Origin of the sequence: Zobellia nedashkovskayae (assembly GCF_015330125.1) — a bacterium.
GTDB classification, from domain to species: Bacteria; Bacteroidota; Bacteroidia; order Flavobacteriales; family Flavobacteriaceae; genus Zobellia; species Zobellia nedashkovskayae.
In genome coordinates this window covers 461,374-519,044 of sequence record NZ_JADDXR010000002.1, presented here as the reverse complement: position 1 = coordinate 519,044, position 57,671 = coordinate 461,374, and the positions used below count along the sequence as shown (strand labels likewise).

General features: G+C 37.2%; 55 protein-coding genes (1 of these 55 running past the window's edge). 29 read left to right on the top strand and 26 right to left on the bottom strand.

Annotated elements, in window-relative coordinates; all coding sequences use genetic code 11:
- Positions 1–106: 106 nt before the first annotated feature.
- The 4 genes from IWB64_RS02170 to IWB64_RS02155 all read right to left on the bottom strand — a co-directional run bounded on the left by IWB64_RS02170 (position 107) and on the right by IWB64_RS02155 (position 4,426).
- Positions 107–1,597, bottom strand: a complete 1,491-nt coding sequence (locus IWB64_RS02170; protein WP_194532472.1) for a BCCT family transporter — start codon at positions 1,595–1,597, stop codon at positions 107–109.
- Between the two features lie 65 nt (positions 1,598–1,662).
- The gene (locus IWB64_RS02165; RefSeq protein ID WP_194532471.1) at positions 1,663–2,562 is read right to left on the bottom strand and encodes a hypothetical protein; all 900 of its coding nucleotides are present in this window, start codon (positions 2,560–2,562) and stop codon (positions 1,663–1,665) included.
- Positions 2,559–3,986 carry an SDR family oxidoreductase gene (locus tag IWB64_RS02160; protein WP_194532470.1) on the bottom strand — a complete coding sequence of 476 codons (1,428 nt, stop codon included), beginning with the start codon at positions 3,984–3,986 and terminating at the stop codon, positions 2,559–2,561. Before IWB64_RS02160 ends, IWB64_RS02165 begins: the two co-directional genes overlap by 4 nt.
- 14 nt (positions 3,987–4,000) lie before the next feature.
- Positions 4,001–4,426, bottom strand: a complete 426-nt coding sequence (locus IWB64_RS02155; protein WP_194532469.1) for a hypothetical protein — start codon at positions 4,424–4,426, stop codon at positions 4,001–4,003.
- Between the two features lie 138 nt (positions 4,427–4,564).
- On the opposite strand from IWB64_RS02155, the gene argS reads away from it, so the two are divergent.
- Together argS and IWB64_RS02145 are read left to right on the top strand one after the other, a co-directional pair.
- The gene (argS, locus tag IWB64_RS02150) at positions 4,565–6,349 is read left to right on the top strand and encodes an arginine--tRNA ligase (protein WP_194535781.1); all 1,785 of its coding nucleotides are present in this window, start codon (positions 4,565–4,567) and stop codon (positions 6,347–6,349) included.
- A 50-nt stretch (positions 6,350–6,399) separates the two neighbouring features.
- Positions 6,400–7,230, top strand: a complete 831-nt coding sequence (locus IWB64_RS02145; RefSeq protein ID WP_194532468.1) for a zinc-dependent peptidase — start codon at positions 6,400–6,402, stop codon at positions 7,228–7,230.
- Between the two features lie 9 nt (positions 7,231–7,239).
- On the opposite strand, the gene IWB64_RS02140 is transcribed toward IWB64_RS02145, so the two are convergent.
- The 4 genes from IWB64_RS02140 to IWB64_RS02125 all read right to left on the bottom strand — a co-directional run bounded on the left by IWB64_RS02140 (position 7,240) and on the right by IWB64_RS02125 (position 12,350).
- Positions 7,240–8,229: a serine/threonine dehydratase gene (locus IWB64_RS02140; protein WP_194532467.1), complete on the bottom strand. Its 990-nt coding sequence runs from the start codon at positions 8,227–8,229 to the stop codon at positions 7,240–7,242.
- Positions 8,230–8,315: 86 nt separating this feature from the next.
- On the bottom strand, positions 8,316–10,835 hold the full coding sequence (locus IWB64_RS02135; RefSeq protein ID WP_194532466.1) for a TonB-dependent receptor: 2,520 nt from the start codon (positions 10,833–10,835) through the stop codon (positions 8,316–8,318).
- Positions 10,816–11,727 (bottom strand): FecR family protein, encoded by a 912-nt coding sequence (locus IWB64_RS02130; RefSeq protein WP_194532465.1) that lies wholly within the window; start codon positions 11,725–11,727, stop codon positions 10,816–10,818. The genes IWB64_RS02135 and IWB64_RS02130 overlap by 20 nt, the downstream gene beginning before the upstream one ends.
- A 110-nt stretch (positions 11,728–11,837) precedes the next feature.
- Positions 11,838–12,350 (bottom strand): RNA polymerase sigma factor, encoded by a 513-nt coding sequence (locus tag IWB64_RS02125; RefSeq protein ID WP_194532464.1) that lies wholly within the window; start codon positions 12,348–12,350, stop codon positions 11,838–11,840.
- Between the two features lie 108 nt (positions 12,351–12,458).
- On the opposite strand from IWB64_RS02125, the gene IWB64_RS02120 reads away from it, so the two are divergent.
- The 4 genes from IWB64_RS02120 to IWB64_RS02105 all read left to right on the top strand — a co-directional run bounded on the left by IWB64_RS02120 (position 12,459) and on the right by IWB64_RS02105 (position 17,513).
- Positions 12,459–13,829 (top strand): hypothetical protein, encoded by a 1,371-nt coding sequence (locus IWB64_RS02120; RefSeq protein WP_194532463.1) that lies wholly within the window; start codon positions 12,459–12,461, stop codon positions 13,827–13,829.
- Between the two features lie 173 nt (positions 13,830–14,002).
- A complete protein-coding gene (gene ffh / locus IWB64_RS02115) occupies positions 14,003–15,340 on the top strand; it encodes a signal recognition particle protein (RefSeq protein WP_194532462.1) in 1,338 nt (445 codons plus the stop codon).
- A 53-nt stretch (positions 15,341–15,393) separates the two neighbouring features.
- Positions 15,394–16,278 carry a bifunctional methylenetetrahydrofolate dehydrogenase/methenyltetrahydrofolate cyclohydrolase FolD gene (folD, locus tag IWB64_RS02110; protein ID WP_194532461.1) on the top strand — a complete coding sequence of 295 codons (885 nt, stop codon included), beginning with the start codon at positions 15,394–15,396 and terminating at the stop codon, positions 16,276–16,278.
- Between the two features lie 152 nt (positions 16,279–16,430).
- A complete protein-coding gene (locus IWB64_RS02105) occupies positions 16,431–17,513 on the top strand; it encodes a PAS domain-containing sensor histidine kinase (protein WP_194532460.1) in 1,083 nt (360 codons plus the stop codon).
- A 23-nt stretch (positions 17,514–17,536) separates the two neighbouring features.
- On the opposite strand, the gene IWB64_RS02100 is transcribed toward IWB64_RS02105, so the two are convergent.
- Positions 17,537–17,686 carry a hypothetical protein gene (locus tag IWB64_RS02100; RefSeq protein WP_194532459.1) on the bottom strand — a complete coding sequence of 50 codons (150 nt, stop codon included), beginning with the start codon at positions 17,684–17,686 and terminating at the stop codon, positions 17,537–17,539.
- Positions 17,687–17,820: 134 nt separating this feature from the next.
- On the opposite strand from IWB64_RS02100, the gene IWB64_RS02095 reads away from it, so the two are divergent.
- The 4 genes from IWB64_RS02095 to IWB64_RS02080 all read left to right on the top strand — a co-directional run bounded on the left by IWB64_RS02095 (position 17,821) and on the right by IWB64_RS02080 (position 22,667).
- A complete protein-coding gene (locus IWB64_RS02095; protein ID WP_194532458.1) occupies positions 17,821–19,125 on the top strand; it encodes an MFS transporter in 1,305 nt (434 codons plus the stop codon).
- Positions 19,126–19,325: 200 nt separating this feature from the next.
- Positions 19,326–20,087 (top strand): 3-keto-disaccharide hydrolase, encoded by a 762-nt coding sequence (locus tag IWB64_RS02090; protein WP_194532457.1) that lies wholly within the window; start codon positions 19,326–19,328, stop codon positions 20,085–20,087.
- A gap of 39 nt (positions 20,088–20,126) precedes the next feature.
- Positions 20,127–21,548: a Gfo/Idh/MocA family protein gene (locus IWB64_RS02085; RefSeq protein ID WP_194532456.1), complete on the top strand. Its 1,422-nt coding sequence runs from the start codon at positions 20,127–20,129 to the stop codon at positions 21,546–21,548.
- A 147-nt stretch (positions 21,549–21,695) separates the two neighbouring features.
- The gene (locus IWB64_RS02080) at positions 21,696–22,667 is read left to right on the top strand and encodes an aldo/keto reductase (RefSeq protein ID WP_194532455.1); all 972 of its coding nucleotides are present in this window, start codon (positions 21,696–21,698) and stop codon (positions 22,665–22,667) included.
- A gap of 58 nt (positions 22,668–22,725) precedes the next feature.
- On the opposite strand, the gene IWB64_RS02075 is transcribed toward IWB64_RS02080, so the two are convergent.
- From IWB64_RS02075 to IWB64_RS02055, 5 genes are read right to left on the bottom strand one after another with little or no spacing between them, the layout of a single operon-like run.
- Positions 22,726–23,151, bottom strand: coding sequence for a VOC family protein (locus IWB64_RS02075; protein ID WP_194532454.1), 426 nt, complete (start codon positions 23,149–23,151; stop codon positions 22,726–22,728).
- A gap of 10 nt (positions 23,152–23,161) precedes the next feature.
- The gene (locus IWB64_RS02070) at positions 23,162–24,001 is read right to left on the bottom strand and encodes an alpha/beta fold hydrolase (protein ID WP_194532453.1); all 840 of its coding nucleotides are present in this window, start codon (positions 23,999–24,001) and stop codon (positions 23,162–23,164) included.
- A 14-nt stretch (positions 24,002–24,015) separates the two neighbouring features.
- Positions 24,016–24,981 carry a YitT family protein gene (locus IWB64_RS02065; protein ID WP_194532452.1) on the bottom strand — a complete coding sequence of 322 codons (966 nt, stop codon included), beginning with the start codon at positions 24,979–24,981 and terminating at the stop codon, positions 24,016–24,018.
- A gap of 41 nt (positions 24,982–25,022) precedes the next feature.
- The gene (locus IWB64_RS02060; protein WP_194532451.1) at positions 25,023–25,571 is read right to left on the bottom strand and encodes a hypothetical protein; all 549 of its coding nucleotides are present in this window, start codon (positions 25,569–25,571) and stop codon (positions 25,023–25,025) included.
- A 48-nt stretch (positions 25,572–25,619) separates the two neighbouring features.
- Complete coding sequence (locus IWB64_RS02055) at positions 25,620–27,122, bottom strand: helicase HerA-like domain-containing protein (protein WP_194532450.1); 1,503 nt, start codon at positions 27,120–27,122, stop codon at positions 25,620–25,622.
- 202 nt (positions 27,123–27,324) lie between these two features.
- Between IWB64_RS02055 and IWB64_RS02050 the strand changes: the two genes are divergently transcribed.
- Positions 27,325–27,957: a 7-carboxy-7-deazaguanine synthase QueE gene (locus IWB64_RS02050; RefSeq protein WP_155594626.1), complete on the top strand. Its 633-nt coding sequence runs from the start codon at positions 27,325–27,327 to the stop codon at positions 27,955–27,957.
- 12 nt (positions 27,958–27,969) lie between these two features.
- On the opposite strand, the gene IWB64_RS02045 is transcribed toward IWB64_RS02050, so the two are convergent.
- Positions 27,970–28,902, bottom strand: a complete 933-nt coding sequence (locus IWB64_RS02045) for a hypothetical protein (protein ID WP_194532449.1) — start codon at positions 28,900–28,902, stop codon at positions 27,970–27,972.
- Positions 28,903–28,953: 51 nt separating this feature from the next.
- A complete protein-coding gene (locus IWB64_RS02040) occupies positions 28,954–29,661 on the bottom strand; it encodes a class I SAM-dependent methyltransferase (RefSeq protein WP_194532448.1) in 708 nt (235 codons plus the stop codon).
- Positions 29,662–29,736: 75 nt separating this feature from the next.
- Between IWB64_RS02040 and IWB64_RS02035 the strand changes: the two genes are divergently transcribed.
- Genes IWB64_RS02035 through IWB64_RS02025 form a run of 3 tightly spaced genes read left to right on the top strand, consistent with a single transcriptional unit; the run spans position 29,737 to position 31,638 of the window.
- Positions 29,737–30,231, top strand: coding sequence for a YkgJ family cysteine cluster protein (locus IWB64_RS02035; protein WP_194532447.1), 495 nt, complete (start codon positions 29,737–29,739; stop codon positions 30,229–30,231).
- 20 nt (positions 30,232–30,251) lie between these two features.
- On the top strand, positions 30,252–30,734 hold the full coding sequence (locus tag IWB64_RS02030) for a GyrI-like domain-containing protein (protein ID WP_194532446.1): 483 nt from the start codon (positions 30,252–30,254) through the stop codon (positions 30,732–30,734).
- A gap of 55 nt (positions 30,735–30,789) precedes the next feature.
- Complete coding sequence (locus IWB64_RS02025) at positions 30,790–31,638, top strand: sterol desaturase family protein (RefSeq protein WP_194532445.1); 849 nt, start codon at positions 30,790–30,792, stop codon at positions 31,636–31,638.
- Positions 31,639–31,649: 11 nt separating this feature from the next.
- Here IWB64_RS02025 and IWB64_RS02020 read toward each other — a convergent pair whose 3' ends face one another.
- On the bottom strand, positions 31,650–32,912 hold the full coding sequence (locus IWB64_RS02020) for an exo-beta-N-acetylmuramidase NamZ family protein (protein WP_194532444.1): 1,263 nt from the start codon (positions 32,910–32,912) through the stop codon (positions 31,650–31,652).
- A gap of 3 nt (positions 32,913–32,915) precedes the next feature.
- On the opposite strand from IWB64_RS02020, the gene IWB64_RS02015 reads away from it, so the two are divergent.
- The 9 genes from IWB64_RS02015 to IWB64_RS01975 all read left to right on the top strand — a co-directional run bounded on the left by IWB64_RS02015 (position 32,916) and on the right by IWB64_RS01975 (position 42,908).
- The gene (locus IWB64_RS02015; RefSeq protein WP_194532443.1) at positions 32,916–34,157 is read left to right on the top strand and encodes an ABC transporter permease; all 1,242 of its coding nucleotides are present in this window, start codon (positions 32,916–32,918) and stop codon (positions 34,155–34,157) included.
- Positions 34,158–34,238: 81 nt separating this feature from the next.
- Positions 34,239–35,219, top strand: a complete 981-nt coding sequence (locus IWB64_RS02010; protein WP_194532442.1) for a PLP-dependent cysteine synthase family protein — start codon at positions 34,239–34,241, stop codon at positions 35,217–35,219.
- Between the two features lie 58 nt (positions 35,220–35,277).
- Positions 35,278–36,057 carry an aldose 1-epimerase gene (locus IWB64_RS02005; RefSeq protein ID WP_194532441.1) on the top strand — a complete coding sequence of 260 codons (780 nt, stop codon included), beginning with the start codon at positions 35,278–35,280 and terminating at the stop codon, positions 36,055–36,057.
- 9 nt (positions 36,058–36,066) lie between these two features.
- Complete coding sequence (locus tag IWB64_RS02000) at positions 36,067–36,699, top strand: Crp/Fnr family transcriptional regulator (RefSeq protein ID WP_194532440.1); 633 nt, start codon at positions 36,067–36,069, stop codon at positions 36,697–36,699.
- 94 nt (positions 36,700–36,793) lie between these two features.
- Complete coding sequence (locus IWB64_RS01995) at positions 36,794–37,345, top strand: TetR/AcrR family transcriptional regulator (RefSeq protein ID WP_194532439.1); 552 nt, start codon at positions 36,794–36,796, stop codon at positions 37,343–37,345.
- Positions 37,346–37,412: 67 nt separating this feature from the next.
- Positions 37,413–38,273, top strand: a complete 861-nt coding sequence (locus tag IWB64_RS01990) for an SDR family oxidoreductase (protein ID WP_194532438.1) — start codon at positions 37,413–37,415, stop codon at positions 38,271–38,273.
- Positions 38,274–38,423: 150 nt separating this feature from the next.
- Positions 38,424–39,563, top strand: coding sequence for a cytochrome-c peroxidase (locus IWB64_RS01985; protein WP_226975785.1), 1,140 nt, complete (start codon positions 38,424–38,426; stop codon positions 39,561–39,563).
- Between the two features lie 84 nt (positions 39,564–39,647).
- Positions 39,648–41,378 carry a SulP family inorganic anion transporter gene (locus IWB64_RS01980; RefSeq protein WP_194532436.1) on the top strand — a complete coding sequence of 577 codons (1,731 nt, stop codon included), beginning with the start codon at positions 39,648–39,650 and terminating at the stop codon, positions 41,376–41,378.
- 120 nt (positions 41,379–41,498) lie between these two features.
- Positions 41,499–42,908, top strand: coding sequence for an MBL fold metallo-hydrolase (locus IWB64_RS01975; RefSeq protein WP_194532435.1), 1,410 nt, complete (start codon positions 41,499–41,501; stop codon positions 42,906–42,908).
- A 103-nt stretch (positions 42,909–43,011) separates the two neighbouring features.
- Here the strand turns inward: IWB64_RS01975 and IWB64_RS01970 are convergent, their stop codons facing one another.
- Together IWB64_RS01970 and IWB64_RS01965 are read right to left on the bottom strand one after the other, a co-directional pair.
- On the bottom strand, positions 43,012–43,368 hold the full coding sequence (locus IWB64_RS01970; protein WP_194532434.1) for a hypothetical protein: 357 nt from the start codon (positions 43,366–43,368) through the stop codon (positions 43,012–43,014).
- 19 nt (positions 43,369–43,387) lie between these two features.
- Positions 43,388–43,933: an ASCH domain-containing protein gene (locus tag IWB64_RS01965; protein WP_194532433.1), complete on the bottom strand. Its 546-nt coding sequence runs from the start codon at positions 43,931–43,933 to the stop codon at positions 43,388–43,390.
- 550 nt (positions 43,934–44,483) lie between these two features.
- Between IWB64_RS01965 and IWB64_RS01960 the strand changes: the two genes are divergently transcribed.
- Positions 44,484–45,827 carry an OsmC family protein gene (locus IWB64_RS01960; RefSeq protein ID WP_194532432.1) on the top strand — a complete coding sequence of 448 codons (1,344 nt, stop codon included), beginning with the start codon at positions 44,484–44,486 and terminating at the stop codon, positions 45,825–45,827.
- 675 nt (positions 45,828–46,502) lie between these two features.
- Here the strand turns inward: IWB64_RS01960 and IWB64_RS01955 are convergent.
- Positions 46,503–47,885 carry an exonuclease domain-containing protein gene (locus IWB64_RS01955; RefSeq protein WP_194532431.1) on the bottom strand — a complete coding sequence of 461 codons (1,383 nt, stop codon included), beginning with the start codon at positions 47,883–47,885 and terminating at the stop codon, positions 46,503–46,505.
- 184 nt (positions 47,886–48,069) lie between these two features.
- On the opposite strand from IWB64_RS01955, the gene IWB64_RS01950 reads away from it, so the two are divergent.
- Positions 48,070–49,596 carry a GH3 family domain-containing protein gene (locus IWB64_RS01950; protein ID WP_194532430.1) on the top strand — a complete coding sequence of 509 codons (1,527 nt, stop codon included), beginning with the start codon at positions 48,070–48,072 and terminating at the stop codon, positions 49,594–49,596.
- Between the two features lie 31 nt (positions 49,597–49,627).
- Here IWB64_RS01950 and IWB64_RS01945 read toward each other — a convergent pair whose 3' ends face one another.
- Positions 49,628–50,203, bottom strand: coding sequence for a M48 family metalloprotease (locus IWB64_RS01945; protein ID WP_194532429.1), 576 nt, complete (start codon positions 50,201–50,203; stop codon positions 49,628–49,630).
- A gap of 218 nt (positions 50,204–50,421) precedes the next feature.
- Between IWB64_RS01945 and IWB64_RS01940 the strand changes: the two genes are divergently transcribed.
- The 3 genes from IWB64_RS01940 (at position 50,422) to IWB64_RS01930 (ending at position 52,769) form a co-directional block, all read left to right on the top strand.
- Complete coding sequence (locus IWB64_RS01940) at positions 50,422–51,984, top strand: AsmA family protein (protein WP_194532428.1); 1,563 nt, start codon at positions 50,422–50,424, stop codon at positions 51,982–51,984.
- A gap of 86 nt (positions 51,985–52,070) precedes the next feature.
- Positions 52,071–52,481, top strand: coding sequence for an arsenate reductase family protein (locus IWB64_RS01935; RefSeq protein WP_194532427.1), 411 nt, complete (start codon positions 52,071–52,073; stop codon positions 52,479–52,481).
- Positions 52,482–52,583: 102 nt separating this feature from the next.
- Positions 52,584–52,769, top strand: coding sequence for a CsbD family protein (locus IWB64_RS01930; protein ID WP_155594599.1), 186 nt, complete (start codon positions 52,584–52,586; stop codon positions 52,767–52,769).
- 61 nt (positions 52,770–52,830) lie between these two features.
- Here the strand turns inward: IWB64_RS01930 and IWB64_RS01925 are convergent, their stop codons facing one another.
- From IWB64_RS01925 to IWB64_RS01905, 5 genes are all read right to left on the bottom strand, one after another.
- Positions 52,831–53,151: a hypothetical protein gene (locus IWB64_RS01925; protein ID WP_194532426.1), complete on the bottom strand. Its 321-nt coding sequence runs from the start codon at positions 53,149–53,151 to the stop codon at positions 52,831–52,833.
- An 83-nt stretch (positions 53,152–53,234) separates the two neighbouring features.
- The gene (locus IWB64_RS01920; protein WP_194532425.1) at positions 53,235–53,396 is read right to left on the bottom strand and encodes a DUF1328 family protein; all 162 of its coding nucleotides are present in this window, start codon (positions 53,394–53,396) and stop codon (positions 53,235–53,237) included.
- Positions 53,397–53,746: 350 nt separating this feature from the next.
- Positions 53,747–54,415, bottom strand: coding sequence for a bifunctional 4-hydroxy-2-oxoglutarate aldolase/2-dehydro-3-deoxy-phosphogluconate aldolase (locus IWB64_RS01915; RefSeq protein WP_194532424.1), 669 nt, complete (start codon positions 54,413–54,415; stop codon positions 53,747–53,749).
- 7 nt (positions 54,416–54,422) lie between these two features.
- Entirely contained in the window at positions 54,423–55,646 is a 1,224-nt protein-coding gene (locus IWB64_RS01910; protein ID WP_194532423.1) for a 6-phosphofructokinase, read from the bottom strand.
- Positions 55,647–55,667: 21 nt separating this feature from the next.
- On the bottom strand, positions 55,668–56,708 hold the full coding sequence (locus IWB64_RS01905; RefSeq protein WP_194532422.1) for a sugar kinase: 1,041 nt from the start codon (positions 56,706–56,708) through the stop codon (positions 55,668–55,670).
- Positions 56,709–56,856: 148 nt separating this feature from the next.
- Here IWB64_RS01905 and IWB64_RS01900 point away from each other — a divergent pair, with 148 nt between their 5' ends.
- Positions 56,857–57,671 carry the 5' portion of a LacI family DNA-binding transcriptional regulator gene (locus tag IWB64_RS01900; protein ID WP_194535780.1) on the top strand. It continues 220 nt past the right edge of the window, so only the first 815 of its 1,035 coding nucleotides appear in the window; its start codon is at positions 56,857–56,859; its stop codon lies beyond the right edge, outside the window.

Here is a 57,671-nt window from a genome sequence, read left to right as displayed (position 1 = left end):
TCATCGAGAACCTTGTTTTTACAGGGGTTTCTGAGCATCGGAAAATCAACGGGAAAGGGCAATGAATTTGTTGAACAATAAGGTTAGGCAATAGAAAGCCTCAGTTTTATGTCAGCTTTTCTTTTCTATTCATAAGTTCCCATACAAAAGCTCCAGCCATATACACCATAAAAAGTGCAAATGGTAAAGAGGTTACAATTAAGAGCTTTTGTACAGCGGTAAGTACATCTATGTCAGGTTTGGCATTTCCTAGAAGAAGTAAGGACATGGTAGCCATCAAAATAAAAACGGCCCAAATAAGTCTATGCTTTTTATTAGGGTCCTTTTTACCATGGTCCGTAAACATGCTTAACACGAATACGGCAGAATCTACTGAGGTCACCAAAAAACTGATAAGTAAAAAGATGGTTGTGAAATTCAATAGGGTGGCTATAGGGTAGTTTCCAAAAAACACAAAAATGGATGAGAAGACATTTCCAAACTCATTATTATAAGAGCCCCATGATTCAATAAGTTCAAAAGCTGAGGTCCCAAAAACCGAGAACCAAAAAAATGTACCCAAGGAAGGGATGATTAGAACGCCCAAGAGAAGTTGTCTTAAAGTACGCCCTTTAGAAATTCTAGCAATGAAGATACCTGTAAACGGAGCCCATGCAATCCAAAAGGCCCAGTAATAAAAAGTCCAATCGGTTAAGAAAGCCATACCAGGGTGATAACTTCCGTAAGCCAAGCTCATAGGAACAAAGTCAATAAGGTAGTTCAGGGTAGCTGTACCAAAAGCAGTTAATATTCCGGTAATATCACTCATCAGGACAACAAATAACAATAGGAGCGTTGTAATAACGATATTAACTTTTGAAATAATTTGGATTCCTTTAGTTACCCCTTGCCAAGCAGAATAAAATGCAATTGCAGATATTAGAACGGCTAAAAGTAGGGTAGTGGTTACCCCAAAATTAGTGGTAAAGACATGGTTGAGGCCTCCGTTTATTTGTGTGGTGCCTAGACCAATGGCAGCTATAAGACCAAAAACAGTAGTTATAATAGTCATGATGTCAATTCCACTTTTTGCAACAGGATAAGAAATACTATCTTCTATAGTAGAGCTTACCCGTACTTTCTTTTTTCTAACAAAAAGTGCATACCCTACTACCATGGCAAAAAGCCCGTAAAAGGCCCAAGCTGTAAAACCCCATTGATAAAAAGTAAATTCTAGTGCTAATATTTCGGGTTGTAAATCTGATTGATAAGGCGGATGTTGTTGCATGAAAACAGGTTCCTGAACCGCACGTAATAAAATGCCAGAACCCATTCCGGCACTGTAAAGCATGGCCGTCCATGCCCAAAGAGAATATTCGGGTTTTGAGTTTTTCTTACCAAGCTTAATTTTTCCGAAGGGAGAAAATGCTATCGCCAATAAGAACAATACACATCCCAGACCTAAATATAGATAGAAGAAACCAAAATAGTTCCGAACCCACATTGATGCTGTCTCAATAGCTTCGTAGCTTGCTTCTGTGGCAAAGAACACTACCAGGGTAAAAATTAGGATAATGCCAATAGAGACAGAAAGTAAGGGGTTCTTTAGATGTTTCATGAAATGTCCATTCGGTTTTGGAGGTAGTTTTGCGCATTAGTCGCATTTAGTATCTAACCTATCCATTACTTCTCATAGAGGAGTTTAAAATAAGAACTTTGTCCTAAATCAGATTCCAATACGGCCATGAATTCTTCTGTTTCTGTTTTAATTAGAATAGCGGCAGTATTAGGGGCAACCTCACCTAAATTTTCGGCATGTAAGGTTATTATGTTTTGCCCTGGTTCTAATGTGAGGTCAAAAAATTGCTTTTTGCTTTTCAGTTGTACATGTTCAACGGCTATTTTTCCATTCAAATAAATGGTGACAATATCATTATCTATTCTGCGATGATCATAAAGACCCAACTTAATATTGTTTTCTGAGACGGTGTAACTCTTTTTACTGTCTATTAATTTGCGTTCGGCAATTTTGGTAGGTATTGCTGTTTTTTTGATACCAACTTTTTTGGAAAGAATAGTTTTACCTTTTGGTCTAAAAGGAAGCTGTTTGGCAAAAACACCTATGACTGTAATGTCTTTTTTAAAATCGATAGGTGATGGGATAATATCTTTATTTCCAAGAGCCACAGTTAAATGGTCATAAACTTTATCTGGTCTAACTATAAAAGTAAAATGGCCGCGAGTAGCAAAGCTAGGTGGTGGATTGACCTCTAATGTAGGCGAAGGTTGAACAGATTCTACAATATCTAAAATACCATCAGTAACTATTGTCTTGCTAGATGGGAATACGGCTATAGGGTAAGAATAACTTTGATCTGGCAATTGACGACCAAAAATCCAAAAACCAATTTCATAAGCTGTACCTGGTTGTAAAGGCTTGTTGAGTTTTGTTGTAAGAACGGACTCATAGCCAGAAGGAGCCATTTTTGGGATTTCCAATTTACTTAATTCCGTATTCTGTCCATACGCAAATGTTAGGGTTACCAAACTTACTAGGAAAAAGACTAATCGTTTTCTATTCATTTTGCTTTAGCAATATTACGGATCATGCCACCAAAGATAAAGTAATGAAGAGGTACAATGCTATACCAGTACAATCGCCCTTTTAAGCCTCTAGGTCTAAAAGTTGCGGTTTGGTGGAGTACATTGTTTTCATCAATTTTAAACTCTAGCCAAGCTTCTCCCGGTAGTTTCATTTCAGCAAAAAGTAATAGACGTTTCGCTTTTTTATCGGCAAGGAGAACACGCCAAAAATCTAATGAATCACCGGCATAAATCTTATCAGGATGCGTTCGCCCACGGCGTAGGCCTACGCCACCAGAAAATTTATCAATAATTCCACGAATTTTCCAAAGCCAATTTCCATAGTACCAACCGGTTTTACCACCAATTTTCCAGATGTTTTTTAAGACCTGTTCTGGATTATCTACTTTTACTTTTTTCTCATCTTTTAGAACACCATATTTAGGAACTTGAATGTATTTTTCCAAGTTCTTTTTAAAGCGGCCGCTTACCATACTGTCCTTCCAGCTGCTTACGACTAGGTTTTGCTCTATCTTTTTAAAGGCTAAATCAATTGCCTCTTTGTAGGTGTGTGGTTTAAGGTTTAATAGTTCTTGTAATCTTTTGTCCTTGGCAATGACCTCTATCTTCATGCTGTCCACGAGGTTCAATGCTAATTTGTACGAAGTTGAGGTTACAAAATAAAGCCAGTAACTAGATAGTTTTGGGGTCATTATAGGAACCGTAAGAATATAATTTTTAAATCCACGGACTTCTGCGTACTGCTCAAGCATTTGCTTGTAGGTAAGAACATCTGGTCCGGCAATATCAAAAGAATCGTTATATGTTTTTTCATTGCCCAGAACACCTGTTAAAAAACTGAGGATGTCACGTATGGCTATGGGTTGAGTTTTGGTTAAAACCCATTTAGGCGTTATCATAAAAGGTAGTTTCTCGCAGAGGTCACGTATGATTTCAAATGATGAACTACCAGAACCCACAATAATACCGGCGCGTAATACGGTAAGGTCAAAAGGACCTTCGTAAAGTATGCGTTCTACATTTTTACGAGACCAGAGGTGTTTAGAGAGATTTTCCTCATTAACAATACCGCTCAGATAAATAACTTGCTTTACTTGAGTTTCGCTTAGGTAGGCATTGAAGTTTTCCGCCGTTTTTGCTTCTAACGTATCAAAATCTTGTATTGACGAGCTCATAGAGTGAATCAAGAAATAAGCGGCATCAATATCTTTTGGGATTTTAAACGGCTCAACCTCTTTCAAAAAATCGACTTCTAGAACTTCAATCTGCGCCCGCGTTTCTTTATCAATAGAAAACCGAGCTTCATCACGCACAGTACACACAACTTCATGGCCCATTTCTAATAACTGAGGTAGTAAGCGCATACCAATATAGCCGTTGGCACCTGTTAGGAGTATCTTCATGTTTTATTTACGTGTTATAGGTCTTCAATTGAGGTTGGGGCATTATCTGCTCTGTAGTTCTGAAGTTTAATAAAGAATTTCTGAATAGCCTTTGTATCGGCTTTTACTTTTATAAAATAATGGTCTCGATATATCGAATAAATTCCAATATCGCCTTTATATAAAGTGAGTTTGTAAAACGGAATGACCAAAGCAAAGGTATCCAATAATGACCTAAAGCGAACAATAATTCCATTAGGGCGAAGCTCTATATTACACTGATCACGATTGTTATCTAAAATAAGCAGATTTCTTATTTCAACACTAGTCTCCGTTATGAACAATCTAGGCGAGCCAATCCCACCCATATCCCAACGTTCTCTAAGCTTAAAGGGCTTGCCTACAGCTTCGTCTATCTTTTTAGTAACCTGTTTGTCTGTGTATGATACGTTTAAAAGCATGTGGGGTCTTTTTTGCAAAACTAATTGGCCCATAGGGCTACATTTCCATAAAGTTAAAGAAAAGCGAAGCCATTACAGCCCGTCTTACGGTAAAAGCATAAAAAATGATTAGTTTTGCAGCCTGAAACGAAAGATTTTATGGGTATCCAAGCAATTTTAGAAGCCAAGGTTAAGGAAGCTGTTGCAGCTATTTTTAAAATAGAACTACCATCGGTAGAATTTCAACCGACCAGAAAGGATTTTGAAGGTGATGTTACCGTTGTGGTATTCCCAATGCTTCGTTTCGTTAAAGGAAACCCAGTTCAGATAGGTGAACAAATAGGCGCTTATTTAGAAAAAGAAGTAGCTGAGGTTACCGGTTTCAATGTGGTTAAAGGTTTTTTGAACATTGTTATTGGAGATGCTTTTTATCTTGATTTTTTTAATGAGATAAAAAATAATGAAACCTATGGTTTTGTGCCCCAAGAGGATAGTAATGCCGTAATGGTTGAATATTCTTCGCCAAACACCAATAAACCGTTGCATTTAGGGCATATAAGAAATAACCTCTTAGGATATTCTGTTGCCGAAATTTTGAAAGCCTCTGGAAAGAAAGTATATAAGACCCAAATCATTAACGACCGTGGTATTCATATTTGTAAAAGTATGTTGGCGTGGCAGCGTTTTGGTAACGGTGAAACTCCAGAAAGTACAGGTTTAAAAGGAGATAAGCTTGTTGGTAACTATTACGTTGCTTTTGACAAGGCTTACAAAGTAGAAATTGCTGAAATGGTGGCTAACGGAACCGATAAAAAGGTAGCCGAAAAAGAAGCTCCCATTCTTTTAGAAGCTCAAGAAATGCTTCAAAAATGGGAAGCGGGTGATGAAGAAGTAGTTTCGCTTTGGAAAGAGATGAACGGTTGGGTTTATAAGGGTTTTGATGTTACTTATAAAAACCTAGGAGTAGATTTTGATACGCTTTACTATGAAAGCGATACTTATTTGTTAGGTAAAGATGTTGTTGCTGGCGGACTTGAAAAAGGTATTTTCTATAAAAAAGAAGATGGTAGCGTTTGGATTGATCTTACGGAAGAAGGTCTTGATGAGAAAATTGTACTCCGGTCAGATGGTACAGCGGTTTACATGACCCAAGATATAGGTACGGCAATCCAAAGGGTAAAAGATTATCCAGATGTTGGCGGTATGGTATATACTGTGGGTAATGAGCAAGATTATCACTTTAAAGTGTTGTTCTTGATCTTGAAAAAATTAGGTTTCTCTTGGTCGGAAAACTTACACCATTTAAGCTATGGAATGGTGGATTTACCAAGTGGTAAAATGAAGAGTAGGGAAGGGACCGTTGTAGATGCAGATGACTTAATGAACGATATGACGAGCACTGCAGCTCAAATATCCGAAGATTTAGGTAAGTTGGAAGGTTACTCGGATGATGAGAAAAATGTACTTTATAAGTTGATTGGTCTTGGAGCGCTTAAATATTACATTCTAAAAGTAGACCCTAAAAAACGTATTCTTTTTGACCCTGAAGAATCTGTGGATTTTCAAGGGAATACTGGTCCGTTTATACAATACACCTATGCACGTATTCAGTCTATCTTAAGAAAGGCTGATTTTGACACTAGCGCAGATGTAGAGATTAGCGCTATTGGGGAATTACATACCAAAGAAAAAGAGCTTATTAAGCAGTTGCAATTATATCCTGAAATAATTCAATTAGCGGCAGACAACTACAGTCCGGCTCTGATTGCTAATTATACTTATGATTTGGTAAAGGAATTTAACTCGTTTTACCAACAAGTTTCAATTCTAGGCGAAACGGATGACCAGAAAAAAGTGCTACGTGTACAGCTTTCCCAGAAAGTTAGTGATGTAGTGGCATCGGCTTTTGAACTTTTAGGTATTGACGTTCCAGAACGTATGTAAACGCAGACTTACCTGTACAATTTAAATTTGTTTTTGGAGTTGTAAGCAGTATGCTTACAGAGTACAACTTTAAGATTTTAGCAGTTGCATTCCTTGGTTTTCAGGTGTTGTATATCGTGTATTATACCTTTGGGTTGTACTCTTTAAATCCTTTTATAAAGTTAAAGGCACTTTCTGCGGGAGATAAAGAATTAATTGTAGATAATTTCCCTGTTTACTCAAAATTACCTCCGTCTATAAAAGAAAAATGTAATAAACGTATCGTATGGTTTAGAAGTAAAAAGAAGTTTATTTTTTATGGTGAGGTAAACCAGAAAGAAGAATTGAAATTGCTTTTGAGTGCCTCCGTTATATTAATGACTTTAGGTTTAAAGAATTATACAATGAAACGTTCGTTATTGCGAATTGTCATTTATCCCTCAAAATATTATTCCCGAATTAGCCGAAGACATCATTTAGGAGAGTACAACCCCCGTTTTAAAACCGTTATTTTTTCTGCGGATACCATATGGGAAGGATTCCGAATTTCTGATGATAACGTAAATCTTGCTTTTCACGAATTCGCCCACGCCCTCAGTTTTGAGATGATTAAAAAAGGCTCCTGGGAAGCTCGTAAGTTTAGAGTAGGACTCAAGAAAATAAAAGAACTATTTCTTAGGGAAGGCTATGCTCAAAAGCTATCTGATTCCAATTATTTTAGGGAGTACGGGATGACCAACCTTCAAGAATTTTTTTCCGTATCAGTAGAGAATTACGCAGAAACTCCAGATATATTTCTAGCGGATTTTCCAGAGCTGTACGCTATTATTCAAAAGATGTTAAGTTTTGACTTTCAGGTACTGCCGGAAGAACGTCAGGGTAAGATTACCGTGGAATCCTAATGCAGGCCTTTAAAGGTCTAAGCTGGGTCTAGAATCTAAATGGTTCGTGTTCCAAATCTTCAATTGATTTGTATGGTCAATATTTCCTCCAGATAAAACTACCACAACACGTTTTTTACTCATGCTGTTTTTTAGCCATTGCACAACGCCTACCATAGCCATGGCACTGGTAGGTTCAACGTGTAGTTTTAGTAAATGGGTCAGCCATTGAGTCCAGTATATTAATTTTGATTCTTCAGCTTCATACATGGCATCTAGACGTTTTAGATACTCAAAAGTGATGTCGCCCACGGACATGGTCATGGCACCATCCGCAAGAGTATCAGGTGTTGAAACTAATCTCTGTATATGATTCGTGCGTAATGATTCTGCGGCATCATTGGCATTTAAAGGTTCAACACCAAAAACCTTGGTTTTGGGAGATAATGCGTTGGTTGCGATAACTGTACCGGATAAAAGTCCACCACCACCACAGGGTGCAAAAACGGCATCTATGTCTGTAACTTGCTCAAGTGCCTCGCAGATGGCTGTTCCTTGGCCTGCAATTACTTGGTGATGGTTAAATGGCGGTATCCAGTAGGTGCCTTCTTCTTTGGATGCAGCAAGAACGCGCTCATCGGCAATGTTTCTATTTTCACAAAGCTCAACCTTGGCACCGTAGGATTGGGTGGCCTGTATTTTTATTTTAGAGGCGTATGCTGGCATATAAATGGTAGCCGGAATATTAAATTGTCTTGCTGCCCATGCCACCGCCTGCGAATGATTACCCGAGCTATTAGCTATTACGTGTTTTGGTTTCTCATTATTTTCTATGAGCCAAGCCAACGTATTACAAGCACCTCTAGCTTTAAATGCGCCTATCTTTTGTAGACATTCAGCTTTAAAATAAATTTCATGCCCTAGCCATTCATTTAAAAGAGCGGATGTTAGAACCGGAGTTTCGTGAACAAAAGTATCAATGCGTTTACGGGCTTTTTTAATGTCTTCTATTGTGGGCATAGGCAAAGGGCTTGTCAATTTGAAAAAGAAAGGTGAATCCGCATAAAATTAATTATTATTTATGAAGGTGCTCGGAGATATTCTCTTTAAAATCGAACTCTAAAACTTACGTTGGGAGTGAGGCCCAAAGAAATGGTTTCCACTTTTTCTATCTCATCGCTTTCATTCAGACGATAATAGCTGTTTAGAATGTTTTTTCTGCTTGTGAAATTCAAAACGGAAACACCTGCGGATGCTTTCAGTTTTTCGCTAATATTGAAATTGTAAATTGCGGAAGCATCAGCTCGTAGATATTCTGGTAGTCTGCTGCTGTTTGGTTCTTGGTAGTTAATTCTATTTGGAAAAAAGGTAGTGTTTAAAGGCTCGTCTGTATCAGGCTCCGTATAAGGTTTACCTGCACGATAATTAAGGCCAATTCCAAATTTAATATTTTCCAAAGTGTAAGTTCCTGCAAAAGTACCGGTATGCCTTATGTCTAGATTGTTGGGAAAATTGGGTGGTAATACTTCTGAGAACGTATAATTGTTTAAGTTGTACGTGTAGCTGGCCCAAATGCTATAATCATCTGTTTTTTTGTTGATTAAAAACTCAACGCCTTTCACATCGTACTTTCCAATTTCACCATTAAACTGATTCTGATTCTGAAAGCCTTGCGTAGAAGTGCTAATACCATCTACTTCTTTATAAAAAGCTTCTAGACCCACATAAAAATTTTGGTGGTCATAGTTGATGCCTATAGAAGCTTGTTTGCTCTTGGTAATAGGTAAGTTCTCTCCGTCCGATACTATCCAACGTCGTTTTTCAATACCCAAAAAGTTCTGTTCTAAATCAATTACCTGATTGGTAGCTTGACTTTTAAATTCACCCAATGCCTGAATTTTTAGATGTCTTGTGAAGGCATATTTGAAACTTAATCTGGGCTCTAAAATATACTCTCTAAACGTACCCGGATTTTCTAAATAATTTAACCGTAGACCACCTCTAGCATAAACTTTTTTGTCCGTTGATGTAAAAGCAAGCTCGGAGAAAAGAGCGTGACTTTTAATGACGTTTCTGGCATTACTTTCAAAAGGAGGTTGTGTTACCGATGTTTCATTGGCAATACCGGTATCCGTAAACTGATAACCGTTAAGCCAGTTGAAATTGTCGTTTGGTATGTAGTTGGTATTCAGCTTCAGTGCTGTTTCTTGAACTTCGTTATTCTGAAATAGAATCTGTTCCGCATTACCAGAAGTATTTTGGGCATCTAGTTTATATTTGGTGTGGTATAAGTTTAAAAAAGTGGTGAATTTTTTAGTCCAATCGCTTTTTAGACTTGTGCCAAAAGATAGGTTCGTTTGGTTTAAAGCACTTTGTATTTCGGTATCGTCATCCATATCCCGTTCTGTGTAATCCAATAGGTTATTGATGTTGATAAAACTGAAACGAAACTTGTGTTTTTCATTAATATCATACAATAACTTTCCTGTAAAATCATAGAAATAGAAATTTCCCTCTTGTGCTACTTGGCTATCATCAAAAACACGGGTAAAGAACTTGTCGTAAGTAGGCGTATCAATTAAGTCGGTTAGAGAACGTCTAGCCGAAAACTGAACGGCCAGTTTATCAGTAACCGGTAGATGTCCATAAGCATCACCACCAATCAGGTTGAAACCTGCACCGGCAAAAAAAGTATCTGCTACTTTATCTTTGGTTCGCATATCTATAACGCCACTTACTCCATCGCCATATTGGCTTCCTGTTCCATTTTTTATCAAAGTCACCTTATCCGTCAAGTAAGGGTTAAAAGCAGAAATCAAACCAAAAAAGTGTCCGGATTGGTACATTTTTATGCCATCCCATAAGATGAGGTTTTGATCATTGCTTCCTCCACGAATGTTGATATTAGATACGGTTTCGTCCGTACTTTCTATGCCAGGTAGTGCTTGAACGGTCTGTAGTACATCTGGCTCTATTAAACCGGGTAGAATACCAAATTCCTCACTGTTCATTTCTATACTACCGTCTAATTGTTTTATCAATCCTTTGGTCAAGAATTTGTAAACTACTACTTCTTCTAATTGTTGGTAGAACTGAGCTAGTAAAAGAGTTGCGCAGGGCTCTTTTTTAATAAGCTCGTCGGCACTTATGAATAAGGTTTTATAACCTAAATGTTTAATCTGTATGGAGGAATTTCTAGGGACATTGCTTAGAGAAAATGTGCCGTTTTCATCAATGATAGTGGCTAAATTAGTTCCCAAAATTTTTACGCTAGCCCCATACAGTGTGTTCATCTTAAAATTATCTAGAACAGTTGCGCAAATGGATACGAAATTACTTTTGGTAAGGGTGTAGTAACGCTCGTTAAGTTTTTCTAACTCAACTTGGGTTTGGTTTTCAATGTCGTTTAAAATATTCGATAATAAAGTTTCCTGTGGGGTGTAAATTTCAAGACCTTGAACTTCATCATCCGCATATGAGAATTTAATGTCAAATTCCTGCTCAAGTTGTTGCAGAAAAGTAGACAGAGCTATCTTTTCGCCTGTTTGTGCTATGGCGTCGTGTGAGGTTAGAAAACACGTAAAACCTGCAATAAAAAAAAGAAGTTTACGGATTTTTATCGCCATAGAAGAGCACTTTGCTGCCCTCAAATTTAAACTTTATTTGCGAAGGGGCACTTATGCTCTTTAACGCAATATCCCTATCCGTATTACTAAAAGTTCCGGTAAACAATTGTTCTGTGTCTATGTCTTGCGTTTCTACAGTAATATTATGTTGCCTTTCTAGTTCAGCAAGAACAAATTTAAGAGGCACACTTTTAAAAGTACTCTCGTTAGTTAACCAAGATGGTTGCAGAGTTTGTGGTGCAGGTGCTTCTGTGATTTTACCGTCTATAACTATAAAAGAAGTACCAGCCGGTAGTTTAGTTTCTTTGCCATTAAAAGTAACGCTTACCAAACCTTCAAAACAGGTGACTTCAAAAAATCCTTCTCTATTTTCTACATTAAATTGGGTACCCAGAACGGCAACCTTGCCAGCATCTGTGGCAACAGTAAAACGCTTGCCTTTGGCTACTTTAAAAAAGGCTTCACCTTTTAGTTCTACGTTACGTTCTTTACTCCATTTTCGTTCACTATAAGAAAGTTCAGAATCAGCATTCAAGCGAACTTTTGAATTATCTGGGAGAACTACTTCTTTGTTTTCTGCGTATTCAGTAACTATGTTTTCGTCTAAATTATTCAGGTAAAAATAAGAAACGAATATAATTACGGCTGCTGCCGCTGCAATTCGGATAAACTTCTTGAAAGGATGCAACTGCACTACCTTGGTATCTTGCAAGGTGCGTTGGTTCTTTATAGCCGTAAGGGCTTCATCTGCATTAAAGTCGGGTGCTTTAAGCCGGTCGGAAGCGGCAACAATTCGCTCATAGGAAGCATACCCATCAGATTTTTTAAATTCTGCGAGCTCAGCCTCGGTGAGGTTATTATTTAGCCATTTTGCTAAGTGATTTTCTTGCATCAATTCTACCTTTATGCCTTAGTAACAATTCATTACGTAAATACCCTACTTTCTATATAAGAGATATTATGGTGGATTAGTTAAAACTGACTAATTTAGAATAATACCTATTAAATTCCTTCAATTTTTTCCCTGAGCGACTTCAATGCCAAGTGCATTCTTTTTTCAATAGCTTTTACACTAACCTCTTCCATTTCAGCTATCTCGGCATATTTTTTTCCATCTATACGATTTAATAGAAAAGTGGTCCGTTGGTTTTCAGGTAAACTATCTAGAGCTCGGTTCAATTTTTGTTTAAACTCTTCCTCCTCCATTATGAAATCCGGGGACTCATGGGTGACCTTCAAGGTCTTGTCCGCATACTTTAAACGTACTTTTTCTGCTTTTATCACATTTAAGTACAAATTATTGGCAACCGTGTATACGTATGATTTGGCTTTTGGGGGTGAAACCTTGGCACAATTTTCCCAAAGTTTCATAAAAGCCTCTTGAACAGCGTCATGGGCTTTCTCCTCATTCCCGAACTTATAATATATATAGTTGAAAACCGTTTTAGAATTAGCTTTGAAAATAGTATCAAAGACTTGCTCTTCGCAAACATTGCCTGTATTTTTGGTTTCCAATTAGGGTGATTTTTTTCAAAGGTATTTGAAAAAATCGAATCTGTGCAAGTAGGGTATTTTAATTATGGGTTGTTTCAAGATTAAAGTGCCCCTAAATTCCGAATCGTTATGAAGAAGTGTTTTAAATTTTCATTAGTGGCTTTCCTGCTGGCCCTCATAATGGCTTTGACGTCGTGCCAAGATGAAGAGCCTTTTGTAGAAACTATAGATGAGGAGCAAACTTTATCTTTTGACTCTACTGCTTTAGAGCTAATGAAAGAAACCGTATCAAATGATGGTTCCTATGACAATATCGTAGATGGCGCAAGTTGTTTTGATATTCAATTTCCATATAGCGTTGTTGTAAATGATGTAGAGTTGACCATAGATTCTATGGACGGCCTTCAGGTTTTAGAAGAAATTTTAGATGATGTAGAAGGTTTTGAAAGTACTATGGATATTGTTTTTCCTATTACAGTAACTATGGCAGATTATACCGAGGTTACTATAAATTCCGAAGAAGATTTACAGAAAACAGCTTTAGAATGTGTTGAAGGTGGTATTGATGCAGATATTGAATGTATTGATGTCGTATACCCTGCAACCGTATTTACCTACAATCCTAATTTTCAACAAACGGCATCAGTGCTAGTAGAGCATGATGCAGAGTTGAGAAGATTTTTTGCTGGTCTGGAAGAAACTGATCTTGTAAGCTTTGATTTTCCTCTGACTCTAAAATATACAGATAGTACAGAGGTTGTTGCTAACACGAATACCGAACTTGCTGATATTTTGAGTCAAGCAAAGGAAGCGTGTGATGAAGATGATGATAACGATTATAATGATGACGATTTTACCCAAGAACAATTAGATAGCGTTTTAGTGCAATGTCCATGGGAGCTTGTACAAGTACAAATGCAAAGCGCAGATCAATCTGCGCAGTATGATACGTATGCATTTTCATTTGAGGAAGGTGGAAAAGTTACTTCTTATGGTAAAAATGGATATAATACAGAAGGCGCGTGGAGTACGGCAATTGAAGATTATAGAGTTGTACTTAAACTAGATTTTGAAGCTGCTGATCAATTTAATTACACTTGGAAGGTCTACGAAATAAAAGAAGGAAAGATTAAAATGTTCGTAGAAGATAATTTTTTGGTGCTAGAAAAAGATTGCGATTACGAACCTCTAATATGTAATGCTGAGACTATTGAGAACAGATTAAGTGTTTGTAATTGGAGAATAACTGATGAAAAAGGAGAGTTTTTTGAGGACTTGCTAATAGACTTTGCAGAAAAACAAATGCTCGTTTATGATACCAATGAAAAAGTGGTTGATGAAGGAAGTTGGGAAGTAGAAGGAAACATATTGACATTCACGGGCTTGAGCAGAAATTTAGCTAATTACATTGGCGACTGGCAAGTGCTTGAATGTGGAGAGGAAGAAATGAAAATACAAAGATATGAAGAAGTTGTTGTTCTAACTAAGGTTTGCAATTAGCTTTTGAAAACTAAAGTTTAGTGTAACCAGATACCTATTTTGCCCCACAGTTTTTTTAAGAGCGCCCATCTAAAGATGGGTGCTTTTTTTGTGATATTATATTTTTTTCTTTACGCCCCGTTCTTTCCCTCAGTTATTATTAAATTTGCCTTTCTTCAAAAGCAATTAAGACGATGTTTGATAATTTAAGTGAAAAGCTAGATAAAGCCCTCCACACCCTACGGGGACAAGGGCAGATAACGGAAATTAACGTTGCTGAGACTACCAAAGAAGTCCGTAGGGCTTTATTGGATGCCGATGTTAACTTCAGAATAGCAAAAGAGTTTACCAACAGGGTTAAGGAAAAAGCTTTGGGTCAGGATGTATTGACTGCATTGCAACCGGGCCAGTTGATGGTAAAGATTGTCAAAGATGAGCTTACGGAGCTTATGGGTGGCGAGACAGAAGGTATTAACCTCTCTGGAACTCCTTCTATAATTTTAATGTCAGGTCTTCAAGGTTCGGGTAAAACTACTTTTTCAGGTAAATTGGCCAACTTTCTTAAGACAAAAAAATCAAAGAAACCTTTATTAGTAGCTTGTGATGTGTATCGCCCTGCAGCAATAGATCAGTTGCACGTAGTTGGTGAGCAGATTGGTGTTGAGGTATATTCTGATCGGGACGAGAAGAATCCTGTAAAGATTGCCCAAGCTGGTATTGCCAAAGCAAAAGCAGAAGGTTACAACGTAGTTATTATAGATACCGCGGGTCGTTTGGCGGTTGATACGGAGATGATGAATGAAATCTCTGAGATTCATAAAGTCATTCAACCTCAAGAAACACTTTTCGTAGTAGATTCAATGACGGGTCAGGATGCTGTTAATACGGCAAAGGCCTTTAATGATATTTTAAATTTTGACGGGGTAGTACTTACCAAATTAGATGGTGATACCCGTGGTGGAGCTGCCATTTCAATTAAATCGGTAGTAGATAAGCCAATCAAGTTTATCGGTACAGGTGAAAAGATGGAGGCTATAGACGTTTTTCATCCTTCACGTATGGCTGAACGTATTTTGGGCATGGGTGATGTTATTTCTTTAGTAGAAAGAGCCCAAGAGCAATTTGATGAAGAGGAAGCTCGTAAAATCCAAAAGAAAATAGCCAAGAATAAATTCGGTTTTGATGATTTTCTTTCTCAGATACAACAAATCAAAAAGATGGGTAACATCAAAGATTTGATGGGGATGATACCTGGTGCCGGAAAAGCGCTAAAAGGTTTGGATATTGATGATGATGCTTTCAAACATATTGAAGCTATAATTCATAGTATGACGCCAGATGAGCGTTCTAACCCTTCTAAACTGAATGTGAGCCGTAAAAAGCGAATCGCTAAAGGAAGTGGTAGAGAAGTGCAAGAAGTGAATCAGCTTATGAAGCAGTTTGACCAAATGAGCAAGATGATGAAAATGATGCAAGGCGGTGGCGGTAAGAAGATGATGCAGATGATGGGCAACATGAAAGGCATGAAATAAAGCCATAGCTTAGAAGAAAATTACAAGACCAGATTAGACCGTAATCCGACATTATGATATTACTAGACGGGAAAAAAATTTCCAACGAAATAAAGGACGAAATTACTATTGAGGTAGCGAACATGAAAGAACGCGGTGAGAAAGTACCTCACTTGGCTGCAGTTCTTGTTGGTACTGATGGTGCTAGCTTAACTTATGTTGGTAGTAAAGTGCGCTCTTGCAAGAAAATTGGTTTTGAATCAACTTTGATTCACTTGCCTAGTGAAACTACAGAAGAAGAGCTACTGAAAAAAGTTCACGAACTAAATGCAGATGCAGCTATAGACGGTTATATCGTGCAACTTCCATTACCAAAACATATTGATGAGGAAAAGGTCTTAATGGCTGTTGATCCAGATAAAGATGTAGACGGATTTCACCCTGCTAACTTTGGGAAAATGGCCTTGGATATGGAAACTTTCATATCTGCTACGCCATTCGGTATTATGGAGCTTTTAAAGCGTTACAAAGTAGATACCCAGGGAAAACATGCTGTGGTTATTGGTCGTAGTCATATTGTGGGTAGACCTATAAGTATTTTATTGAGCCAGAAAGGGGAAGCTGCAAATTGTACCGTTACTCTTGCGCACAGTAGAACAAAAAATATTAAAGAGCTTACGCTACAGGCAGATATTATTGTATCCGCATTAGGAGTGCCTCATTTCTTAAAGGCCGATATGGTCAAGGAAGGTGCTGTTATCATTGATGTAGGTATTACTAGAGTTGCTGATGAAACTAAAGCTAAAGGTTATTATATAACTGGTGATGTTGATTTTGAGTCTGTTAGTAAAAAAGCTTCGTTTATTACTCCAGTTCCAGGTGGCGTTGGTCCGATGACCATTGCTATGTTGCTAAAAAATACACTTTTAGCTAGGGAAAGAAATAGCAATACCAAGTAATTTTATTGGCTTTATTGTAGGGTTTTGTGTTTAATAATTTATTCTTTCAAAGGGTAGTTTTTATTGCATTTTGATTTATAATTATTTACTTCATTCCGAGCACAACAATACCATGTTATTCTGCGTTAGATTTTATAATTAACCCACACAATATGCAGCAGGAATCACTCGTTCCGACTAATATTCAATTAGATCCATTCTTCGATCTTTCAATGGATTATTTATGTGTTGCAGGGTATGATGGCTACTTCCGAAAAGTTAATCCAGCATTTATCAAACTATTAGGGTTCTCAGAGGAGGAATTATTTTCTGTGCCCATCTATGATTTTATTTATGAAGAAGACCGTGGTCTGACCGCCTCTAACAGAAAAAGTCTAATAAATAGTAAGCCTTTGTTGGACTTTGAAAATAGGTACGTTTGTAAATCCGGAGAGTTGGTGTGGTTGCATTGGACGTCCATTCCCATGCCGGATAAACAATTAATTTATGCTATTGCAAAGAATATCACTCATAAAAAGAATCTAGAATCCGAACGTATTTCACATGTAGCTCAGCTTTCTAAGATAAATGAACAGCTTAAACAACTAAATTATACCACTTCCCATGATTTAAGGTCTCCTGTGAATAATTTACTATATCTAGCAGATATTTTAGGTAATAAAGACAACGGTGAAGAAGAGAATGAAAAAATACTAGAGTATATAAAACTGTCTGCGGAAGGCCTTAAAACTTCTTTAAATTCTTATGTAGATGCTTTAAAAGAAAATGAGGACGATAGTGTTGGGGTAGAAGAGGTTTTCTTTAAGAAAGTTTTTGAAAAAATAAATGGCTCTATAAGCTCCTTGATTAAGGATTCCCAGGTTAAATTTTCCTTGGACTTTTCAGCTATGGAAAGTGTTCGGTTTAATTCTGCTTATATGGAAAGTATTTTTCTTAACCTCATTACCAACTCAATCAAATACGCTAGGCCTGACGTTTTTCCCGAAATACAAATTACCTCGGGTGAAACAGACGGAAAAAAAACGTTTACGTTTACAGACAATGGACTAGGTTTTGATATGGAAAAAGTGGGGCATCTTATTTTCAGTTTAAATCAAAGATTTCACGGAACTAAAGACAGTAAAGGAGTTGGCTTGTATTTGGTACATAGCCACATTACCAGCCTTGGTGGTACCATAAGCGTTGCCAGTAAAGTTAATGAAGGCAGTACCTTCACCATTATATTTGGTGATTAGTAGCAGTAGAATAGAGCTGTATTTTATTTCAGGAATTGCTTTTGTAGAACTTTCCCCGTAATTACGGTGTCTCCAGGTTTTATAATCTCTATATCATTGCTATCATCAATACTACAGCTGCTCAAAATTATGATTACAGTGAGGACGAACAGTACGGCTGCGAATTTTCTCATAGGTAAATTGCTAAAAGACTTAGTTTACCAATAACGTTCAAAACTTCGCTTCCGTATAGATTTCTTATAATCTTTACCTTAAATAATGTAGTGGCTCTGGCAAAACCGGTACTTTTGCTGCTTTCCTTTCATAGATGTCAAGCAAAAACCGATTTTCCCTCGTAGATCCCGCCAAAAGCCCAGTTTTTTATGGTTATGTAATTTTGGTAGTAGGCACCATCGGTATTTATTTCAGTATTCCGGGGCAAACTATTGGGGTATCCGTATTTACGGATCCTGTAAAAGATGCTCTTGGCTTAAGTCGTAACCAATTCAGTAATGCCTATATGATCGGTACGATCTGTAGTTCATTAGTTATTGGTCGCGCAGGTATTTGGTTTGATAAATATGGGGCGCGTTACGTGGCATTTTTTGCGGCAATTACACTGGCGGTAGCACTTATGTTGTGTTCTTGGTCCGTGCAAATGAGTGAGTTTGTGAAAACCATGTTGAATGTGGATACGTGGCTCATTCCATTTGTAATAATGGCTACACTCTTTTTTGTACTTAGATTTTCGGGTCAAGGAGTGCTTACCATGGCATCTCGAAATGTTATTATGATATGGTTCGATAAAAATCGAGGAAAAGTAAATGCCATTAGTAGTGTAGCTATTTCGTTTGGTTTCTCATCTTCTCCGCTTTGGGTGAATGCTTTAATAGAAGGGTATAGTTGGCAAGTCACTTGGCAAATTTTAGCTGTAGCACTAGTAATCTTCTCCTTATTTATATTACAATTCTATAAGAATAAGCCTGAAGAGCATGGCCTGTTACCGGATGGCGAAATTTTAGAGGAAGAAGAAGAATCTGTTAAAATTCCAACAGCAAAGCAATATACTGCTAAGGAAGCCCAGCAAACCAGAGCTTTTTGGATGTACGGACTCATATTGGCTTTCAATAGTTTCTTTATTACCGGTCTTACTTTTCATGTGATTTCCGTTTTCGCCAGTGAAGGCTTTTCTAAAGATGATGCTATTTCAATTTTTTTGCCAGCATCGGTTGTTGCGGTAACCATTTCATTGATTTTTAATTTTCTGAGTGATTATTTGCACCTGAAACTCTATTTGTATTTGATGATTTTAGGCGGAATTATGGCTTCAGTCGGATTTTTGTTTTTATCATCTTCTTTCGGTATTCCATTATTAATTGGCGGCTTTGGCGTTTTAGGAGGCTTCTTTGCTGTTCTTAATGCTATCGTTTGGCCTCGTTTCTTTGGACGTACGCATCTGGGCGCCATTACAGGCAAGGTTATGTCATTTTTAATACTAGCAAGTGCACTCGCACCTCCTGTTTTTAGTCTTTGCTTTAGCACTTTTGGATCGTATAGACTGCTCGGGTATCTAGGGTTAATGTTTTTGTTATTCCTGTCTATTGCTTCTGTTAGAGCAAATAACCCGCAATAATTACACTTGGTCGGTTCGGGTAAATTGGCTACCTTCTCCTTTCGTTTACAATTTGTCTAACAGTACTTTTTTTAAGGAGTTGAAATATTTAGCATTTATGCCTAAAGGCGAATTAGAGAAAGGGTATTTTTTGATTCTCAATTAAATGTTTGTTAGATTTAGATAGCGTAGCGATACTATAACCCAAATAGCAGATTTTAATGAAAAAACTAGCCTTAATCCTATCTATATCAGTAGCTTTAATTTCCTGTAAAAACGAAACCAAACAAAAAGAAATAGCAAAAGTAAACCCAGAGGCTGCTAGTAATGACAAACCCAATGAAGAATGGATTTACCTTTTTGATGGGACAACTACTGAAGGCTGGCGAGCTTATAATGGAGATGACTTGCCACCGCAATGGGTTATTAAGGACGGAGCCTTAACTTTTGATACGGAAAAGAGAACGGAAGAGAACCGTAAAGGCGGAAAAGATATTATTTACGCTGCACAAGAATTTGATAATTTTGAATTGGCTTGGGAATGGAAAATTCCAGAAGGAGGTAATAGCGGTCTTCTATATCATATTCAAGAAGGAGATTGGAGCATACCTGAAGTTTCACCAGAATACCAGATGTTGGACGACCTGAAATGGGAGGAAATCAATAATGCCAAATTAGAGGAATGGCAAAAAACAGGTGCCGATTATGCCATGCATTTACCTGTTATAAGCCAAAAAATAGTAAAGCCAGCAGGAGAGTGGAATACGTCTCGCATCATCTTTACGCCAGAAAATGTAGAACATTGGCTCAATGGAAAAAAACTATTGTCTTTCGTTCCATGGTCAGAAGACTGGGAAGAACGAAAAAGTAAAGGAAAGTGGAAAGATTCTCCGAAGTACGGATCTTTTAAAAAGGGGTATATAGGTTTTCAAGATCATGATAGTCCGCTTTGGCTAAAAAAAGTAAAAATCAGAGAATTATAAAAATTTAGAACAACAGCAATAATCCAAACTACTTGAAAAATGAATAAAAGAGAATTTCTAAAAAGTGCAGCGGCTGTATCATCATTTGCCTTATTGCCTAACGCGGCATGGGCTTTTCCAAAAGGAAAAAAGCTTCGTACGGCGCATATAGGTGTGGGAAATATGGGAGCGGAAGATCTTAGTGCTATTTCTTCTCATAACGCGGTAGATGTTGTTGCATTATGCGATGTGGATTCTGTTAACTTATCAAAAGCACATAAATTACATCCGGGAGCAAGAGTGTTCTTTGATTATCGCGCCATGCTTAATGAAATGGGAGATGAAATAGATGCAGTAGTAGTTTCAACACCTGATCATACACACGCACCAGCGTCTATAATGGCTATGGAGATGAACAAACCGGTTTATTGCCAGAAACCATTAACGCATTATGTTGATGAATCTAGAAAAATGATGAAGATTGCCAAAGAAAAAAATTTGGTAACTCAAATGGGTATTCAGGTACATTCTTTCTATGATTATCGTTTGGCTACACTTTTAATTCAATCTGGTATTATTGGTAAAGTACATACGGTACATGCTTGGTCTCCAAAATCTTGGGGATATAATGGTGATGAGCCTCAAGGTGAAGACCCTGTGCCTGATCAATTAGATTGGAATCTTTGGTTGGGAACCTCTAAAGAACGTCCTTACAAAGAAGGCTTTTACCATCCTGGAAATTGGAGAAAACTTATGGATTATGGCTGTGGTACTTTAGGAGACATGGGCGTACATATTTTTGATACACCTTATAATGCGCTAAATTTAGATGTACCGTTAACCGTTAAAAACGAGTGTCGGGAGCCAAACGGATTTGGTTTTCCTGAAAATAATACGGTCACCTATGAATTTCCAGGAACGGAATTTACTACTAAAAATCTTAAATGGGTTTGGTATGATGGTCCGGGAATGCCACCTAAGCATGAAGATTTAGTTTTGCCTGGAGGTAAGACTTCTAGTGAAAACCAAGATAAAGATGGTAGCGTAAAAGATAAAATATCTCTTGATGCGGGAATGGCCGGAGCTGGAGAATTACCTAGTCAAGGCGCTATGTTCATAGGTAAGAAAGGTCGTTTGCTTTTACCGCATTTTATGCAACTTCCACAGAAAATAGTAAAAGGTAAGTATGTTGATATATCCAAAGAAATAGCTGAGGTTTCCGAAGCAAATAATTTGGGAGAACCTATTCGTAATTATGATTCGGAAGGTCCAAAGCATTACCATCAATTTGTAGATGCTTGTTTGGGCAAAGGTCAGACTACTGCTCCTTTTTCATATGCAGGACGCTTAACGGAAACTATTCTGTTAGGTGTAATTGCCGGTCGTTTTCCAAATAAAACATTGCATTGGGATACGGAAACTGCCAAGTTTGCCGAAGATGAAGCCAACCAATTCTTAGGTGGTGATTATCGTGAATTTTAAAAAGATATTAATTAGGTCTGTATCGTGTTTTTCGAAACAGGAGAAGTTATAAATTATCTGGAAACGGTATGCACTATATAGTCCTTTATTTTTATAACGAAGATGTGTTTCTAAACCATATTAAATTTCCACAAAAATAAAAGTAAAATGATATATAGAAGATTCGGAAGAACCGGATGGCAAGTAAGTGAGGTAGGTTATGGAATGTGGGGAATGGCCGGCTGGACAGAGTCTGATGACAAACAATCTGCCAAATCTCTTGACCTAGCTGTTGAAAACGGAGTCAACTTTTTTGATACCGCTTGGGGTTATGGAGAAGGGCATAGTGAAGAGTTGTTAGGTGAGCTTATCCGCAGACATCCCAAAACAAAACTATACGCAGCCAGCAAGATTCCGCCTAAAAATTTCAACTGGCCAGCAAAGCCGGAATATAAATTTGAGGATTCGTACCCAACTAACCATATTATAGAGTATACTGAGAAAACGTTGACCAATCTGGGTATGGAACGTATTGATTTGATGCAGTTTCATACATGGGATGACGGTTGGTCTAGCCGTGATGAGTGGCAACGTGCTATTGAGGATTTGAAGAAAGCAGGAAAAATTGGTGCTATGGGCATCAGTGTTAATCGCTGGGAACCTGAAAATGGTATTGAAGCTTTAAAAACGGGTCTGATAGATGCCGTTCAGGTAATTTATAATGTTTTTGATCAGAATCCTGAGGACGTTCTTTTTCCTCTATGTGAGGAGTTGGATATTGCTGTAATTGCACGCGTGCCCTTTGATGAAGGAACATTGACGGGCAATCTTACTAAGGAAACTACATTTCCGGAGGGAGATTGGCGCGGGACGTATTTTGTGCCTGAAAATCTAAACTCTAGTGTAGACCATGCCGATGCCTTACGACCCTTAATTCCTGAAGGGATGACCATGGCCGAGATGGCGTTGCGATTTATTTTGGAGAATAAGACTGTTGGTACGACTATTCCGGGCATGCGAAAAGAGCGTAACGTTTTAGCCAACACCGCTACAAGTGATGGGAAAAGATTGCCAAAAGAGTTAGTTGAGGAATTACAAAAGCACCGTTGGGTAAGAAAACCCACGGAGTGGTCACAATAGGAAATAATAAAAAAAACTAGTCGCTCTGAGCGCAGTCGAAGAGCGACTAGTTTAATTGCTACTTGGCAAACAATTGCCCCATGTCTTTAAATGCCTTAAACTCTAAGGCGTTACCTGCTGGGTCCAAAAAGAACATCGTTGCTTGTTCACCTGTTTGGCCTGCAAATCTTACATAGGGCTCTATAACAAACGCTACTCCTTTATTTTCAAGTTCTTTAGAAAAAGATTCAAAAACATCCCAAGGCAAAACAACACCATAATGTGGTACCGGAACATTTTTTCCGTCAACCGGATTGCTATGGAGGTCTTCAGTTTGTGTTTTAGGTTTGTAGTGAATAACCAATTGGTGTCCGAATAGATTAAAGTCTACCCAGTGGTCACTACTACGGCCTTCTTCACAGTTTAATATTTCTCTATAGAATGTGCGGCATTCGTCTAAGTTATGAACGGGTATGGCGATATGAAAGGGAGTTACGGCTTGCATAATTTCTATTTTAGTTGTTCAAAAAATCTACAATTTGATCATTTATATGTTCTTGGTGCATAGAGTGTCCAAGACCTTTAGTGCGAATAAATGTACTGTCATTCCAATAAGAGTGAACAGCTTCCGAGGCATGAAAGGGCGCTAATTTATCTAGCTCATCATGGAATAGTAATCCTTTTTTTGTATTTGTTTTTGCAAAGCGAGAGGACGAAAATTCCTTGACTGTAAAGCCGAAACGATTAAGGACATAGGCTTCAAGTGCCTCACGAACATTGTCGTTAAAATCAAGTAGTCTCTGGTAGTGATCCATTATTTCATAAAATTCTGAAGGGGAACCAATGGTTATCATTTTTTCAACACCTTCATTTTTATGGTAAAACTCGTTGTACATAAGGGTCATTCCTCCCATGGAGTGTCCAATAAGATATTTGGGGTTATATTTTTCAATCATGGCTTGAACGCCATCAGAATATGAAGGAAGGTCGAGGTATTGACCAGAAGAATACCCGTGTGCAGGAGCATCGAAAGCCACAATGTTATAGTTGGCTTCGAGTAGCTTTGCAATAAGATTGCGCCATCTAAAAGTATTGCTCTCCCATCCATGGACCAACAGAACGGTTTCCTTACTGCCTGACCAATGATAGGTTTGTAAAGTATGGTTTTTAACTTCAAGAGCTCCGCTTTTGGCTTTGTCCAGATATTCTTTTTGATTGGGAAGAACCCTTCCTTTTCTCACCGTGCAGAAAACATAGAAAGCTTTTTCTGCCGCTCTCGTTTTAGACACTCTGGCAAGTAAATTAAAATACCTGCCGTATACCTTTGGGAGCATTTTATTCAGCGTTTTTTTCATAAGTACGTATTCCGCTATTTTAGAGGCTTCTTTTTAATCATGCCTCCTTTAATATCTTTAACAACGCCCATAACAATAAAGGCATTTTTATCTATCTTATCAATTTCGGTGCTTAATCTGGCCAGTTCTAAACGAGTCATTACAGTGTAAATAATATCTTGATTGATACGAGCGATTCCATCTTTAGAATATCCGCCTTTGCCATTATAAACCGTACAGGCTCTGCCCATTTTTTCGGTAAGCATGATGCGTATTTCTTCATTTTTGGGTGAAATTACCGTCACACCAATATATTCTTCCACACCATCTACTACATAGTTCACCGTTTTAGCAGCCACTAAGTAGGTGAGAATGGCATATAAAGCAGTTTCTATACTTAACAAATAAGCACCTGCTGAAAAGATTATAATATTAATGAGAAGGAGAACATCCCCAATGGTCAAGTGCCATTTTCTACTGAGGTAAATGGCTAAGACTTCTGTGCCATCTATAACGCTACCGCCACGCATGGCCATACCAATGCCGAGACCTAAAAAGAATCCGCCAAAAACGGCTATCAGCAGCTTGTCACTGGTGATAATAGGGTAGGAAACAAAATGCACTACAAGGGCTAGTGCTACAATGGCGAAAATGCTTTTTAAAGCAAATTTCTTGCTGATGGTTTTGGCCCCAAGAAGTACAAAGGGAATGTTTACCAATAACAATAAAACTCCCAATGGTATATTCGATTTTACCTGAATCAATAGCGATACACCTGTTGCTCCGCCATCAATAAAATGATTGGGTAGCAAAAAGCCTTTTAGACCAAATCCTGCTGCACCAACACCAATGGCTATAAAAAGTATTTCTTTGATAGCATGGACAAATTCTACTTGTCCATATCTAACTTCTTTAACCAGTTGTCTTTTGGCAATTGCTTTTTTGCCTTTAAGCTTTGCTTTAGCCCGTTGTACCAAGATGTATTGCAGAAGTGTATTCATGGTACGGTTTTAAATTTGGCTATCAATAATTACAAAGGGGTCTAATCCCAGGCTACCATCATGTACTTAATTTTAGCATCATCGGGAATCTGAACCGCTTCAATATTTACACTTGTAGCGTAACGTAAACTAGAGGGTAGTTCCTCTTTGCTGATGGTAAAGTAAACATCACTATCTTTTAAAAGAATTACTACATTGTTCATTGAAGTAATTACCTTTCTAATGGTGTAATTGTCTTTGATATCTTTAAAAGTGCTACCCAAACCAACTCCTTTTTCTGTAGTAAAACGAGTGTCTTCAATACGGATATTCTCAATAGTTGGTATACTATCTGAATTTGGGGTAAGGGTCAATAATGCTTTTCCTCCTTTTTCAAAAACTTTTACCTTTTTACTATTGTTAGCACTGTTGGTGCTGGTGCTGTCCTTTACGATAGAATCGTTTTCGTAAATAATCTTTAGGTCGCGCACCAAACTGATACGGTCCAATTTACCTACACGGTCTTTAATAATAGAAAAAGAGGTGTCTTTTTCTTCATTACAACTTGCGAGGCAAACGATTAGGCAAATACTAGCTACTATACTTTTCATGTACTTTTGTAAATTGTTTGTTTTAATCTGAAAACTACGATTTTTAATTTATCGCATTACTTTTTTCAGAACTCCTAAAACACCGCGAATAAAAGTGGCACTGGTCAATACTTTTATTATCGGGTTTTGTCTTGTGCTGGTGCTTCTTCTTGATGTGCTTTTAGGTTTGTCCTTTTCTTTTGCAGCTGCAGTTTCAGCTTTTTCTATTTTCTCGTTTAGAATTTCGTAGGCACTTTCTCTGTCTATAACTTCACCATATTTCTTAACTAAGCTAGAATTTTTAATCACGGACTTCAGTTCGCTGTCGCTCAAAACATCCATCCGGCTCATAGGTGCACGTAATAAAGTAGCAGCTAGTGGCGTAGGGCGTCCTTTTTCATCCAAAGCAGAAATAAGAGCTTCACCAATACCTAAGGAAGTTAATACTTCTTTGGTGTTATAATATTCTGAAATAGGATAATTCTCGGCCGTAAGTTTTATGGCCTTTCGGTCTCTTGCAGTAAAAGCACGAAGAGCATGTTGTACTTTGAGACCTAATTGCGAAAGTACCTCGTTAGGCACATCGGCTGGGTTTTGAGTAACAAAATAAATGCCAATACCTTTTGAACGTATCAACTTAACAATACTTTCAATTTGGTCTAACAATGCTTTTGAAGCTTCGTTAAAAATAAGGTGAGCTTCGTCTATAAATAGAATTAATTCAGGTCTATCACTATCGCCTTGCTCTGGAAAAGTACTGTAAATCTCCGCCAAAAGGCTTAACATAAATGTAGAAAATAGTTTTGGGCGATCTTGGATATCGGTCAATCTTAAAATATTGATATACCCTTTTCCATTTTCGTCAATTCTAGTTAAATCTTCTACATCAAACGATTTTTCGCCAAAAAATAAATCGGCTCCCTGTTGTTCAAGTTCTATTATTTTTCTTAGAATGGTTCCAGTAGAACTTGTAGAAATTCTACCGTAGTGTTTTGTGAATTCTGCTTTGCCGGTACCAGTAGCGTATTGCAATACTTTTTTGAAATCTTTTAAATCTAAAAGCGGAAGTTTATTGTCATCGCAATATTTAAAAACAACGGCAACAATACCTTCTTGCGTTTCAGTAAGGTCAAGAATACGAGATAAAAGTACGGGCCCAAATTCAGATACTGTAGCTCTTAGTTTAACGCCGTCTTGCTCAGAAAGCGAAAGGATTTCTACAGGAAAAGCTTTAGCTTCAAATGGTAGGCCAATCTTAGCATGGCGCTCATCTATTTTTGGATGACCGGGACTAGGTTGCGCTAAACCACTTAAATCTCCTTTTAAATCCATCAATAATACAGGAATTCCCTTATCGGATAGATTTTCAGCTAGTACCTGAAGTGTTTTGGTTTTACCTGTTCCCGTTGCTCCGGCAATAAGCCCGTGACGGTTCAAGGTCTTTAAAGGAATCTTTACATGGGCATTGGTAATGGCCTCTTCATCTAGCATTGCTGCTCCCATTACAATATAATCGCCTTTGGTTGCGTAACCGCTCTCAATATGTTTGAAGAATTCGTCTTTAATAGCCATTGGTTGTGTTTTGAGTAAAAATAAGGGAATTTTTGATGTTTTACAGTCACTTTTAGAGAAGTTTAGCTTTGGTCAAAATCAAGCGCACTAAGTAGGGTGGATGGAAGCGGTTAAAATTAGTAGTCTGATGGATTAAAGATGAGCACTTTAATTTAAGAATTAGAATTTGGGTTTTGGAATCTGCAAGACGTATCTTTGCGCGATGGTAAAAGATGAAGTTTTAAAGGAAGTGGATAAGGGGAACATGTTGCCCTTAATGGAAGAATTCTACACCATACAAGGCGAAGGTTTCCATAAAGGTACAGCAGCATATTTTATTAGAGTTGGAGGATGTGATGTTGGATGTCACTGGTGTGATGTTAAAGAAAGCTGGAATGCAGAAACTCATCCACCAACGGCTATAGAACAGATTACCGAAAATGCAGCTAAATATTCCGATACTATTGTAATTACCGGAGGAGAGCCTCTTACTTGGAACATGCAACCTTTAACCGATGCTTTAAAAGCTAAAAATCTTAAAATTCATATTGAAACTTCTGGAGCATACCCTCTAACGGGTACTTGGGATTGGATTTGCCTGTCTCCAAAGAAGAACAAATTACCTGTGGGCAGAATTTATGATGAGGCCCATGAGTTAAAGGTTATTGTATTTAATAAGCACGATTTAATTTTTGCAGAACAAGAGGCTGCAAAAACCAACAAAGACTGTATTCTCTATTTACAACCAGAATGGAGTGTGCGGGACAAAGTAGTTCCTATGATTGTGGATTATGTTATGAAGAATCCTAAATGGAAAGTCTCACTACAGACGCATAAGTATTTAAATATACCATAGCGTTTGTTATGTTTAACGGCCTCCGTTAGATTTAAGATCTAAAAGACATTCGCTATCTAAGCTAGGAGGTTCTGGTAGCTCGTTTTTGGCAGTTTTAGATTCCAATAATTTAAGAACACTTTTGCCGCTTAAAGAACAGGCAGATGTAATAGTGTTATCATCTTTTGCGGTAAGCGAAGTACTTTTACCTGTAAACCCACCACTAAATTGCAATTCTGCAAGCATAAGACAACCATCAACATCACAATGGCTGTTGCCAATAGTATTGCCTGCTGAGTCTAAAACAGGTTTGCCATCTTCGTCAACTTGTATGTCCTCATGATCATTTACGGGTGTAGTCCCTAAATTAACGAGTCCGAACAGATGTCCGAATTCATGGTTTAAAGTAGAGTTCTCTACATCGGCATCAGTAATAAAAAAGCTTTGATTAGCCAATTTACGAACCGTGGCCTCATGGATGATCATAGAAGTGTTACGAAATACAGCCCCCAAAGTTACTAGACCTTCTTCTTCATCATCGCCGTCTGCAGGAGCATCTGCAAAATAGATGTATACGGCCAAAGTTTCATCGTCATTATAAACCGTTCTGTTCTCTGATTCTAGGTCAGCAATTTCTTCAAGAGTCAGGCTTTCTTCATCAGGAGACTCCAATTGCGTGTATTTTAGTTCAATATCTTCTTTAAAAGTTCTTTCCTTTAGATAATTAACAAAACCCTCCATGGCTTCTTCGGTAGGCTTAAAACCATCTACATATGCAATTTCAATAAGAAGTTTAGTGAATTTGTCGTTAGACAAAATATCATTGGCAGAATCTCCGGTACCTTTTAGATTAGCAGTTTTGTCCACTGCTTGGTTTTCGCTTGCTACTTGGTCGTCTTCATCTTTTGAACATCCTGTAAAAAGACCAAAAAGTAAAACCAATAAAAAGATATGTATGTTTTTCATAGGGAAATTTTATAGTAAAGAGCGAAACCACAAAAATGGCGAAAATTCATGTTATTTTAGCCATAATTTAGCCAAATAGTCGTAATGTTCGCCGTTTCTTACAATTTCGCAGTTAAATCCGTTTGGTTCTGCCGCCATTTCTAAGGTCTTGTAATCTAGGTATAACCAGAAAAACGAATCACTTTTCTCTTTTTTATACTCCATTTGAAATTCAATCTCACCATAATAAGAACCGGTATCCGGTACCCAAACCCCACCATCCTCATCTTCTTCAAACATATAAATGATGTCACTGGAGTCCAATAGAATTTGTGCGCCAGGGTTCATCAGGGTTTTCATATGATCAAAAAATTTGGACATATTATTCAATTTTTCAATAATGCCAATGCCGTTCATCAGCAGTAACAAAGTATCAAATTTTTGATTTTTATAATTATATATGTCCGTACAAACTACATCCTTTATACCTCTTAAGCTGCAAGTTTCTATGGCTCCTTTTGAATAATCCAAAGCAATCACCGTATGTCCTTTTTCCTGTAGATACAAACTATGGCTACCCGCTCCACAGCCAATATCCAAAATAGTACCCTTACAGAGTTTTAATGCTTCCTGTTCTAATTTGGGCATTTCTTTAAAACCTCTAAAGAGGTAGGGCACGGGAATTGTATCTTCTTCATCTAAAGACGAAAACGTGATTATATCCTCGGTATAGTTACCTTCTTGAAAATCTAATATGGCCTTTCCAAAAACGTCTTTCATATAGCAAGTGGTTTGTTTGGCAAAATTGGACATTTTAAGTATTTCTTGTTTAGTTTTGAGTAGATTTTTAGATGAATGGAGCAAATTTTAAAAGAACTTCCTAAGAAAGCACAGGAAAAGCACAACGAAAACCGTAAGTTTTTTGCCAAGCTTAAAAAGCGGCCACCTAAAAATTTGGACTATGTAATGCAAGAATTACATTATGAAGAATTTCAGCGTACAGATTGCTTGGAGTGTGCTAATTGTTGTAAAACTACGGGACCGTTGTTTACGAAGGCTGATGTTGAACGTATTTCCAAACATTTCCGGCTTAAGCCTCAAAAGTTCATAGAGCAATATTTACGAATAGATGATGAGAATGATTATGTACTTCAAGAAGTGCCGTGTACTTTTTTAGGAGCTGATAATTATTGTTCTATCTATGACGTACGACCTAAAGCATGCCGAGAATTTCCACATACAGACCGTAAAAAATTTCAACAGATTTCTAACTTAACTTTAAAAAACGTAGCCATTTGTCCTGCTGCTTTTAATATTGTTGAGAAAATGAAGAAAGCCATTGGTAATTAAATTGTATAATCTTGGGACTAATGAAACCTAGAATAGTAGAGTTATCGGATAAAAAATTGGTTGGACATTCTTTAAAAATGTCATTAGCCAATAATCGTACATTTAATTTGTGGAGTGGTTTTATGCCGCTTAAGAGGCACATTACAAATGCAGTGGGGTCAGAATTGTATTCTGTTCAAGTGTATGAGAAGTTTCCTGATGCTGAAAGTTTCAACCCAAATACGGAGTTTGAGAAGTGGGCAACCGTTGAGGTGAGTGAGTATACTGAGTACGCTGAGGATTTTAAGACGCTCAATTTAAAAGGAGGAATGTACGCTGTTTTTATTCATAAGGGGCTGCCCAGCGAATTCAAAAAAACTATGGATTATATCTTTTTGGAATGGATGCCAGATTCGGATTATAAATTAGATCATAGACCACAATTTGAAGTTTTGGGAGAGAAGTACAAAAACAATCATCCGGACTCTGAAGAGGAAGTTTGGATTCCTATACAATTAAAATAATCAACAAAAAATAGCTTAATATTTCAGAATTGGTTAATTTTTCTATCTTTAAGATATGGAATTCATAATTAATTATTTTGAAACAATACCTTCTTTGCATCGTTCACTTATTCTTGTGGGTGGCATTACTTTCTTTTGGATATTAGAGGGTATCGTTCCTCTTTTTGGTTTTACGTATAAGAAATGGAAGCATGCTTTGCCTAATCTGTTTTTTACGTTTACTACTATAATCGTAAACTTTGCATTAGCCTTTCTATTATTAAAAACTGCCGATTTCACGGTTGTAGAAAAGTTTGGCATTATTAATTGGTTACCTGAAATGCCGCTATGGCTTTGCGTGATTGTAGGGTTGCTTCTTTTAGATTTAATAGGTGCTTATCTAGCACATTTGGTAGAGCACAAAGTAAAACTTCTATGGAGGGTTCATTTGGTGCATCACACGGATCATAATGTAGATACCACAACAGCAAATCGTCACCACCCTTTAGAAAGTATGATTCGTTTTGTTTTTACCCTTTTCGGAGTTTTGATTGTGGGTACACCAATAGGTATCGTTATGTTGTACCAGTCGCTTTCATTGATAGCCACACAATTTAACCATGCCAATATAAAGATGCCCAGAAAGTTAGATGAGGCTCTTAGTTGGGTGATTATTTCCCCGGACATGCATAAAGTACATCATCACTATAAGTTACCTTATACAGACAGTAACTATGGGAATATATTTTCTCTTTGGGATCGTCTTTTTGGTACTTTTATGAAGTTTGATAGGGATAGTATTGTTTATGGTGTGGATACTTTTCCTGATGAGGTTGAAAATGCAAGCATAAAAGGCTTGCTAAAACAACCTTTTCATAAATCAAGAAAACCAACAACCTTGTCAGAAACGAGCGAAGTTTTATAGCTTCGTTTTGTTTATGGATATAACAAGTATTTGTTTCTGATTTTCTTGAATTTGGTCAAATCTGCTTGCCAGCTTTCTTTGATGGTCTCTTCAAGTTCTCCTTTTTCTATATGTCCTTGTAGTTTGTCCGTACCCGCATGTTTGGTAAATCCACTTTTGTTGAAGACTTTGGTTTTGTCTTCTGAATTTACATACGCATCTATAAGCCATTGAACGGATACCTCGCTCATCCTTGGGATTTCGGATAAATCCTTTCCAAAGCAAAGTTTTCCATTTTCTTTTGGCGTTTTTGAACCAAAATTAGGCATAGGTGTATATCTAAAACTGTATTGTGTACTGTCTAGAAAAGAAGCCCCATAACATTGAAACTGTAATTCTGTTCCTCGTCCTGCATTTACGTTCGTACCTTCAAAAAGACCCAAACTAGGGTAAAGGTTAATGGCAATATCGTTCGGTAAATTTGGAGAAGGACGAACGGGTAAACTATATTCGGTTTCGTGTGTCCAGTTCTCTAAGTGTATTATGGTAAGGTCCGCTTTCTTCTCAGTTTCAATCCATTTTTCTTCGTTGATCATTTGAGCATATTCACCAATGGTCATTCCGTAAACTAACGGTATTTCCGTCATGCCCAGAAAGTTGGTATGGGCTTTTTCCATTGTAGGACCGTCTATATAATGTGCATTGGGATTAGGCCTGTCCAATACAATTAGAGGTTTGTTTTGTTCCGCACAAGCTTCCATGACCAATTGCAAGGTGGCAATATAAGTGTAGAAGCGAACACCCACATCTTGAATATCAAAAAGGACAACATCAATATCTTTCAACTGTTCAGCAGAAGGTTTTCTGTTTTTTCCATATAAAGAAATAAGAGGAAGCCCCGTTTTGCTATCGACACCATCTTTTACTTTTTCTCCAGCGTCTACAACACCTCTAAATCCATGTTCAGGAGCAAATACTTTCTTAACATCAACCTTTAAGGAGAGTAAAGAGTCTACCAAATGAATATATGGCGTAGGTGTATCTATGCTATCCTTAGATGGTTTAAAAATAATGGAGGTCTGATTACCAACAATACCCACTCTTTTACCTTTTAGCAAGGGTAAATAAGCGTTAGTTCTGTTGGCGGCAACAATAATGGGCTTCTCAACAATAGTATCAGTGAGGACCAAAGTGGGTTCATAAGTAGATTTCTCTGTTTTAGTCGGGTTTCCACATGCTACAACAAGCAAAAACCAAATGAAAAATGTACTTTTGAGACAGTTTAAAAATGCCATATATTGAATTTTGAATATTTTTTGGCCAAGCGGCTTATTAAGGGCGAAGCGCATAAAATTAGCATTTCCGCTCCAATAATAAAAATAGCAATTGCAGCTATTGCATTGGGGGTCGTTATGATGCTGATAACTATCTCTACAGGAATAGGTCTTAAATATAAGATTCGGGAGAAAGTAGCAGCCTTTAACGGTCACATTCAGATATCCAGTTACGACAACAATGCATCTGATGTTTCGGTGATGCCGGTTTCGTTAAATCAAGATTTTTATCCAGAATTTAAAGATGTTGATGGTATTGACCATGTGCAGGCCGTTGCCAGTAAAGCGGGTATTATTAGAACTGAGACTACTTTTGAAGGTGTCATAGCAAAAGGTGTAGGCAGTGATTACAACTGGTCTGTTTTTGAGGAGTATCTGTTAGATGGCAAGCTTCCCAATTATTCTGGCGATTTAAATGAAGAGGTGTTGATGTCGGAACTTATGGCAAATCGTCTCGATTTAAAAACAGGTGATACTTTTTATTCATTTTTTCTTAAGGATGGTGATGTTTCAAAATTACCCAACCAAAGAAAATTTAAGATAACCGGACTTTACGATAGTGGTTTTGAAGAGTTTGATGGGCTTTATCTGTTTACGGATATACGTCACATTCAACACATGAACAAATGGGGCGATGATCAAGTTGGTAATTTTGAGGTCTTCCTGAATAATTTTGATGATATAGACGAAAAAAGTAAAGAAATCTATGGCAAAACCCTATCTACTTTAGATACGCAGACCATAGTGAACAAATATTACAAGATTTTTGAATGGATCAGCCTTTTCGATTTTAATATCATTCTAATCATAGGTATTGTAATTATTGTAAGTGGTTTTAATATGATTACCGCTTTGTTGGTTCTTATTCTAGAACGTACACAAATGATAGGCATACTTAAAGCTTTAGGGTCTGCCAATTGGAGCATTCGTAAGGTCTTTTTGTACAACGCTAGCTACCTGATTGGGGTGGGCCTTCTTTGGGGTAATATTATTGGGCTAGGGGCAATCTACCTTCAAGATAAATTCCAAATACTAAAATTTCCAAATCCAAAAGAATACTATATAGATTATGTGCCGGTACACATAGATTTTATTACTGTACTGATTCTAAATATCGGTGTACTAGTTCTATGTATCGTTATGCTTCTGGTACCTTCTTACATTATTACAAAAATCACTCCCGTAAAGGCAATCAAGTTCGAATAGAAGAGAATAAGAACGTCGTTTTTTTTATGTGTCGCGTTCTTTGTATTTTACCCTTGGTATAAAATAAGCAACAGTTCATTTATGAAATACGCAGAGAATATATTGGGAACTATTGGCAATACACCATTAGTGAAAGTCAACAAGCTTACTGCGGATGTATCTTGTTTGGTTTTGGCCAAGTACGAAACTTTCAATCCCGGTAACTCGGTAAAAGATCGCATGGCTTTACAAATGATAGAAGATGCCGAAGCTTCTGGTATATTAAAGCCCGGAGGCACTATCGTTGAGGGTACTTCTGGTAATACAGGTATGGGTTTAGCATTAGCGGCCACCATAAAGGGCTACAAGTTAATTTGCGTTATTAGTGATAAGCAATCAAAAGAGAAAGTAGATATTTTAAAAGCCATGGGTAGTGAGGTTCATGTTTGTCCTACGGATGTTGAACCTAGCGATCCAAGAAGTTATTATTCTACAGCTAAACGTTTGGCTACAGAAATCCCTAATGCTTGGTATGTAAATCAATATGATAATCCAAGTAATGCAAAAGCACATTACGAAAGTACGGGGCCTGAAATTTGGGAACAGACAAATGGTAAAATCACGCACTTTGTTGTTGGCGTAGGGACTGGTGGAACCATTTCTGGCGTAGGAAAGTTTTTAAAAGAGAAGAATCCGAATATTAAAATTTGGGGTGTGGACACCTATGGTTCCGTCTTTAAGAAGTATCATGAGACCGGTATTTTTGATGAAAAGGAAATCTACCCATATGTCACAGAAGGCATAGGGGAGGATATTTTGCCAAAGAATGTAGATTTTGATGTTATTGACGGCTTTACGAAAGTGACTGATAAAGATGCAGCAGTTTACACACAACGTTTAGCAAAAGAAGAGGCTATGTTTTTGGGTAATTCTGCTGGGGCTGCTATAAAAGGGGTGCTGCAGTTGAAAGAACATTTTACAAAAGAAGACATAGTAGTAGTCCTTTTTCATGATCATGGAAGCCGGTATGTTGGTAAGATGTTTAATGACGATTGGATGCGTGAAAAAGGGTTTTTAGATTAGCTTTGTAAGACCGGGTAAGAAAAACGACTTCTTATAAATAGCTATAAAATATAGTGCCATGATAGAACTGAAATTTGAGAATCAAAAAGTACATATAGATGCTGGCGAATTGGTGAGTTATACCGTAAATGGTTACGAGTATATTCATCAAAAAGGTAGTTCTGGTTGGCGTAGTTCGGATACAGAGATGTTTCCGATTATTGGCCCCACGGCAGAAGCTAAGTTTCAAGTGCAGACTCCAAGAGACATTGCTATTCAAGATCAGCACGGTCTTCTTCGTGAGATGGCTTATGAGGTAGTCTCTACAACAGATGCCGAAGCGGTATTGCAAAAGAAATATAAGACAGGTACTCGAATAAAAAATTCAAAATTCCCGAGTAAATCTAATAAGGAATGGTTGTTCTGGACCTATGATTTCAACTTTAGAAAAACATTCCGTTTGTCCAAAGAAGGACTTGAGGTGAACTTTACAATCTCCGGGGAACGAGATATGCCTTTTATGTTAGGCTATCATCCTGCATTCAAACTATATGCAAAAAGCCCAGTTGTAGTGGCAGGCGAAAAGGAAATCACGTTAGCAGAAATCATGGCTGTTGGTAATCGTGCTTTTCAAGTTCCCGGCTGTACGGAAATCCTTCTTAAGGACCAGAAAGAGCTCCGTATTCGTACAGAGGGCTTCGGTAATTTTATGTTATGGACAGAGGTGCCCAATATGGTTTGCATAGAACCTATCACTTTTTATCCGTATGCTGTAGCACAAACCAAACTTCATGAAGGTTTTGATTATTTAAAGGATGAAGATGCCCAGTACAGCGTCTTCATTAGTGCGGTAAACTAAAAAATAAATATGGAAGAAGGTCTTTTACAGAATTACGGGTATCTTTTTGAAGATGCACTCTTAGCGGAAATGCAAGAAGTAGGTGTGGTTAAAATGTTTTCGCAGGGTACTATTATAATGGATATTGGTGAGACTATTACCCATATGCCTCTCTTATTAAATGGTGCTATTAAAATTCTTCGCGAAGACGAGAGTGGAGATGAACTTATCCTTTATTTCTTAGAAAGAGGAGATACCTGTGCCATGACATTCTCATGTTGTGTAGGAACGCATAAAAGTGAGATACGTGCGGTTGCTGAAAGTGATACTGAGCTTATTATGATTCCGGTGGAGAAGATGGAAGCATGGATGGCAAAATATACGTCATGGCGCCAGTTTATTCTAGATAGTTACCACACCCGGATGACGGAATTACTGGAAACGGTAGATACAATAGCTTTTCTCCGAATGGATGAAAGGCTACTTAAACACCTTCAGGATAAGGCTATGGTTAACCATGATGAATACGTTCAGACCACGCATCAAGATATTGCTTACGATTTAAATACCTCACGAGTGGTGATTTCAAGGTTACTTAAAAAACTAGAGAAAGAAGGGAAAATCGAAATGCAGCGAAACAAAATTAAGGTCATTGATTTATAAGAGTTCTTCACTTTATTATAAAACGTTTTTACAGAAATTTTAAAAATTAGTTAAATATTTGGAATGATTGTTCCAAAATGTATACATTCGCCACGTGAATAAGAAAGATAGCATCTTACAGTCTGCTTTAGAGCTTTTAGTTGAAAAGGGAGTGCACAATACACCTATGTCTGCTATTGCCAAAAATGCAGGAACTGGTATGGGAACGATATATAATTACTTCCCCACTAAAGATGTCTTGATAAATGAGTTGTACGTTAACATTAAAAAACAAGAAGACACTGTGTTTCCCGACTTTGATGCAACACGTCCAATTAAAACTCAATTTGAAGCGTATTTAAGAGATATTATTCTTTTTTTTATTGATAATGCCCAGTATTTCATGTTTATGGAGCAAGTTAGAGCTTCACCAATTCTTACGGAAGAAAGCAAGAAAGTGGGGATTGCAACGGTACTACCGGTTTATGATTTGATCAATAAAGGCAAGGAGGAGCGTATCATAAAAGATATAGAGACAGATGAGCTCATTCAGTTTATGGGTGGGGCAGTGGTTTCATATTTAAGATGGTACCATGTGCAAGAGCATACAAATTCAAGTTCTATTCAAAATCAAGTGAATATGACCTGGGACGCTATAAAAGAGTAAAAAAATTTAAATATATTTTGGAGTGAACGTTCACTCCAAATAATAGCAATATTTTAAATCAATAGAAATGAAAAGAAACGTTTTAATTACAGGAACATCAACAGGAGTAGGATTTGAAACTGCATTGCTTTTTGCCGAAAATGGATATAAAGTATATGCTACTATGAGAAATCTAAAAAAAGCAGACGCCATAAAAAAGAAACGGGATGAGAATAATCTAGATATTGAAATTCTTGAGTTGGACGTAACTAAAACGGATTCTATAAAGACTGCTGTAGATACCATTATAGCCAAAGATGGTAAAATTGATGTTTTAGTGAACAATGCCGGTGCTGGATTTGCTAAAACCACAGAACAAGCAACAGAAGCGGAAATTAGATGGGTAACCGATGTAAATTACTTAGGTGTTGTATTCTGTACGCGAGCAGTTCTTCCTTATATGAGAAAACAGAAATCTGGTCAGGTTATTAGCTTAAGTTCAGTAGGTGGTCTTGTTGGTCAGCCGTTTAATGAATTGTATTGCGCTGCTAAATTTGCTGTTGAAGGCTATATGGAAAGTATGGCTACTTATGTTAGCGATGCCTTTAATATTAAGTTTACAATCGTAGAACCAGGTGGTATTGCTACAGAATTTATGACCTCTGCTGTAGAGAAAACTTCGGTAGCTGGTGAAATGGCTACGGGCGAATACCTACCTATTTTTGAAAAGTATCTTGCTGGAAACCAAAAACGCGCTAACGAATCCCAAGAACAAACCTACCAAACGGGTCTTGAGGTTGCTCAGGTGGTATTGGGTGTTGCGAAAAATGAAAATCCTCCGGTACGCATTCGTACCTCACAATGGGCCAAAGACTTTTGTCAATTTAAAACAAAAGCGGATCCAGATGGTACCAAGTCTGTGAACATGGTAAAAAGTAGCTTTTTATAGAAAAAGACAAAGTTTTTAAAAATATACCTATTAATTAAAAGTGACTACTGTCATATTTTTATTAGTAGGTATTTACTTATTTTTACTGTTCTGTCGTATAGGTAACTTATGTCTAGAATAGAAACATCTCTTCTACCAATACTACTGCTGATGTTTCTCATTGGATGCGGTAGTAATGAAAAAAAGCAGGTAAAGACTTCAAATAAAACTAGGGTCGTAACTACGTATACAGCATTGCCAAGGACAGTAAAGTCTCCAGCAGATAACCCGTCTACTCCTGAAAAGGAAGCTTTGGGCAAACTACTTTTTTACGACCCTATTCTTTCCGGAAACAAAGATGTGGCTTGCGCCACTTGCCATCATCCAAATAACGGATATGCGGAGTTTTTAGATATCAGCATTGGACCCAATGCCAGTGGTCTAGGCACGCGAAGAAAATTCAATGCGTCCAATGATATTCCTTTTGTAAAAAGAAACGCGCAAACTATTATCAATTCAGCATATAACGGCATAGATGCTTTTGGAAATTATGAACCTTCTGAAACAACTATGTTTTGGGATGATCGTGCAAAAAGTCTCGAAAAACAGGCACTAGAGCCTATAAAGGCTTTTGAGGAAATGCGCGGACATGGTTTTGCCGATGATAGTATTTTGCAGGTTGTTGTAGATCGGATAAAAGACATACCGGAATATCAAAAATTATTTGCTTCGGTATTTGATGAGCCAGATGCCGTTTCGGTAGATAATTTAGCAAAGGCCATTGCTGCTTTTGAACGTTCATTGGTAACCAACAATTCTAGATTTGACCAATATATGAGAGGGGACCAAGACGCTATATTAATTTCAGAGAAAGAGGGATTTGAACTCTTCAAATCGGTAGGATGTGTTAACTGTCATAACGGCCCTATGTTTTCAGATTATAAAATGCATGTGTTGGGCGCTCCTGAGAATAATAAACTTACACGGCCAGATGCTGGTTTTAAAGATACCTTCGCCTTTCGTACACCTACACTTCGCAACTTAAGATTTACACCCCCTTACATGCATAACGGTAGTTTATCCAGCCTTAAAAAGGTGCTGGAATTCTATGAGGACATTGCTAACGGAAAAGAACGTAACGAACATGTATCTGTTCAGAAGTATGATCCTTTTGTTAGAGAACTAGATTTATCGGTAAAGGAAATGTCCCAGATTATTTCGTTTTTGAATACCCTTAATGATACTGATTTTGATAAGACCATACCAGAGCGCGTACCCAGTGGTCTGGCCGTGGGTGGCAATATTCAATAATTATAACAGTTTTAGTCATAGTTTCTTTGTGTTCATGTAACACAGGTAACACAGGGGTTTTAGATTAAATGGTACATTTGTCTTATGCGAAGAATTCTCCCTTTTTTGGAGTGGATTACGGACTATAACAAGAGCTGGTTTTCCAAAGATTTAATAGCGGGTCTAACCGTGGGTATCATATTGATCCCGCAGGGTATGGCATATGCTATGATTGCCGGTTTGCCACCTGTTTATGGTCTCTATGCTTCATTAGTGCCTATGATCGTGTATGCATTTTTTGGTACATCTAGACAGCTTGCCGTAGGACCTGTAGCAATGGATTCTCTTTTGCTGGCAGCTGGTCTGGGTACATTGGCTATCACTTCTACTGATGATTATATTGCCATGGCATTGCTGTTGGCTTTTTGTGTTGGAGTCGTACAATTAACATTAGGTGTTCTGCGCATGGGTTTTTTGGTAAATTTTTTATCAAAACCCGTTATAAGTGGTTTTACATCCGCGGCAGCGTTAATTATCATGTTCAGTCAATTAAAGCACCTTTTAGGGGTGGACATCACACGTAGCAATCAGTTTGATGTTTTGATAATGAATGCCTTTGAAAGGATACCGGACACCAATTTATACGATTTTGCTATAGGTTTGGTGGGTATCATCATCATCGTGGCTTTAAAGCGATTTGATAAGAGAATCCCAGGTATTCTCTTTGTGGTTATTCTAGGGATATTGGTAGTTTACTTTTTAAATCTAGCCACTTTTGGGGTCAATATTGTGGGTGAGATTCCTACTGGTTTACCTTCTTTTGGCATCCCGGAATTCAAGATTGCTACGATTATAGAATTAGCGCCTATAGCTGTTACCCTTGCTCTTATTGGATATTTAGAGGCAATATCCATCGGTAAATCTATGGAAGAACAAACGGGTGAAGAAACTATAGACGCCAACAAAGAACTTATTGCTTTGGGAAGTTCTAATATGTTAGGTTCTTTATTTCAATCTTACGTAGTAACAGGTAGTTTTTCGCGGTCGGCAATTAGTGGTCAGGCAGGAGCAAAAACACCTATGGCTTTAATTTTTAGTGCTATTGTTGTAGCTATTACACTGTTGTTTTTAACACCGTTGTTTTACTATTTGCCTAATGCTGTTTTGGCAAGTATTATTATGGTATCCGTATTTGGGCTTATTGATGTTGCGTATCCAAAGAGTCTTTGGGAATACCGAAAAGACGAGCTTTTTGTTTTAATCACCACATTTTTGATTACACTTTTTGCAGGTATATCAGAAGGTATTTTAGCAGGCGTATTGTTATCCTTATTATTAATGGTGTACAAGAGCTCAAAGCCTCATTTTGCAGTTTTGGGAAAGATAGAAGGTTCGGATTACTATAAGAATGTAGATAGGTTTGGAGAGAACGTTGTGGTTCGTGATGATTTGCTTATCGTTCGGTTTGATTCCCAGTTGTATTTTGGGAATAAGAACTTTTTCAAAAAAGAGCTTTTAAAAAATGTAGCTGCCAAAGGCGATAAACTCAAAGGGGTTATTCTAAATGCAGAAGCCATAAGTTATATAGATTCTAGTGCGGCACAAATGCTTGTGCGAGTTATTGAAGAACTGCATGACAGAGGACTTCAGTTTTATATTTCTGGAGCTACAGGACCAACGCGGGATACTATTTTCAGTAGTGGCATTATAGATGTATTGCTTAAACAATACCTATTTGTACAGACCAAAGAAGCAGTAGATTATTTTGATAACTTAACGCCTTTGTCCGTATTAAGTTCACAAGTAGCCCATCAGAACCGTAGGGACCGTAACTAATGTTACCTTCCAATTTCATGAATAGAGGTATTTTTGTAAAGAGCAGTGAAATAAGCCTTTTGATACCGTAGTATTTAAAGCGCGTAATTTTCCCTAACGGGATATAAAAAGACAAAAGATTTGAAGATAGAACAGATATATACCGGATGCCTGGCACAGGGCGCATATTATATTGAAAGTAAAGGTGAAGTGGCCATTATTGATCCACTACGCGAAGTACACCCATATATAGAAAGAGCGGAAAAGGACAAGGCTAAAATCAAGTATATTTTTGAGACTCATTTTCATGCAGATTTTGTGAGCGGCCATGTTACGCTTTCAAAGGAAACAGGAGCGCCTATTGTTTACGGTCCCAATGCAGACCCTTCTTTTGAAGCAATAATTGCAACAGACGGACAAGAATTCAAAGTAGGCGATATCACTATTAAAGCATTGCATACACCTGGGCATACCATGGAAAGTACGACGTATTTGTTGAAAGACGAAAACGGAAAAGATAAAGCGATTTTCTCTGGAGATACGTTATTTTTAGGTGATGTAGGTAGACCGGATTTGGCTCAAAAAGCTGCGAGTATGACCCAAGAAGATTTGGCGGGTATTCTGTTCGATAGTTTAAGAAATAAAATCATGCCTTTAGCAGATGATATCACGGTTTATCCGGCACATGGTGCAGGTTCCGCTTGTGGTAAGAATATGATGAAAGAAACGGTAGATACTTTGGGCAACCAAAAGAAAATGAACTACGCCTTACGTGCGGATATGACCAAAGAAGAGTTTGTTGAAGAGGTTACCGATGGTTTACTTCCTCCACCAAAATACTTCCCTTTGAATGTTAAGATGAACAAAGAAGGGTATGAAGATATTGCCGATGTTTTAGATCGCGGTACAACGGAACTGAATCCGGATGCTTTTGAATTATTAGCAAACGAAACAGGTGCGGTAGTTTTGGATGTTAGACCTCAGAAAGATTTTATTACAGGTCATATTCCACGATCTATATTTATAGGTCTTAATGGCGATTTTGCTCCGTGGGTAGGTGCGCTTATTGCAGATACGAAGCAGCCTCTTTTACTGGTGACGCCAGAAGGCATGGAAGAAGAAGCGGTTACCCGTTTATCCCGTGTAGGTTTTGATGCTACTATAGGCGTTCTAAAAGGCGGATTCAATGCTTGGAAGAAAGCCGGTAAGGATTATGATACGATTACTTCGATTTCTGCGGAAGAAGCAAAATCTAAAATCGAGAATAAAGAAGCTGAGGTTTTTGATGTGCGTAAAGAGAGCGAGTTTCTTTCTGAGCATGTTCTTGGTGCTGTGAATACGCCGTTAGATGGTCTGAATGATTATCTGAGCGAATTTCCAAAAGATAAAACCTTCTTGGTTCATTGTGCCGGAGGATATCGTTCGGTTATAGCAGAATCTATTTTAAAGAGCCGAGGTATACATAACTTTATAGATATAGGAGGTGGTTTTGGAGCCCTTAAAACGGCCGAAGTCCCTTCAACGGACTATGTTTGTCCTACTACTTTATAAGTGGGCTTAGAAGCTTAGAAACCCCATTGCTTTAAAAGAGTGATGGGGTTTTTCTTGTATAAAACACTCAATAACGAAGTCTTGATTTGTGGCACTAAAGGTTTTAGTTTTTCAAATATACTTTTTGGATTTTCGTCAATCTATTTGATGTAATACCAAAGAAGGAACTTATCGCAAGAATGAATCCAATAATTATTAATATACCACTTAAAGGGGAAGCATTAACCAGAAAAAACCCAATTATTGTGAGGACCAATGCGATGACAATTTGTTTTACACACTTTTTATAGGTTGTGTATTTGACTTTCAAAAGAATATCCTCGTCTTGTATTTTATTAAATTGTAAATCGTCAATTAACCCCTTCTCTTTTAGTTGAATCAATTTTTCTTTTACTGTTAATCGACCATATTGAAATCGTTCATGGGTTAATAACTTGGTTATTTCGATTTGTTCTTCCATTTCGCAATTGTTTATCGATTTAGTTTTTAGGCCATATCGTTTCAAAATACTCACAAACAACTAGCATATCCTTGGTGGGTTCTTGCTCGCTTTCTTTCATAGTGCTTGTAAAGAAATCCCAATGGGCTTTTTTCCATTTTTTGAGAGGTTCATCCGTTGTTCCCATATCTAGAGTGGCGTATGCTTCTGATATTTCATTAAAGGGAATAGTATCTACTTTTTTAATTTGAATGATAGCCCGTGCAGTTCCATCAAAATCTGTGATGATGTGTTTTGTGCCTACGGATGGTAAATCTGCATTAGCTTCTGCATACCAAGAATATAAACCGGAACCCGCTTGCTTTTTTCCTTTTAAGACCAATTCAGCTAGACGATTGGCATCTTTCTCATTATTATGAAAAAACCAAGATTCTGGTTGTTCTTCTTCCTTGAACTCAACATTAGATTGGGTAAAGCTCTCCCACATTTCCTGAACAGTTGGGTCTATAGCAACCTCTTGGTTAGCTTTTGTTTCACCTTTACAGCTTGTCAGAATTAGGAGTGTGATTAGGATGAGGTGTTTCATGTTATTGTTAGATTTTGGTGAAATGTGTAGCTATTCTGCTTATTAAACGAAAAGTAATAGAAATTTCTGACAACTTCAATAACGCATTCAGTTTATCATTTGAAAAATTCTATTACTCTGATAATTATCATATTTCTTGAAGCTATTTCATCTTAATTTTAAGTATTAATTTAAAAATCAAAGTTATGATCTCTCAAGTTTTTACCTCGTTTGATTTAAACATTACCAGTGTAGTAATTATGGTACTTGGTTTTATGTTCATAGGTTTTGTAATAAGCTCAGTAATTTTTGGGCAACATGACCATAAATGTTAGACTAAGATGCATTTTGGTATTTAGAAAGGAACCTTCTTAAGGTGTATAGCTCGTTGAATTCCAATTGAATTTGCGTTGGTATTTTATGTTTGTGAGACATCTTAATAGATGTCTTTTTTTATTAAGATTTATAATTGTTATTCATGTAATAGGCTACTTATGTTTTAGAAATAGGTCTCTAAAATGTTCTTAATAGGTGGTAGGAAATATGCTGATTGAACTTTAAGAATATAGCCATGAAAAAAAGTAAAAAAGTAGTTTTAGTAATAGCAAGTATTATTGGTGTTATAGCCATAGCAGGTTTTATATATTGGTTTTCTATGCCTAGCGAAGAGCGGAATATGATTTTATTCATGATGGAGAAGGGAGAAACGTATACTAACTATCAGGAATATCAAGTAATTGATCGTAATGAAGACCCGTTAGCGCCAGCGTCTTTTAAACCTAGTGTCGCCCAAACTATTGACGGAGCTGTCAACAGGAATATAGTGGCAATTACAGAAATGGTGAAGAATGAAAATTCAAAGATGCTAAAAAAAGGCATGATGCAATCTACGGGTATAGATGATTATACGGGATGGCATCTCATTGCCGATGAAGGTGCTGCGGAAGGTTCTAACCCTTTTGGGCCATCACCACTTAGTTATTACACCAGTGGTTTGGCAGCAAATTTACACACCCAAATTCTTTGGGCGGCAGGAGTCAAAGGAGTTACGTTAGATGATATAAAAGTAGAAGTATTAAATAAATTTCGTTGGCACGATATGATGTCTCCTGACGGAGCTGGATTTTTAGATGAAACAACTACAAATATAATTTTGCAAAGCAGTGCATCTAAAGAGGTTATTCAGGAAATAAAAGAGATGGCTCTTAGTTCATGGACTGCGGGAGAAGGGCTAAGAAATGAAACTGTAATTGAACCAACTCTAATTGTAAATGGAGAAAACTGGGAAAAATATCATGCTACTCCAGGAACAAGCCTTTCTGAGGAATCTTTTGTTGATGGATTTAAATTAAGTTCTATCACAGCTATACCAAAAAAACCAGAGTATCTAAAACCAGTTGTTAAAGATGATGGAGTTTTAGGTTTTGATACCATGGCAAACATGGAGTTTGAAATATTTGCTATAGCGGAGTCTGTAGAAAATAAGGAAAGACCCTATTTGAAAAAAATTACTGTTTCAACACCTACACCAGAAACTTGGGAAATATACTCAGATGAATTTATTGGAGATAACGATAGCCCTTTAGCGCCTACTTCTTTGGAATATTTTACGGCTGGCACAGCTTTATGTTTAACCTCGCAGACCACATTGGTTAGCGCTATGATGAGGTTGGAGTTTACTGATTATCGTGTTGAGGACCAGATTGATTATAGGCAAGAAGCTATAGATTCCGTAAAAATGGTAAGTTATACAGATACGGTTCATTCGCACGTTTTAATTCAATCCAATGAATCTCAAGAAAGACTAGAACAGTTCTATAATAAATCTTTGGCATTGTGCTTTGCGGGCGAAGGACTAAAAAACGCAACGGAGATGAATACCAATCTTTATTTAAACGGTAAGGAAATCAAATAGATTTTAAAGAAGATATACCGCTTTTAGTAAATCATGGTCAAATTATCCTGAGTGTTCTATTATATGAGTGATTTCTTAAGTTCTTGAAAACATCAATAGCACCATCTTTTAATCCTTTCTAAAATCTTAATACCCTGATAATTATCATATTTTGAATTGTTGTTTCGTTATAACTTTGTTCAAATATAAATTACCAATCTATGATCTCTCAGAATTTACCCCTCGTTAACTATGGCAACGGCATAATTATGATTGCTGTATTTGCGTGCGTTTGTGTTGCATTAGTAGTAACTGTGCTACTTTTAATGAATAGCGGAAAGAAAAAATAGTTGTATCTACTTGATTTTCTGCATTTAAGTTAATATTTTTTGCGAATAAGACATCGTTTAGGCATTTTTCTTAACATTTTTGTAAATGTTAAAACAATCTTAATTCGTACGGGCTGTTTTCTCTAATTTTTGGTTATCTTTAATAAGAATCGGATTACAAGTTGATGCGCGGTTTTGTTTATCAATATTTGTAACTCGAGTAAAACCACCAAATCTTTGTACAACCTGAAATCAAACTTATGGATGCTATATGGATATATACCGCTGTTGTTGCTCTAATATTTAGCGTATGGTTATTGTTCGTAATCCTTATGTACAAGAAGTTGAATAAATAACTGAACCGTTATTAATCTTCACAATTACTTTCTAGAAGTAACTCTTTACCCGGATTTTTACTAATATAGGATTTAATGATACTTTCGGTCTCCAAGGTATTATTTTGTGGAACCAGAAAAGTTTCTAGTTCATGCTCTGCAGTAATGGTCTCTTCTCGGTTTATAAACCCATAACCAACATAAGCACTGTTCTTTACCAGTACAAAAGACTCTTCTTCTGTATTTCTACCTTTTTCCTTAATTACAAAATTTTCTTTCTGGGCCCTAATATGGTTTAAAGCAAGTAGTACTTTTTCATTATATAAGGCAAGGTCTTCTTCTTCCCTGCAGATGCCATCACAAGTTTCTATGCGGTAATGAGAACAGGTTTTTACGTTTTCCTGTAAATGGCAATATTTTGGACAGAGTCTAAAGCTCTTACAGACCTCCTCTATGAATAATCTGCAATCCGTTGGGTTATATAAAGTCAGTACAGAATTGGGTGCCATTTTTAACTTATTAAAAGCTAAGTGCATGATGCCGTTTCGGTCTTCATAACTGAATATCCCGTACGGTTGAATCTTTCTTTTCTGCGCACGGTTAAATTCCGGGTAATGATGTTTTATGGCATTAGATTCCATTAACAAAGCCAAAAGTTCGCTTCCGGAAAGTTCAAAGTCTATATCTGCCGTTACTTGGCAAAGCTGTATTTCTTTGGTTTTCTTATCGTAAAAATGACTTAGTATCCGCTTCTTAATATTAATGGCCTTCCCTACATAGATGATTTTTCCTTTTCCATCCTTAAAATAATAAACGCCAGGAGCCGTGGGTAGTTTTTCAAAAGCTTCTCTCGGTAAAGAAGAAGGTAAGGTAGCTTCTTGGGAACGGGAGTTCAAGAAGGACTTAAAAACCTCGTCGGCACCATCTGCACGTAATAATTTTTTAAAGAGTAGAGTGGTAGCATGCGCATCGCCTCTAGCACGGTGCCTGTCCGTTAACGGAATGCCCAAAGAAGAACATAGTTTTCCTAAACTATAGGAATGATAGCCAGGTAGCAACTTACGCGATAAGCGGACCGTACAAAGCTTTTTACGAATAAAATCAAGCCCCAAAAGCTGTAGCTCGTTTTTAATTACATTGTAGTCAAAGTTTACACTGTGGGCTACAAAAATGGTGTTCTCGGTAATTTTAAGAATATCCTCTACAATTTCCTCCAGTTTGGGAGCATCACGGACCATATCATTATCAATTCCAGTTAATCCGGTAATGAAATAAGGAATTTCACACTCAGGATTTACAAGAGAAGTGAACTCGTCCACAATCTCATAACCGTCATATATGAATATGGAAATTTCGGTAATTTTATTACCCTTAATACCGTTGCCGGTAGTTTCTATGTCTACGATGCTATACAAATGCGAATGTGGAGGGATTGAACTACAAAATTAAGCAAACTAAGATGGACATTAAAAAGTTTAACGTTATGACAAGACTTGCATTTAAGCCAGCTTATTTTTGAGTCTAAAAAAATCTGGTTAGGGTTAACCAATCCTTGCATAAAGTGCAGAAATTATTGACTTAACGATTATATTTGTTCTTATGAAACACACGCCGATCATAGGACATATCATAAAGGGATTTATAGATGTCAGAGATAAGTTAACGGGAGATAAAAATCCGGTTAAGGAACAAGAAGAGGTACTTGAAAAATTGTTGAAAAAGGCAAAGAACACTGCTTTTGGTAAGCATTACGATTTTGAAGCAATTCTGGATTCTGAAAGTCCTGCGGATGCTTTTGCAAAGGCTATTCCTTATTTTGACTATAACCGCATTAATGAGGAGTGGTGGCAAAAATTGCATGATGGAGAAGAAGACGTTACATGGCCGGGAACTCCAGATTATTTTGCTTTAAGTTCTGGTACTACGGGTAAAACCAGTAAGCGTATTCCCGTAACGGATGATATGGTAGATGCTATCCGTAAAACAGGAGTTGAGCAGGTGTTTGCATTAAGCAATTTTGATTTGCCGCCAGATTTTTTTGAGCTTGGTATTTTAATGCTGGGCAGTTCTACGGATTTAAATAAAGTAGAAGGTCATGAGGAAGGGGAGATTAGCGGAATAAGCGCCAGTAATATTCCAAATTGGTTTAGAGGATATTATAAACCCGGTGAAGAAATTGCCGAAATTGATGATTGGGATGAACGTGTACAGAAAATAGCCGAGGAAGCGGCCAATTGGGATATTGGTGCCTTAAGCGGAATACCTTCGTGGATGGAACTGATGTTGCAAAAAGTTATTGATTACCACGGCCTAAAAAATATCCATGAGATTTGGCCCAATCTGCAGGTATATACTTCTGGAGGGGTTGCTTTTGGTCCTTATGAAAAGAGCTTTAATGCGCTTTTGGGTAAACCCATTACTGTAATAGATACGTATTTGGCTTCGGAAGGCTTTATGGCTTTCCAAGCTAGACCAGAAACCCACGCCATGCAGCTTTCTACGGATTCCGGAATTTATTTTGAATTTGTTCCTTTTGAACCAGAGTATATAAAGCAAGATGGGTCTTTAAGTGATGATGCACCGGCTCTAAAACTTTCCGAAGTAAAAGAAGGTCAGGATTATGTACTCATTATAAGTACGGTCTCAGGAGCTTGGCGTTACCTCATTGGAGACACTATAGAGTTTACCGATGTAAAACGTGCCGAGATAAAAATTACCGGTAGAACCAAGTTCTTTTTAAATACGGTAGGTTCTCAGCTTTCGGTGAACAAATTAGATGACGGCGTACAAGAATTAGAAGAGAAATTTAGCATCCGTATTCCAGAATATACGTTATGTGCCAAAAGAATTGATGGCGAATTTTACCACTGTTGGTATTTGGGTACGGAAGATAAAACAGATGACGCGGAGTTGGCCAAAGCGCTGGACGAATCCCTAAAAAATGCCAATAAGAATTATAAAGTAGCTCGTTCAAAAGCACTAAAAGGAGTAAAAGTTGTTTCCGTATTACCTTCTGTTTTTCATGACTGGAACGGTAGGAACAAGAAGAAAGGCGGACAAGTGAAAATGGAACGCGTTATGGGTGAAGAAAAGTTTAAGGAATGGGAAGATTTTGTAAATGAGTAAGGATTTGATTCTCATTTTTGAATAAATCTACCTATTCTTTATCAGTAGTTTCATGCTGCTTGACGACATCCATGATCTCTTCTGGAGAAAGGTAATAGCGACGGATACGTTCTTTGTATTTCTCGTCTATTTTGGCATGGTCTAAAATAAAACGCTTGGTCTGCAAAATGTAATCATGCATACCATGGGTTACGGCATAGGTGTCTGCTGCTCGTTCCGCTTCTTTAATATATGACCCAGAAAAATAATATTTTATTCCAAACCAAATAAGGTTTAATGAGCTCCTGTGGCTATAGTCTATTACGTGTCCTAGCTCATGACCAAGCCAACCGATCATAATGCCTTCTGGCACGTCTTTGGTTAAAAACACTTCGTCTGAAATCTTTATTTTTTCACTTATTAAAATTACATATGCCCGCTTTTTCTTCGATTTTAAAAGGCTTCCTATTACAGGTTGGGCCCTCATCGTAGATTGTTTTATATTCTTAATAATTTTAAAAGTTATAGGCGTATCCTTTAATTCCGGATAGTGAGATAGCGCGGTTTTAGCTTCTTCTAAAATAGTTTTTGGAATAGTATGCTGGGCATTTAATTGGGCTAGTGCCATAAAGAATATGAATAGTTTAAGACGATTTAAAATTGAAGTAATGGGCATTGGCAAAAGTATTGCGAGGATAAGTTATAAAACACTTTGGTTACTGAAAACCGTTTTTCTTAACCGGTCAAATATTAATTGGAAAACACACCTATTTTTAGGTTTAAAGAGCCAATTTTAAAAACTAAGGGTACCATGTAGTTACCGTTCCTTAAAGATAAATACAAACAATGCATTTACACAGAATAGGAAAAATTATTTTCAGAGTTTTTTTGGGACTGCTAATTGTTGCAGCATTATTAATGCTTAGTGCCCAGTTAATGGCTAAAAAGTCCATAGCCAATTTTGTGGAAACCAAATTACCGCCACATATGCAACTGGAGTATAAACTTATTGACGTGAATGTCTTGACGGGAACTGCGAAGTTCAAAACCATAGATTTTAGAGTGCAAGCAGTAGATTCTTTAAAGCAAGGAAAAGAAACAAGATTGCAAATAGGCTCTTTGGAAGTGATTGGTTTGGGGTATTGGCAGTTTCTTTTCAATAAGAAAATAGCATTGAAAAGTTTAAACATAGAAAAACCGATTCTAAAGTCTTATGTAAAAGAAAAACAGATAGATACTAATCGAATTTTGCTTTCAAAACAGATTCATATTGATAAAATACATGTTGTAAATGGTGATATGGTCCTTTTAAAAGAAGAAAACGATAGTCTAGCAATGAAGCTGGATTCTGTGAATATTGAATTAGATGATTTTACTACTAATGATTCACTCATCAATTCAAAACTTCCTGTTGCTTATGGTTCTTTAAAGTTTGATGGAACTGCTCTGTATGCAGATTTAGGATCGTATGAATCACTGAAAGTTGGTAAGGTGCATGTAGGTGATGGCAATATTACGATTTCGGACTTAAAATTGAAATCAAAATATAGTAAGACTAAATTATCTTGGCATTTATATAAAGAACGGGATTATATAGATTTAAAAATTCCCGAAGTCAGTTTTGAACATATAGACTTTGGTTATATTAAGAATAGATTATGGGTAAGCACGGGCATTGGAAAGCTTAAAGGCGCCGTACTAGAAGTGTACCGAGATAAACTATTACCAGACGATACGGAAAGGAAGAAATTATATAGTGAGGCGCTTCGTAAATTGCCCATACAATTAGATATTCCCAAAGTAGAAATTAGCAACGGTTATATTGCTTATAGTGAACGGGTAAATAGAGAAACACCACCTGGTAAAATTGTTTTTGATGATGTTCATGCAGAAATTATTGAGGTTCAGAATGTACCGCAAAAGAATGAGAAAACATCAGTTACTGCAAAGGCTTTATTAATGGGGGAAGCTCCCATAACGTTGAACTGGTCTTTTGACGCTAAAAAGAAATCAGATGCGTTTATTGCTTCGGGAACGGTTAAGAACTTTCATTCCAAAAACATAAATTCTTTTCTAGAATCTAATTTGCGAGTGCGGGCAAAAGGAGAAATACAGGAACTTTATTTCACGATAAGCGGTAATTCTATATCCTCATCCGGAGATATGAAAATGAAATATGAGGACTTTAAATTTTCGGTTTTAAAGAAGGACCGTTTACGCATCAATAAACTTTTGACCGCCATTGGAAGTTTGTTCGTAAACGACGGTTCTAAAACCGATGAAAATGGATATCGCTATGGTAGTATTAAAGCGGAAAGAGACCCGACAAAATCATTTTTTAACTACCTCTGGCTAAATGTGGGTGACGGTTTAACTTCTACCATTATTGGGAACGGGAAGAAAGAATAGAGAAAAAATTAATTTTTTAGAGGTAAGGTATAGCAGCTATAACACTTAGCTTCATGATAATATAACATGAACTAAAATCTAAGAAAATGGGAGTCATATCAAAAGATAAAAAGAAGATAACATTATACTACAATTCGGAGAATTCAATTGGTAAACAAACATATGCTTACGTTGAGGCTGCTGATGAAGCTATTCTGGCTATAGACATATCAAAAACAAAAGTTACGGGCACACAGTGGACGGAGATAGCTCAAGGGATGCACGAGCCTATAGGAAGTCTGGTAAATCAAGACCATCCTGTTTTCAAGGAAAAATATGGAGACAAAAAAGTAGATTTAGATGAACATGATTGGTTGCGTGTTTTGGAGAAATCGCCTGCAACCTTAGCTTTCCCTGTTGTTATAAAAGGAGACCGATTTATACCGATTCAAAATCCGTCTGATTTTGTGAAATTCATGGATGACGATAGTGCTGGAATAGAGAAACCGTACAAGTAATTTTTAAGATCAAAAATTGATTTTTTTGGATTAATGAGCGAAGCAATTCAGTCTTAATTTTAGGTAGTAATAAAAAGAAGTTTAACCACAAAAATAAATAAAATGAATCAGGAACAATTAGAAGGTAAGTGGAACCAAGTAAAAGGTAAACTTAAACAGAAATACGGAAATTTAACCGATGACGATGTAACTTACACGGAAGGAAAATTTGACGAAATGATGGGTAGGGTACAAGAAAAAGTCGGTAAAGGAAAAGAAGAATTGCAAGAAGAAATTGCAAGTTGGTAAGATAAAGTCAATACCAATCTAAATAAAATGCCCGAGCAGTAATGCTTGGGCTTTTTTGTTGTTACTCCCTATGATAATTTTCCTCTGGTACATTCTTAAAGAACATAGCCGTATCCGTATCAGCAGATGGTCCGTAAGCCATTAGAAAGGTGCCTTTTGAGCCGTCATCAGTTCCTATTATGTATAGAATAGAAAGGTCGTCAGGGTCGCTCATTCCTTCGTACCTAAATTCTTTTACAATCGTGATGTTTACAGGTTTATAATTTTTGTGTGTTTCCAGATTAAATAACACGTCATTTTCGTATCGATATCTGGCCGTATATCCCTTCTTTTCAAATTCGTCAATAGCATCTTTTTCATGCTTGGCATATGCATCGTTCATAATTGTATGTTTATAGTGTGAAATAAAAAAGGATGGCGTGCTCGCCATCCTTTGTAACTGTAAAATTTATATGGTGATAGGCTTTAAATCTTTTTGCGTCCCATAATCAAACTGATTATGAAAAGTACAATAAAGATAAAGAATAGGATTTTGGCGATACTAGCGGCTCCGGCAGCGATTCCTCCAAAACCGAAGATTGCAGCGATAATTGCTAATACGATAAATATAACTGTCCAGCGTAACATATTTTTGTGATTTTTACGATTAATATTAGATTGTTTTTGATACAATATTCAATTTGTATCATGTCATATAAAGGTCTGGAAAAGAAGTGGATGACCTTAACTCCATTAAATTTAAAAATACCGTGATAGCCAGCCAAAAAGGAGTATTTAGGTCAGAAGTATACCAATTACTGACAGAAGAAATAGTATTGTAGATGGGCAATTTGTTTCTACTAGGAACACTCAATTAGAGCTTTTGTATTTTTGTAAGAGGTAAGGTAAGAACAGAAAAAAGCCGCTTACTTGGTTTGTACCCAAATAAGCGGCTTGTAACTTTTATACATGTGCCATCAGTTGATGGCAAGGTTGTACTAGCTTCTTAATTTCTTGATTAACGCTAAAGTCTCACGTACTTTAGTTTCTAATCCTGCGTAATCTTTATTAGCTAAAATTTCTTTGCTAATAAGTTTAGAACCCATTCCTACGCAAGTTACACCAGCATCAAACCAACCTTTTAGGTTAGCCTCATCTGTACTAACACCACCTGTTGGCATAATGCTTGTCCAAGGTTGAGGTCCTTTAATTCCTTTTACGAACCCAGGTCCGTAAAGATCTCCAGGAAATAATTTAACGATTTCACATCCTAGCTCTTCCGCATTGTTTATTTCGGTTAAAGATCCACATCCAGGTGACCATAGTACTTTTCTACGGTTACAAACCATGGCTATATCTTCTCTTAAAGAAGGAGTCACGATAAAATTAGCACCCATCTGCATGTAAAATGAAGCTGCTGCTGCATCGGTGATAGAACCCACACCCATAATCATACCCGGAAGGTTTTTGATTGCGTATTTGTTCAATTCAGAAAAAACTTCGAAAGCGAAATCGCCACGGGCTGTAAACTCCATTAATCTGGAACCACCATCATAACAGGCTTGTAAGATTTTTTTGCCCAATTCTACGTCTGGGTGATAAAACAAAGGAACCATACCATTTTCCTTCATTACGTTTGCTACTTCTATTCTTGAATACTGTGCCATAATGTTATTATTGTTCTGATAAAATTTTATTGAAATCATATCTTTCCGGATTCGGAAGATATGCTTTTGCTGCTTCGTAATCGCTTTCCTGAATATAATGCATATTCTGAAAGAAAAGCTTAGCGAATTCAGAGTCTATATTTACTAGGCGAGGGGCAATCTTACCATCCGCTCCTTGTATATCCTCTAAAAACAATGGGGTTACTTCACCGCGGGAGTTTGCCGTAACGATACAACCACTAATACCTTGGTCAAATAGTTTTTTAACACCAAGTCCTAAAAGGGTACAAAGAGTCAGGTCAAAACCAATAGGCCTGCAGCATCTAAGTTCATAACCTAGTTCTACTGGTCTACTTTTTATATTAATACCCAATTCTTTTAATTTGGTCTGGACCAACATATTAAAAATATGAGATTTACTCACGTTACCCAATTCTGGGTGGCCGTGGTCATCATACGTAAAATTGATACCGCAATGGTCAATCTCGTTATCTGGCATAATATGAAAAACGCCTTCGCTTACGAGCGCCACACCATAATTTATATTTTCTATTTTTCTTTTTATGATGGATGAAATAATCAACCGTACTACCTTATCAAAAGTGATAGGGGTATTGTTGAACATCTCGGGAATGACCACCATAGGGAAATGACAACTGGTAGCAATACCAAATGCCAAATGACCTGCAGAGCGCCCCATAGTAGACATGACGAACCAGTTTTGACTGGTACGGGCATCTTCGTAGGTAGTATTACCAATACGCACGCCTTCGTCCTTTGCCGAATGAAATCCAAAAGTTGGGTTTCGGTCGGGTAGGGGTAAATCGTTATCTATAGTTTTAGGAACGTGAATATTTGAAATAAAAATATTCTCTTTGGTCAAATACCCTGTAATTCTGTTAGCCGTAGAGGCGGTGTCATCACCGCCTATACTGACTAATAGTTTTACATTATTATCGGAAAAAAGTTTCGTATTTATTTTTTCGTCCTTTGGTTTAAATCTACTCATAATTAGAGTAGATCCGCCACGACTGAAAATACGATCGGCATGTGCAAAATCGAATTCCTTTATTTGTGGTTCTTCGGAAAAAATACCTTTGAACCCTTCATGAAGGCCTAGTACACGATAGCCATCTTTAAGAAAGATTTTTGCCACCGTACTAATAACAGCGTTGATGCCCGGTGCGGGACCACCACCACAAAAAAGTAATATCGATTTTTTAGGAGCCATCTTTTTTTTTGGTTTTGAAAATTAACGAGCTACTCTTCCAGAGGCGTCACCACCCATTAGTTTTTCTACTTCGCTAACCGTTGCTAAGTTGGCATCACCTTTTATAGTATGTTTTAAACAAGATGCAGCTACAGCAAAATCCAATGCGTTTTGGTCATCTTCTGGGTATTTTAATAATCCGTAGATTAATCCACCCATGAAAGAATCACCACCACCAACACGATCAACGATATCTGTAATTTGATACTGACGCGTCTCGAACATTTTAGTACCATCCCATAATACACCAGCCCATGTGTTGTGCGATGCAGAAATAGAACCTCTTAAGGTTGTAATTACTTTTTTAGCTTTAGGGAATTTCTTCATCATCTGCTTACATACAGATAAGAAAGCTTCGGCCTTAACATCAGCACCATCTTTATGAACATCCAAACCTTCTGGGTGAATACCAAAGTGCTTTTCAGCATCTTCTTCGTTACCAAGGATGATATCACAATAAGAAGTAAGTTCAGTCATAATAGCTTCTCTATCGCCACCGTAATTCCAAAGCTTAGCTCTGTAATTTAAATCGGTAGAAATAGTAATACCTTTTGCGCTGGCAGCTTTAACAGCTTCCAAACAAACATCTGCAGCACCTTGTGAGATGGCAGGAGTAATACCGGTCCAATGAAACCATTCTACACCTTCAAAAACAGCATCCCAATCAATCATTCCCGATTCAATTTCCGCAATAGCAGAATGTGCACGGTCATAAACTACTTTGGATCCACGAGATACAGCACCAGTTTCTAGAAAATAAATACCTAGACGGTCACCACCATAAACTATTTTGTCTGTTCCTACGCCTCTTTTGCGCATTTCCATTAACGCACAGTCACCAATATCATTCTTTGGTAAACGCGTCACGAAATCTACGGGAACGCCGTAATTTGCCAATGATACCGCTACGTTGGACTCACCGCCGCCGTAAACAACATCAAAAGTATTAGTTTGTGAAAATCTCAAAAATCCAGGAGGTGCTAAACGCAACATTATCTCTCCAAAGGTTACTACTTTTTTCATTTGTAATGGTGTTATTTTAAATTGAATCTACTTATTTGCTTAATCGATTAACCTGATTTTGAAAAATAAATCAAAACGTGTGAGTTTTGATTGGCGATTTTAAAAATATATCTTTGCTTAATCGATTAAACAAATATAGAAAAACTTGTTGAATAAAAAAAAGACCACATTAAAAGATATCGCAAATATCTTGGAAATATCTACCGCTGCCGTTTCAAAGGCGTTGCAGGATGACTCTAGAATTAGTTCAAAAACCAAAGAGGCTGTAAAGAAAGTAGCTAAGGATTTGAATTATCAGCCAAATCATTTGGCAAGCGCATTGCGTAAGGGAAAGAGTAACCTGGTAGGTGTTATTGTGCCTAGAACAAATAGTAATTTCTTCTCTTCAGTAGTTCAAAATATGGAGGAGGTTTTAAATAAGGCGGGCTATAATATTATAATCACACAATCTAATGAATCGTACAAAAAGGAATGTGACAGTATAGATACCCTATTGTTTACGCAAGTTGATGGTATTATTGCTTCTATGGCCAATGAAACTACGGACCTAGATTATTACGAAAAAATTAAATCCAGAGGTATTCCATTAATACTATTTGACCGAGGAGAGAATGATTTAAATGTAGATTATATTGGTATTGATGACTATGCTAGTAGTCATATGATTGTTGAACATCTGGTTGAACAGGGGTGTAAAAGAATAGCACATATTGGTGGATACCAGCGTACCAGAATATTCAATAATAGAATTAGAGGGTATAAGGATGCTATTAAAAAACACGGTTTACCATTGGATAGCGAACTTTTATTGGAAAGTAGTCTAACACAGGAAGATGGCCGTCTAAAAATGGAACAATTACTTTCGTTAAAGACGAGACCGGATGCGGTTTATATTGCTGGCGATTATGCCGCACTAGGAGCATTACAGGTCTTGAAGGAAAATGCTATTAAAGTTCCCAATGA

Bases quoted from the DNA above. Each gene is read 5' to 3' on its own strand.
- IWB64_RS02030 (WP_194532446.1), top strand. From the start codon at position 30,252: ATGAAACCTAGAATAGTAGAGTTATCGGATAAAAAATTGGTTGGACAT.
- IWB64_RS01985 (WP_226975785.1), top strand. From the start codon at position 38,424: ATGTTTCTCATTGGATGCGGTAGTAATGAAAAAAAGCAGGTAAAGACT.
- IWB64_RS02035 (WP_194532447.1), top strand. From the start codon at position 29,737: ATGGAGCAAATTTTAAAAGAACTTCCTAAGAAAGCACAGGAAAAGCAC.
- IWB64_RS02085 (WP_194532456.1), top strand. From the start codon at position 20,127: ATGAATAAAAGAGAATTTCTAAAAAGTGCAGCGGCTGTATCATCATTT.
- IWB64_RS02090 (WP_194532457.1), top strand. From the start codon at position 19,326: ATGAAAAAACTAGCCTTAATCCTATCTATATCAGTAGCTTTAATTTCC.
- IWB64_RS02045 (WP_194532449.1), bottom strand. From the start codon at position 28,902: ATGAAAAACATACATATCTTTTTATTGGTTTTACTTTTTGGTCTTTTT.
- IWB64_RS01950 (WP_194532430.1), top strand. From the start codon at position 48,070: ATGAAACACACGCCGATCATAGGACATATCATAAAGGGATTTATAGAT.
- argS (WP_194535781.1), top strand. From the start codon at position 4,565: ATGGGTATCCAAGCAATTTTAGAAGCCAAGGTTAAGGAAGCTGTTGCA.
- IWB64_RS01990 (WP_194532438.1), top strand. From the start codon at position 37,413: ATGAAAAGAAACGTTTTAATTACAGGAACATCAACAGGAGTAGGATTT.
- IWB64_RS02120 (WP_194532463.1), top strand. From the start codon at position 12,459: ATGAAGAAGTGTTTTAAATTTTCATTAGTGGCTTTCCTGCTGGCCCTC.
- IWB64_RS01960 (WP_194532432.1), top strand. From the start codon at position 44,484: ATGAAAAAAAGTAAAAAAGTAGTTTTAGTAATAGCAAGTATTATTGGT.
- IWB64_RS01920 (WP_194532425.1), bottom strand. From the start codon at position 53,396: ATGTTACGCTGGACAGTTATATTTATCGTATTAGCAATTATCGCTGCA.
- IWB64_RS01930 (WP_155594599.1), top strand. From the start codon at position 52,584: ATGAATCAGGAACAATTAGAAGGTAAGTGGAACCAAGTAAAAGGTAAA.
- IWB64_RS02135 (WP_194532466.1), bottom strand. From the start codon at position 10,835: ATGGCGATAAAAATCCGTAAACTTCTTTTTTTTATTGCAGGTTTTACG.
- IWB64_RS01945 (WP_194532429.1), bottom strand. From the start codon at position 50,203: ATGGCACTAGCCCAATTAAATGCCCAGCATACTATTCCAAAAACTATT.
- IWB64_RS02075 (WP_194532454.1), bottom strand. From the start codon at position 23,151: ATGCAAGCCGTAACTCCCTTTCATATCGCCATACCCGTTCATAACTTA.
- IWB64_RS01910 (WP_194532423.1), bottom strand. From the start codon at position 55,646: ATGGCTCCTAAAAAATCGATATTACTTTTTTGTGGTGGTGGTCCCGCA.
- ffh (WP_194532462.1), top strand. From the start codon at position 14,003: ATGTTTGATAATTTAAGTGAAAAGCTAGATAAAGCCCTCCACACCCTA.
- IWB64_RS02020 (WP_194532444.1), bottom strand. From the start codon at position 32,912: ATGGCATTTTTAAACTGTCTCAAAAGTACATTTTTCATTTGGTTTTTG.
- IWB64_RS02145 (WP_194532468.1), top strand. From the start codon at position 6,400: ATGCTTACAGAGTACAACTTTAAGATTTTAGCAGTTGCATTCCTTGGT.
- IWB64_RS01935 (WP_194532427.1), top strand. From the start codon at position 52,071: ATGGGAGTCATATCAAAAGATAAAAAGAAGATAACATTATACTACAAT.
- IWB64_RS01970 (WP_194532434.1), bottom strand. From the start codon at position 43,368: ATGGAAGAACAAATCGAAATAACCAAGTTATTAACCCATGAACGATTT.
- IWB64_RS02140 (WP_194532467.1), bottom strand. From the start codon at position 8,229: ATGCCCACAATAGAAGACATTAAAAAAGCCCGTAAACGCATTGATACT.
- IWB64_RS02010 (WP_194532442.1), top strand. From the start codon at position 34,239: ATGAAATACGCAGAGAATATATTGGGAACTATTGGCAATACACCATTA.
- IWB64_RS02105 (WP_194532460.1), top strand. From the start codon at position 16,431: ATGCAGCAGGAATCACTCGTTCCGACTAATATTCAATTAGATCCATTC.
- IWB64_RS02000 (WP_194532440.1), top strand. From the start codon at position 36,067: ATGGAAGAAGGTCTTTTACAGAATTACGGGTATCTTTTTGAAGATGCA.
- IWB64_RS02005 (WP_194532441.1), top strand. From the start codon at position 35,278: ATGATAGAACTGAAATTTGAGAATCAAAAAGTACATATAGATGCTGGC.
- IWB64_RS02050 (WP_155594626.1), top strand. From the start codon at position 27,325: ATGGTAAAAGATGAAGTTTTAAAGGAAGTGGATAAGGGGAACATGTTG.
- IWB64_RS02130 (WP_194532465.1), bottom strand. From the start codon at position 11,727: ATGCAAGAAAATCACTTAGCAAAATGGCTAAATAATAACCTCACCGAG.
- IWB64_RS02100 (WP_194532459.1), bottom strand. From the start codon at position 17,686: ATGAGAAAATTCGCAGCCGTACTGTTCGTCCTCACTGTAATCATAATT.
- IWB64_RS01965 (WP_194532433.1), bottom strand. From the start codon at position 43,933: ATGAAACACCTCATCCTAATCACACTCCTAATTCTGACAAGCTGTAAA.
- folD (WP_194532461.1), top strand. From the start codon at position 15,394: ATGATATTACTAGACGGGAAAAAAATTTCCAACGAAATAAAGGACGAA.
- IWB64_RS02065 (WP_194532452.1), bottom strand. From the start codon at position 24,981: ATGAATACACTTCTGCAATACATCTTGGTACAACGGGCTAAAGCAAAG.
- IWB64_RS02080 (WP_194532455.1), top strand. From the start codon at position 21,696: ATGATATATAGAAGATTCGGAAGAACCGGATGGCAAGTAAGTGAGGTA.
- IWB64_RS02060 (WP_194532451.1), bottom strand. From the start codon at position 25,571: ATGAAAAGTATAGTAGCTAGTATTTGCCTAATCGTTTGCCTCGCAAGT.
- IWB64_RS01905 (WP_194532422.1), bottom strand. From the start codon at position 56,708: ATGAAAAAAGTAGTAACCTTTGGAGAGATAATGTTGCGTTTAGCACCT.
- IWB64_RS01925 (WP_194532426.1), bottom strand. From the start codon at position 53,151: ATGAACGATGCATATGCCAAGCATGAAAAAGATGCTATTGACGAATTT.
- IWB64_RS01915 (WP_194532424.1), bottom strand. From the start codon at position 54,415: ATGGCACAGTATTCAAGAATAGAAGTAGCAAACGTAATGAAGGAAAAT.
- IWB64_RS02160 (WP_194532470.1), bottom strand. From the start codon at position 3,986: ATGAAGATACTCCTAACAGGTGCCAACGGCTATATTGGTATGCGCTTA.
- IWB64_RS02055 (WP_194532450.1), bottom strand. From the start codon at position 27,122: ATGGCTATTAAAGACGAATTCTTCAAACATATTGAGAGCGGTTACGCA.
- IWB64_RS01940 (WP_194532428.1), top strand. From the start codon at position 50,422: ATGCATTTACACAGAATAGGAAAAATTATTTTCAGAGTTTTTTTGGGA.
- IWB64_RS02095 (WP_194532458.1), top strand. From the start codon at position 17,821: ATGTCAAGCAAAAACCGATTTTCCCTCGTAGATCCCGCCAAAAGCCCA.
- IWB64_RS02165 (WP_194532471.1), bottom strand. From the start codon at position 2,562: ATGAATAGAAAACGATTAGTCTTTTTCCTAGTAAGTTTGGTAACCCTA.
- IWB64_RS02155 (WP_194532469.1), bottom strand. From the start codon at position 4,426: ATGCTTTTAAACGTATCATACACAGACAAACAGGTTACTAAAAAGATA.
- IWB64_RS02170 (WP_194532472.1), bottom strand. From the start codon at position 1,597: ATGAAACATCTAAAGAACCCCTTACTTTCTGTCTCTATTGGCATTATC.
- IWB64_RS01980 (WP_194532436.1), top strand. From the start codon at position 39,648: ATGCGAAGAATTCTCCCTTTTTTGGAGTGGATTACGGACTATAACAAG.
- IWB64_RS02040 (WP_194532448.1), bottom strand. From the start codon at position 29,661: ATGAAAGACGTTTTTGGAAAGGCCATATTAGATTTTCAAGAAGGTAAC.
- IWB64_RS02070 (WP_194532453.1), bottom strand. From the start codon at position 24,001: ATGAAAAAAACGCTGAATAAAATGCTCCCAAAGGTATACGGCAGGTAT.
- IWB64_RS02025 (WP_194532445.1), top strand. From the start codon at position 30,790: ATGGAATTCATAATTAATTATTTTGAAACAATACCTTCTTTGCATCGT.